This window comes from Enterobacter cloacae complex sp. HYC074_NIDB (genome assembly GCF_056673345.1).
Genome location: NZ_CP114214.1, coordinates 1,034,565 through 1,091,390 on the forward strand (window position 1 = coordinate 1,034,565; position 56,826 = coordinate 1,091,390).

The 56,826-nt window shown below is 56.2% G+C and carries 57 protein-coding genes (2 of these 57 running past the window's edge); 35 read left to right on the plus strand and 22 right to left on the minus strand.

What is annotated here, in order from left to right; translation table 11 throughout:
- Window positions 1-329, plus strand: partial view of a peptide antibiotic transporter SbmA gene (sbmA, locus tag O1724_RS04970; protein WP_003859162.1) — the end only. The gene continues 892 nt to the left of window position 1, outside the view; the window shows 329 of its 1,221 coding nt (coding positions 893-1,221); its start codon lies off the left edge, out of view; the stop codon is at window positions 327-329.
- 12 nt (window positions 330-341) lie between these two features.
- Complete coding sequence (locus O1724_RS04975; RefSeq protein ID WP_047654127.1) at window positions 342-1,439, plus strand: DUF1615 domain-containing protein; 1,098 nt, start codon at window positions 342-344, stop codon at window positions 1,437-1,439.
- Here O1724_RS04975 and O1724_RS04980 read toward each other — a convergent pair whose 3' ends face one another.
- Window positions 1,440-1,742 (minus strand): DUF2755 family protein, encoded by a 303-nt coding sequence (locus tag O1724_RS04980; RefSeq protein WP_003859159.1) that lies wholly within the window; start codon window positions 1,740-1,742, stop codon window positions 1,440-1,442.
- A gap of 248 nt (window positions 1,743-1,990) precedes the next feature.
- On the opposite strand from O1724_RS04980, the gene O1724_RS04985 reads away from it, so the two are divergent.
- Entirely contained in the window at window positions 1,991-2,212 is a 222-nt protein-coding gene (locus tag O1724_RS04985) for a DUF2754 domain-containing protein (protein ID WP_045344168.1), read from the plus strand.
- 3 nt (window positions 2,213-2,215) lie between these two features.
- On the opposite strand, the gene ddlA is transcribed toward O1724_RS04985, so the two are convergent.
- Window positions 2,216-3,313 (minus strand): D-alanine--D-alanine ligase, encoded by a 1,098-nt coding sequence (gene ddlA / locus O1724_RS04990; RefSeq protein WP_045344169.1) that lies wholly within the window; start codon window positions 3,311-3,313, stop codon window positions 2,216-2,218.
- A gap of 104 nt (window positions 3,314-3,417) precedes the next feature.
- Here ddlA and O1724_RS04995 point away from each other — a divergent pair, with 104 nt between their 5' ends.
- The 5 genes from O1724_RS04995 to adrA all read left to right on the plus strand — a co-directional run bounded on the left by O1724_RS04995 (window position 3,418) and on the right by adrA (window position 7,774).
- A complete protein-coding gene (locus O1724_RS04995; protein ID WP_003859154.1) occupies window positions 3,418-4,101 on the plus strand; it encodes an extensin-like domain-containing protein in 684 nt (227 codons plus the stop codon).
- Window positions 4,102-4,270: 169 nt separating this feature from the next.
- A complete protein-coding gene (locus O1724_RS05000) occupies window positions 4,271-5,485 on the plus strand; it encodes a multidrug efflux MFS transporter (protein WP_126297078.1) in 1,215 nt (404 codons plus the stop codon).
- A 208-nt stretch (window positions 5,486-5,693) separates the two neighbouring features.
- Window positions 5,694-5,954, plus strand: a complete 261-nt coding sequence (gene iraP / locus O1724_RS05005) for an anti-adapter protein IraP (protein WP_003859148.1) — start codon at window positions 5,694-5,696, stop codon at window positions 5,952-5,954.
- 293 nt (window positions 5,955-6,247) lie between these two features.
- Window positions 6,248-6,568: a phosphate starvation-inducible protein PsiF gene (gene psiF, locus O1724_RS05010; protein ID WP_022650447.1), complete on the plus strand. Its 321-nt coding sequence runs from the start codon at window positions 6,248-6,250 to the stop codon at window positions 6,566-6,568.
- Between the two features lie 102 nt (window positions 6,569-6,670).
- Window positions 6,671-7,774, plus strand: a complete 1,104-nt coding sequence (gene adrA, locus O1724_RS05015) for a diguanylate cyclase AdrA (RefSeq protein WP_023324219.1) — start codon at window positions 6,671-6,673, stop codon at window positions 7,772-7,774.
- A gap of 16 nt (window positions 7,775-7,790) precedes the next feature.
- On the opposite strand, the gene proC is transcribed toward adrA, so the two are convergent.
- Entirely contained in the window at window positions 7,791-8,600 is an 810-nt protein-coding gene (proC, locus tag O1724_RS05020; protein ID WP_022650449.1) for a pyrroline-5-carboxylate reductase, read from the minus strand.
- Between the two features lie 97 nt (window positions 8,601-8,697).
- Between proC and O1724_RS05025 the strand changes: the two genes are divergently transcribed.
- The 5 genes from O1724_RS05025 (at window position 8,698) to ppnP (ending at window position 11,334) form a co-directional block, all read left to right on the plus strand.
- Window positions 8,698-9,156 (plus strand): YaiI/YqxD family protein, encoded by a 459-nt coding sequence (locus O1724_RS05025; RefSeq protein WP_003859141.1) that lies wholly within the window; start codon window positions 8,698-8,700, stop codon window positions 9,154-9,156.
- A gap of 144 nt (window positions 9,157-9,300) precedes the next feature.
- The gene (gene aroL, locus O1724_RS05030) at window positions 9,301-9,825 is read left to right on the plus strand and encodes a shikimate kinase AroL (RefSeq protein ID WP_023315502.1); all 525 of its coding nucleotides are present in this window, start codon (window positions 9,301-9,303) and stop codon (window positions 9,823-9,825) included.
- Between the two features lie 44 nt (window positions 9,826-9,869).
- The gene (gene yaiA, locus O1724_RS05035) at window positions 9,870-10,061 is read left to right on the plus strand and encodes a protein YaiA (protein ID WP_003859135.1); all 192 of its coding nucleotides are present in this window, start codon (window positions 9,870-9,872) and stop codon (window positions 10,059-10,061) included.
- Between the two features lie 236 nt (window positions 10,062-10,297).
- Window positions 10,298-10,975 (plus strand): AroM family protein, encoded by a 678-nt coding sequence (locus tag O1724_RS05040; protein WP_003859133.1) that lies wholly within the window; start codon window positions 10,298-10,300, stop codon window positions 10,973-10,975.
- Between the two features lie 71 nt (window positions 10,976-11,046).
- Complete coding sequence (gene ppnP, locus O1724_RS05045; RefSeq protein WP_003859131.1) at window positions 11,047-11,334, plus strand: pyrimidine/purine nucleoside phosphorylase; 288 nt, start codon at window positions 11,047-11,049, stop codon at window positions 11,332-11,334.
- Window positions 11,335-11,381: 47 nt separating this feature from the next.
- Here the strand turns inward: ppnP and rdgC are convergent, their stop codons facing one another.
- Entirely contained in the window at window positions 11,382-12,296 is a 915-nt protein-coding gene (gene rdgC, locus O1724_RS05050) for a recombination-associated protein RdgC (protein ID WP_003859129.1), read from the minus strand.
- Between the two features lie 123 nt (window positions 12,297-12,419).
- On the opposite strand from rdgC, the gene mak reads away from it, so the two are divergent.
- Complete coding sequence (mak, locus tag O1724_RS05055; protein ID WP_104468595.1) at window positions 12,420-13,325, plus strand: fructokinase; 906 nt, start codon at window positions 12,420-12,422, stop codon at window positions 13,323-13,325.
- 97 nt (window positions 13,326-13,422) lie between these two features.
- Here the strand turns inward: mak and sbcC are convergent, their stop codons facing one another.
- Window positions 13,423-16,554, minus strand: coding sequence for an exonuclease subunit SbcC (gene sbcC / locus O1724_RS05060; RefSeq protein ID WP_099543763.1), 3,132 nt, complete (start codon window positions 16,552-16,554; stop codon window positions 13,423-13,425).
- Window positions 16,551-17,756, minus strand: a complete 1,206-nt coding sequence (gene sbcD / locus O1724_RS05065; protein ID WP_045337295.1) for an exonuclease subunit SbcD — start codon at window positions 17,754-17,756, stop codon at window positions 16,551-16,553. The genes sbcC and sbcD overlap by 4 nt, the downstream gene beginning before the upstream one ends.
- Window positions 17,757-17,943: 187 nt before the next feature.
- Between sbcD and phoB the strand changes: the two genes are divergently transcribed.
- The 7 genes from phoB (at window position 17,944) to O1724_RS05100 (ending at window position 29,191) form a co-directional block, all read left to right on the plus strand.
- Window positions 17,944-18,633 carry a phosphate response regulator transcription factor PhoB gene (gene phoB / locus O1724_RS05070; RefSeq protein ID WP_003859122.1) on the plus strand — a complete coding sequence of 230 codons (690 nt, stop codon included), beginning with the start codon at window positions 17,944-17,946 and terminating at the stop codon, window positions 18,631-18,633.
- Window positions 18,634-18,654: 21 nt separating this feature from the next.
- Window positions 18,655-19,950, plus strand: coding sequence for a phosphate regulon sensor histidine kinase PhoR (gene phoR, locus O1724_RS05075; RefSeq protein WP_023315505.1), 1,296 nt, complete (start codon window positions 18,655-18,657; stop codon window positions 19,948-19,950).
- Between the two features lie 409 nt (window positions 19,951-20,359).
- Entirely contained in the window at window positions 20,360-21,679 is a 1,320-nt protein-coding gene (gene brnQ, locus O1724_RS05080) for a branched-chain amino acid transporter carrier protein BrnQ (RefSeq protein ID WP_479983922.1), read from the plus strand.
- A gap of 81 nt (window positions 21,680-21,760) precedes the next feature.
- Window positions 21,761-23,134, plus strand: a complete 1,374-nt coding sequence (proY, locus tag O1724_RS05085) for a proline-specific permease ProY (RefSeq protein WP_003859117.1) — start codon at window positions 21,761-21,763, stop codon at window positions 23,132-23,134.
- Window positions 23,135-23,296: 162 nt separating this feature from the next.
- On the plus strand, window positions 23,297-25,114 hold the full coding sequence (gene malZ, locus O1724_RS05090) for a maltodextrin glucosidase (protein WP_126297076.1): 1,818 nt from the start codon (window positions 23,297-23,299) through the stop codon (window positions 25,112-25,114).
- 91 nt (window positions 25,115-25,205) lie between these two features.
- Window positions 25,206-27,815 carry a DUF2339 domain-containing protein gene (locus O1724_RS05095; protein ID WP_003859115.1) on the plus strand — a complete coding sequence of 870 codons (2,610 nt, stop codon included), beginning with the start codon at window positions 25,206-25,208 and terminating at the stop codon, window positions 27,813-27,815.
- Window positions 27,812-29,191: a DUF3999 domain-containing protein gene (locus tag O1724_RS05100; RefSeq protein ID WP_045896190.1), complete on the plus strand. Its 1,380-nt coding sequence runs from the start codon at window positions 27,812-27,814 to the stop codon at window positions 29,189-29,191. The genes O1724_RS05095 and O1724_RS05100 overlap by 4 nt, the downstream gene beginning before the upstream one ends.
- Window positions 29,192-29,239: 48 nt before the next feature.
- Here O1724_RS05100 and O1724_RS05105 read toward each other — a convergent pair whose 3' ends face one another.
- Both O1724_RS05105 and acpH read right to left on the minus strand, forming a co-directional pair.
- Window positions 29,240-29,842: a peroxiredoxin C gene (locus tag O1724_RS05105; RefSeq protein WP_003859113.1), complete on the minus strand. Its 603-nt coding sequence runs from the start codon at window positions 29,840-29,842 to the stop codon at window positions 29,240-29,242.
- A gap of 127 nt (window positions 29,843-29,969) precedes the next feature.
- Window positions 29,970-30,551 (minus strand): ACP phosphodiesterase, encoded by a 582-nt coding sequence (acpH, locus tag O1724_RS05110; protein ID WP_023315511.1) that lies wholly within the window; start codon window positions 30,549-30,551, stop codon window positions 29,970-29,972.
- 92 nt (window positions 30,552-30,643) lie between these two features.
- Between acpH and queA the strand changes: the two genes are divergently transcribed.
- The 7 genes from queA (at window position 30,644) to O1724_RS05145 (ending at window position 37,302) form a co-directional block, all read left to right on the plus strand.
- Window positions 30,644-31,714, plus strand: a complete 1,071-nt coding sequence (gene queA, locus O1724_RS05115) for a tRNA preQ1(34) S-adenosylmethionine ribosyltransferase-isomerase QueA (RefSeq protein ID WP_109948420.1) — start codon at window positions 30,644-30,646, stop codon at window positions 31,712-31,714.
- Between the two features lie 53 nt (window positions 31,715-31,767).
- The gene (tgt, locus tag O1724_RS05120) at window positions 31,768-32,895 is read left to right on the plus strand and encodes a tRNA guanosine(34) transglycosylase Tgt (protein ID WP_003859110.1); all 1,128 of its coding nucleotides are present in this window, start codon (window positions 31,768-31,770) and stop codon (window positions 32,893-32,895) included.
- Between the two features lie 22 nt (window positions 32,896-32,917).
- Window positions 32,918-33,250, plus strand: a complete 333-nt coding sequence (yajC, locus tag O1724_RS05125; protein WP_003859109.1) for a preprotein translocase subunit YajC — start codon at window positions 32,918-32,920, stop codon at window positions 33,248-33,250.
- Window positions 33,251-33,277: 27 nt separating this feature from the next.
- Window positions 33,278-35,125 carry a protein translocase subunit SecD gene (gene secD, locus O1724_RS05130; RefSeq protein ID WP_003859106.1) on the plus strand — a complete coding sequence of 616 codons (1,848 nt, stop codon included), beginning with the start codon at window positions 33,278-33,280 and terminating at the stop codon, window positions 35,123-35,125.
- Window positions 35,126-35,135: 10 nt separating this feature from the next.
- On the plus strand, window positions 35,136-36,107 hold the full coding sequence (gene secF, locus O1724_RS05135) for a protein translocase subunit SecF (RefSeq protein WP_003859105.1): 972 nt from the start codon (window positions 35,136-35,138) through the stop codon (window positions 36,105-36,107).
- A gap of 138 nt (window positions 36,108-36,245) precedes the next feature.
- Window positions 36,246-36,611 carry a VOC family protein gene (locus tag O1724_RS05140; RefSeq protein WP_023315514.1) on the plus strand — a complete coding sequence of 122 codons (366 nt, stop codon included), beginning with the start codon at window positions 36,246-36,248 and terminating at the stop codon, window positions 36,609-36,611.
- Window positions 36,612-36,621: 10 nt separating this feature from the next.
- Window positions 36,622-37,302 (plus strand): helix-turn-helix transcriptional regulator, encoded by a 681-nt coding sequence (locus O1724_RS05145; RefSeq protein ID WP_022650457.1) that lies wholly within the window; start codon window positions 36,622-36,624, stop codon window positions 37,300-37,302.
- Between the two features lie 118 nt (window positions 37,303-37,420).
- Here O1724_RS05145 and O1724_RS05150 read toward each other — a convergent pair whose 3' ends face one another.
- Together O1724_RS05150 and O1724_RS05155 are read right to left on the minus strand one after the other, a co-directional pair.
- Window positions 37,421-38,305: a nucleoside-specific channel-forming protein Tsx gene (locus O1724_RS05150; RefSeq protein ID WP_032610182.1), complete on the minus strand. Its 885-nt coding sequence runs from the start codon at window positions 38,303-38,305 to the stop codon at window positions 37,421-37,423.
- Window positions 38,306-38,573: 268 nt separating this feature from the next.
- Window positions 38,574-39,113 (minus strand): SadB/YajI family lipoprotein, encoded by a 540-nt coding sequence (locus O1724_RS05155; RefSeq protein ID WP_003859100.1) that lies wholly within the window; start codon window positions 39,111-39,113, stop codon window positions 38,574-38,576.
- A 152-nt stretch (window positions 39,114-39,265) separates the two neighbouring features.
- Here O1724_RS05155 and nrdR point away from each other — a divergent pair, with 152 nt between their 5' ends.
- From nrdR to thiL, 5 genes are all read left to right on the plus strand, one after another.
- Complete coding sequence (nrdR, locus tag O1724_RS05160; protein ID WP_003859099.1) at window positions 39,266-39,715, plus strand: transcriptional regulator NrdR; 450 nt, start codon at window positions 39,266-39,268, stop codon at window positions 39,713-39,715.
- 4 nt (window positions 39,716-39,719) lie between these two features.
- Window positions 39,720-40,823 (plus strand): bifunctional diaminohydroxyphosphoribosylaminopyrimidine deaminase/5-amino-6-(5-phosphoribosylamino)uracil reductase RibD, encoded by a 1,104-nt coding sequence (gene ribD, locus O1724_RS05165; RefSeq protein ID WP_022650459.1) that lies wholly within the window; start codon window positions 39,720-39,722, stop codon window positions 40,821-40,823.
- 87 nt (window positions 40,824-40,910) lie between these two features.
- The gene (ribH, locus tag O1724_RS05170; protein WP_003859098.1) at window positions 40,911-41,381 is read left to right on the plus strand and encodes a 6,7-dimethyl-8-ribityllumazine synthase; all 471 of its coding nucleotides are present in this window, start codon (window positions 40,911-40,913) and stop codon (window positions 41,379-41,381) included.
- Between the two features lie 21 nt (window positions 41,382-41,402).
- Entirely contained in the window at window positions 41,403-41,822 is a 420-nt protein-coding gene (gene nusB / locus O1724_RS05175; RefSeq protein ID WP_006809908.1) for a transcription antitermination factor NusB, read from the plus strand.
- Between the two features lie 77 nt (window positions 41,823-41,899).
- Window positions 41,900-42,871 carry a thiamine-phosphate kinase gene (gene thiL / locus O1724_RS05180; RefSeq protein ID WP_023315516.1) on the plus strand — a complete coding sequence of 324 codons (972 nt, stop codon included), beginning with the start codon at window positions 41,900-41,902 and terminating at the stop codon, window positions 42,869-42,871.
- A gap of 69 nt (window positions 42,872-42,940) precedes the next feature.
- Here thiL and O1724_RS05185 read toward each other — a convergent pair whose 3' ends face one another.
- From O1724_RS05185 to xseB, 4 genes are all read right to left on the minus strand, one after another.
- Window positions 42,941-43,915, minus strand: coding sequence for an aldo/keto reductase (locus tag O1724_RS05185; protein ID WP_017383171.1), 975 nt, complete (start codon window positions 43,913-43,915; stop codon window positions 42,941-42,943).
- Between the two features lie 62 nt (window positions 43,916-43,977).
- Entirely contained in the window at window positions 43,978-45,840 is a 1,863-nt protein-coding gene (gene dxs, locus O1724_RS05190; RefSeq protein ID WP_023315518.1) for a 1-deoxy-D-xylulose-5-phosphate synthase, read from the minus strand.
- A gap of 24 nt (window positions 45,841-45,864) precedes the next feature.
- On the minus strand, window positions 45,865-46,764 hold the full coding sequence (gene ispA / locus O1724_RS05195; protein ID WP_032608639.1) for a (2E,6E)-farnesyl diphosphate synthase: 900 nt from the start codon (window positions 46,762-46,764) through the stop codon (window positions 45,865-45,867).
- Entirely contained in the window at window positions 46,765-47,007 is a 243-nt protein-coding gene (gene xseB / locus O1724_RS05200; RefSeq protein WP_003859094.1) for an exodeoxyribonuclease VII small subunit, read from the minus strand. It lies immediately after the preceding gene.
- A 178-nt stretch (window positions 47,008-47,185) separates the two neighbouring features.
- Here xseB and thiI point away from each other — a divergent pair, with 178 nt between their 5' ends.
- Window positions 47,186-48,634, plus strand: coding sequence for a tRNA uracil 4-sulfurtransferase ThiI (gene thiI, locus O1724_RS05205; protein WP_022650463.1), 1,449 nt, complete (start codon window positions 47,186-47,188; stop codon window positions 48,632-48,634).
- 125 nt (window positions 48,635-48,759) lie between these two features.
- Here thiI and yajL read toward each other — a convergent pair whose 3' ends face one another.
- Window positions 48,760-49,350: a protein deglycase YajL gene (gene yajL, locus O1724_RS05210; RefSeq protein WP_023315520.1), complete on the minus strand. Its 591-nt coding sequence runs from the start codon at window positions 49,348-49,350 to the stop codon at window positions 48,760-48,762.
- Entirely contained in the window at window positions 49,313-50,224 is a 912-nt protein-coding gene (gene panE / locus O1724_RS05215; protein WP_022650464.1) for a 2-dehydropantoate 2-reductase, read from the minus strand. The genes yajL and panE overlap by 38 nt, the downstream gene beginning before the upstream one ends.
- Window positions 50,225-50,349: 125 nt before the next feature.
- Between panE and O1724_RS05220 the strand changes: the two genes are divergently transcribed.
- Complete coding sequence (locus tag O1724_RS05220) at window positions 50,350-50,841, plus strand: YajQ family cyclic di-GMP-binding protein (RefSeq protein ID WP_017383179.1); 492 nt, start codon at window positions 50,350-50,352, stop codon at window positions 50,839-50,841.
- Between the two features lie 32 nt (window positions 50,842-50,873).
- Here the strand turns inward: O1724_RS05220 and O1724_RS05225 are convergent, their stop codons facing one another.
- The 6 genes from O1724_RS05225 to cyoA all read right to left on the minus strand — a co-directional run.
- Entirely contained in the window at window positions 50,874-52,235 is a 1,362-nt protein-coding gene (locus tag O1724_RS05225; protein ID WP_022650465.1) for an MFS transporter, read from the minus strand.
- A 150-nt stretch (window positions 52,236-52,385) separates the two neighbouring features.
- Window positions 52,386-53,273, minus strand: coding sequence for a heme o synthase (cyoE, locus tag O1724_RS05230; RefSeq protein ID WP_003859062.1), 888 nt, complete (start codon window positions 53,271-53,273; stop codon window positions 52,386-52,388).
- A gap of 11 nt (window positions 53,274-53,284) precedes the next feature.
- Window positions 53,285-53,611, minus strand: coding sequence for a cytochrome o ubiquinol oxidase subunit IV (locus tag O1724_RS05235; protein ID WP_006809888.1), 327 nt, complete (start codon window positions 53,609-53,611; stop codon window positions 53,285-53,287).
- Window positions 53,611-54,225 carry a cytochrome o ubiquinol oxidase subunit III gene (locus O1724_RS05240; RefSeq protein ID WP_003859057.1) on the minus strand — a complete coding sequence of 205 codons (615 nt, stop codon included), beginning with the start codon at window positions 54,223-54,225 and terminating at the stop codon, window positions 53,611-53,613. The genes O1724_RS05235 and O1724_RS05240 overlap by 1 nt, the downstream gene beginning before the upstream one ends.
- Window positions 54,215-56,206, minus strand: a complete 1,992-nt coding sequence (cyoB, locus tag O1724_RS05245; RefSeq protein ID WP_022650473.1) for a cytochrome o ubiquinol oxidase subunit I — start codon at window positions 56,204-56,206, stop codon at window positions 54,215-54,217. The genes O1724_RS05240 and cyoB overlap by 11 nt, the downstream gene beginning before the upstream one ends.
- 16 nt (window positions 56,207-56,222) lie before the next feature.
- Window positions 56,223-56,826: the 3' portion of a cytochrome o ubiquinol oxidase subunit II gene (cyoA, locus tag O1724_RS05250; protein WP_003859054.1), read on the minus strand. 344 nt of this gene lie beyond the right edge of the window; the window shows 604 of its 948 coding nt (coding positions 345-948); the start codon falls outside the window, past its right edge; its stop codon occupies window positions 56,223-56,225.

The following is a 56,826-nucleotide window of genomic DNA, read 5'->3' on the forward strand; positions in this document are numbered from 1 at the left end:
TGCGTGAGCTGTTTGGCGCCGTACGTCGTAACTACTTCCGCCTCTATTTCCATTACATGTATTTCAATATCGCGCGCATTCTTTATCTTCAGGTTGATAACGTTTTCGGGTTGTTCCTGCTGTTCCCGTCCATCGTTGCGGGTACGATTACGCTCGGTCTGATGACCCAAATCACCAACGTCTTTGGTCAGGTTCGCGGTTCGTTCCAGTATCTGATTAGCTCCTGGACTACGCTTGTGGAGCTGATGTCCATCTACAAACGTTTACGCAGTTTCGAGCGTGAGCTGGACGATAAGGACGTGCAGGAAGTCACCCATACATTAGGTTAAAAAGGAATTGCTATGCCATTTGCCGTACCACGTGCATTACCTCTGACGTTACTCGCCGCTTTCGTGCTGGCGGGCTGTGCCGAAAAAGGGGCTGCCCCGCTCAAAGAAGGGGAGAAGCCTGTGGATGTGGCGAGCGTGGTGCGGCAGAAGATGCCCGCCAGCGTGAAGGATCGCAGTGAGTGGGCTGATGCGCTGGCAACGACCTTCAAAAGCCAGAAGATCGCGCCTACCGAAGAGAATATCTGCTCGGTGCTCGCGGTGGCGCAGCAGGAATCGATGTATCAGTCAGATCCTGTTGTGCCTGGCCTGAACAAAATCGCCTGGAAAGAGATCGACCGCCGGGCCGAATCGATGCATATCCCGGTTTTCCTGGTACATACCGCCCTTAAAATCACCTCGCCAAACGGTAAAAGCTATAGCGAACGGCTGGATACGGTGAAAACCGAGAAGCAGCTTAGCGCCATTTTCGATGATTTCATCAATATGGTGCCGATGGGGCAGAAGCTGTTTGGATCGCTGAATCCGGTGCATACCGGCGGTCCGATGCAGGTGAGTATCACATTTGCGGAAAAGCATACCGACGGCTATCCGTGGGATATCGATGGTACGGTGCGTCAGGAGGTCTTCTCCCTGCGCGGTGGGCTGTGGTTTGGGACGTATCACCTGCTGAATTATCCGGCCAACTACGATAAACCGCTGTATCGCTTTGCCGACTTTAATGCGGGCTGGTATGCCAGCCGAAATGCAGCCTTCCAGAATGCGGTAAGCCGCGCCAGCGGTGTGAAGCTCGCTTTGGATGGCGATCTCATTGCATACGGCAGCAGTGAGGCTGGGACCACCGAACGTGCGGTGCGAAAACTCTCGACGAAGCTGGAAATGAGCAACAGCGACATTCGCCGACAGCTGGAGAAGGGCGACAGCCTGGCGTTTGAGAAAACGGATCTCTATAAGCAGGTCTTTGCGCTGGCCGAGAAGAAAAGTGGAAAGGCATTACCCAGAGCCATTCTGCCAGGGATTCAACTGGAAAGCCCGAAGATCACGCGTAACCTGACGACCGCCTGGTTCGCGAAACGCGTGGACGATCGTCGGGCACGCTGTATGAGACTGTAATCAGTGGCGATTGCGCCAGCGCAGGACGAGGGCAATCACGCCCAGAACCATGCTGCCCGCGAGGAAGGGAATGAGTCCAAATACGGTGCTCACGCCTAAACCGATTTCAACGCGTGGGCGGCCTGTATCCTGCACCTGCATCAGATGCTCATACACGCCAGGAGCATGCACCAGCATATTCAGCAGTTGGGTTCCTGCCCAGAAACAAAACAGAACAAACAGGGCATAGGCAATATTCCCCGCCGTGGAGGTTTTTGGTTGTTTTCCGCCAAAAATCGGTTTCGACAATGTAAAGTCTGCCATAAGACCTCCCGAAAATATCACTCTGTTTTAATACGCGTCGTACAGGGTGAGTGTGACAGGTCATAGCATTTGTCAATATCAGAATCGTGGGAAATTCGGTTCAGGATTTCTCCTGGATTGTCGAATTCTGCATCACGTCACAAATTGATAACATAAGTGAAACTGCGCTGCTTTTCAGAATTTACGTATCCGCCACAGACGCCTTTATCAAACTGTGAGAGGATAGTTTTTTTTCTGCCGGAGTTGTCATGAAGCTCACTTCCAAACTACGCCGTGACTGGCATTACTACGCCTTTGCGATCGGGCTGATCTTTATTCTCAACGGTGTTGTCGGGCTGCTGGGATTTGAAGCGAAAGGCTGGCAAACCTATGCGGTTGGGCTGGTGACCTGGATAATCAGTTTCTGGCTGGCGGGATTCATTATCCGCCGTCGCCCCGATGAGACGACGACGGCAGAGAAAACCGACTAACCGTTAGTTAACAGAGCTTTTCAGGGCGCTGTCAGCGGCGTGACGCTCCAGCGCCAGTTCAATCAGGCGGGTGATCAGTTCCGGATAGCTTATCCCGCTGGCATGCCACAGTTTCGGGTACATGCTGATATTGGTAAAGCCCGGCAGGGTGTTGATTTCGTTAATCACCACCTCGTTATCCGGCGTCAGAAACACGTCGACGCGCGCCATCCCACAGCATCCCAGCGCCTGATAGGCTTCAACGGCGATCGCGCGGATCTTGTCGTTAACGTCAGGATCGAGCGCGGCGGGGACCACAACCTGGGCACCTTTGTCGTCAATATATTTGGTGTCGTAGGAATAGAAGTCGCTGTTCAGCACTACTTCACCGCAGGTACTCGCCTGCGGGAAGTCGTTGCCCAGTACGGCGCACTCAATTTCGCGTCCGTTAATTCCCTGCTCAACCACCACCTTATGGTCAAACTCAAAGGCCAGACGAACGGCTTCGTTAAACTGCGCTTCGCTGGTGACTTTGCTGACGCCAACGGACGAGCCCTGATTTGCTGGTTTCACAAATAGCGGCAGGCCGAGTTGCGCCTGGATCTGCGCGAAGCTATGTTTATCGCGGTTGGCACGAGTAAGCGTCACGAACGGCGCAATATTCAGACCGGCGTCGCGCAGGAGACGTTTTGTGACGTCTTTATCCATGCAGGCGGCAGAGCCCAGCACATCGGAACCGACAAACGGCAGGTTCGCCATCCGCAGCATGCCTTGCAGGGAGCCATCTTCGCCCAGCGTGCCGTGAACGATAGGAAACACCACGTCAATCTGTGCCAGCGCCTGCGCGTTCCCGGCATCGATAAGCTGTCCCTGTACCACGCCTGGAACCGTTGCGACGCTGATATCAGAAGGATTAAGGGCGATGTGCGCCGGATCGTCAGCGTGTAACAGATACTGGCTGGCATCGTTAACATGCCACTGGCCCTGTTTATCTATGCCCAGCAGCACCACGTCAAAACGGCTTTTATCAATCGCATCAACGATATTTTTAGCCGATTGCAATGACACCTCGTGCTCTGCCGATTTTCCCCCAAAGACAATACCTACGCGCTGCTTTGCCATCTCACTCTCTTCCAGTCTGACGAAAAGCCAATAACATACCACGATGCCCGGCGGGTTTCGCGGCCTTCTGCCATAATGTTTTGAGGGATGCTGAAGGGGGGCGCGTGAAAGGAAAAGGTCTGTTTATTCTTATTGTTATTGCCGGGATCGTCACGGTGGGCTACCGCTGGTTGCCGTCGCAGTACAACCCTTTCGTGCCGCTTACGCTTGACGATCCGCCCGGAAAAATAACCCAGTTTAAACTTCGGCGTTTAACCCCCCAGGCGTGCGAAAGCCTGTTAACGCAGGCGAACCAACGTCGGCTTATCCGTACCCAGGCGGTCGCTGACAGCGCCGGGGAGTGTCCACTGAGTAACGTGGTGCGCGTACGTGATTTTGGCCCGGTCAGTCTGAACAGCAGCTTTCTTGCCAGTTGCCCGCTGGCGTTAAGTTCGGCGCTGTTTGTCAGCCAGCAGGCCCGGCCGCTCACCAAAACCTGGACGGGAAGCGAGCTTGCGCGTATTGAACATCTGGGCAGCTTTGCCTGCCGCAATATCTACAGCCGCCCGGATGCGCGGCGCAGCGAACATGCCACGGCGGATGCGCTGGATATCAGCGCTTTCAGGCTGGCAAACGGACAGCGTGTTACCGTTCTAAACGGCTGGAAAGCGGAAAAGACGCAGCCCTGGCTACAGGCGCTGCTCTCGGCAAGCTGTGGTTATTACGGTAACGGTCTGGGACCGGACTATAATGCCGCCCATGCCAACCATTTCCATCTGGGAATGCGCGGATATGGATTATGTCGATGAAGCATAATCTTCCGCCGAAATTTGGATAAATTGTGACTTATTTCACAAATATGATGACTGGGAAGATAAAACACCAAAGTCTGCAAGGCCGCATCTCTGGCGCTATGTCATTGCGCGTAACTTGCTAATCTGTCGGCGAATTCGCCTAAAAATGAAGACTATTTCTGTTATGGAATCCTGGAAAGTTAACCTCATTTCAGTCTGGTTCGGCTGCTTCTTCACCGGACTGGCTATCAGCCAGATATTGCCCTTCCTGCCGCTGTATGTGTCGCAGCTGGGGGTCACTTCCCATGAAGCGCTCTCCATGTGGTCCGGCCTGACGTTCAGCGTGACGTTTCTGGTCTCCGCCATTGTGTCGCCGATGTGGGGTAGCCTGGCAGATCGCAAGGGGCGCAAGTTGATGCTGCTCCGCGCCTCGCTGGGGATGGCGATAGCCATTTTGCTCCAGGCCTTCGCCACCAACGTCTGGCAGCTGTTTATTCTGCGGGCGATAATGGGGCTGACCTCCGGGTACATTCCGAATGCCATGGCGCTGGTGGCCTCACAGGTACCGCGTGAGCGAAGCGGCTGGGCGCTCAGCACGCTTTCCACCGCCCAGATCAGCGGGGTCATTGGCGGCCCGCTGCTCGGCGGCTTCCTGGCGGACCATGTCGGGCTGCGTGCGGTCTTTATCATTACTGCGATCCTGCTGACGATTAGCTTTCTGGTCACCCTTTTTCTGATTAAAGAGGGCGGGCGGCCTGTTGTCAGCAAATCCGAACGCCTGAGCGGAAAAGCGGTTTTCGCCTCGCTGCCTTATCCTGGCCTGATGATTAGCCTCTTTGTGACGACGATGGTGATCCAGCTCTGTAACGGCTCGGTGGGGCCGATTCTGGCGCTGTTTATCAAGTCGATGGCGCCGGACAGCAGCAACATTGCGTTTCTGAGCGGGATGATTGCCGCCGTGCCGGGCGTGTCGGCGCTGATGTCTGCTCCGCGCCTGGGGAAACTGGGCGACAGGATCGGTACGGCACGTATTCTGATGGCAACGCTCATCATTGCGGTGTTCCTTTTCTTTGCCATGTCATTCGTCACCACACCTCTTCAGTTGGGCATCCTGCGCTTCCTGCTTGGCTTCGCGGATGGCGCCATGCTGCCCGCTGTTCAGACGCTGCTGGTGAAATATTCCAGTGACCAGGTAACCGGCCGCATTTTTGGCTACAACCAGTCGTTCATGTATTTAGGCAACGTAGCGGGCCCGCTTATTGGCGCCTCGGTCTCGGCGATGGCGGGTTTCCGCTGGGTATTTGCCGCGACGGCGGTGGTGGTACTGCTGAATATTATTCAACTGGCCTTTGCCTTACGCCGTCGCAGGCGAATCGCTGAGGCAAAGTCGGCCCGGTAAACACGATAATATATTATTTATTCTTATGAACGCCGCATTTTTATATAACGAAATGCGGCGCCTTTCTTTTAGAAAAACGTTTCGCTTTCTCCACGAAATATCTTTTTTGGCAGCGATGTCACTTTTGCATAAGATAAAGCCAATCCATGCTTTTCATTATTCAGTGAGGGTGTTAATTTCAGGGGAAATCACATAAGGAAATAGCACCATGAAAAATCTCATTGCTGAGTTGTTGGTTAAGCTTGCCCAAAAGGAAGAAGAGTCGAAAGAGCTGGTTGCCCAGGTCGAGGCGCTGGAAATCGTTGTGACGGCGCTGCTGCGACAGATGGCAAAACCAGAGCAGGAGGCGTTGATCGACAACGTTGAAGGCGCGCTGGAAAAAGCTCGCCCTGATTCACAGGTTCCCGCAGAGGATGCGGAGCTGCTTCAGCAATACGTAAAAAAGCTTTTGAGGCATCCTCGCAGTTAACCGGCCAGAGGTGAAATGACATGTCACAGAATTGTCATGCAGGATGCCTGGCGTCGCTCTGTTTTTATTTTTACACATTTTTCAGGGTAAATTAAATTGAGACAGAGCACAGTTTTCACCGCATAATTTCTGCTATTAATTACCGCCTCCCTGCCGGCGAAACCGGATAATGATCATTGTGCCGCTACAGGGCTGAAATAACCGCGGAGCCCGGCGAAAATCAGGTGCGCAGGGTGGTTTTTTTTCCGTAACGAACCAGACTTAACGTGGAACTTCACATAAAGGATGGTGCAATGAAAACAACAATACTGATTACCCTGCTCTCTGGCCTGTGTCTGATGGCATCAGCACATGCGGAAGAGAAAACGTTGACGCCCCAGCAGCAACGCATGACGACCTGTAACCAACAGGCGACATCGCAAAGCCTGAAAGGGGATGCCCGTAAAACGTACATGAGCGACTGCCTAAAAAATGGTGCGACAAAACCCGGTGAAAAAAGCCTGACCCCGCAGCAGCAAAAAATGCGCGAGTGCAATGCCCAGGCGACACAGCAGATGCTGAAAGGCGACGATCGCAGCAAGTTCATGAGCGCGTGCCTGAAAAAACAGGCGTAGTGCTAACGGGTGAGTCACGGCTGTGGCTCACCCAAAATTTCATACTTTCCCCGCTATCCCCCTCTCTATAATTTGGGAAAATGTTTCAGAATATTCCCAAAGATGATGAATGATGAGTTTTATGACAGTCACGAGAACATTCGGGAAGCGTGGCACCAGCAGCTTTCTCAGGATGATTCATACCGTTCCGGTCTGCGATTTGCCCGGCGAATACGGCTGGCACGCATCGTTGGTCTGGCGGCGCTATTTGTTCCGCTTGCCAGCGTTCTGGTGAGCCAGTTTCTTTCCGGCGTTTGGTGGTTATTGCTGGTGGGCTGGGTCTTTGTCTGGCCCCATCTGGCCTGGCAGCTGGCTTTTCGTTCGGCTGAACCCCACAGAAGTGAAATTGTTAATCTGAAAATCGATGCCATTCTTGCCGGTGTCTGGATGGGGCTAACAGGGTTCAATGCGCTACCAACGGCGGCGCTGATCATGATGATCGGCATGAATATGATGGGATCGGGGGGATGTCGCTTATTTCTGACAGGACTGGCGCTGCTTGCCCTGTCTGCTCTGCTCACCGTGCAATCCACGGGTACTCCTGTGCTATTGACCTCTGAACCGCTGGCGTTGTGGCTGACGCTCCCCGTGCTGGTGGTCTACCCCATGCTGTTTGCATGGCTCAGCCACCGCACGGCGATCCGGCTGGCAGAGCATAAGCGTCGGCTTGAGCTGATGAGTACCCGCGACGGAATGACCGGCGTGTTCAATCGCCGTCACTGGGAAACGCTGCTGCGTTACGAATTTGAGGCCTGCCGTCGCAGCCATCGACAGGCGACGATACTGCTCATTGATATCGATCACTTCAAGACGATCAACGACACCTGGGGGCATGACGTGGGAGATGAAGCGATTGTTGCCATTACGCGCCAGCTTCAGCTGACTCTGCGCTCAGGCGATTATATTGGCCGCTTTGGTGGGGATGAGTTCGCGGTGATCATGTCCGGCACGCCTGCCGACAGCGCGATTGCAGCGATGTCGCGCGTCCATGAACGGCTGGTCAACATGCCGCTGCACGGAGCACCAACGGCGAGGTTGTGTATCAGCGTTGGGGTTGCCCCCTGGGGAGCGCAGTTCACCCACTATCGTGAATGGCTAAAGGCGGCGGACGTGGCCCTCTATAAAGCCAAAAATGCCGGACGGGGCCGCACCGAAGTGGCCGCCTGACGCCCGGCGTAGCGCATCAGGACTTACTGAGCTTCTCTGATTTTTCCATGCATTTTTCCATCGCCTCGATCACGGCGGAGCGGAATCCGCGATCTTCCAGCACGCGCACGGCTTCAATGGTTGTGCCCCCCGGCGAGCACACCATATCTTTCAATTCGCCCGGATGCTTACCCGTTTCCAGCACCATTTTGGCCGAGCCCATCACCGCCTGCGCTGCAAATTTGTAGGCCTGCGCGCGCGGCATTCCGCCCAATACGGCGGCATCGGCCATGGCTTCGATAAACATAAAGACATACGCCGGGGCAGAGCCGCTCACGCCGACCACCGGGTGGATCATCGGTTCGGCAATCACTTCCGCTTCGCCGAAGCAGCGGAAGATATTCAGTACATCTGCCACGTCTTCAGATGTGACCAGCGCGTTCGGGGTAACGGAGGTCATACCGGCATTCACCAGCGACGGGGTGTTTGGCATGGCGCGAACAATCTTACGGTCGTGACCCAGCGCGCGGGCGAGCTGATCGAGGGTCACGCCTGCGGCAATCGACACCACCAGGGTCTCTTTGTTAAGGCTGGAGGTGATCTCGCTCAGGACTTTAATCATGATATTCGGCTTAACGGCGCCAAAGACAATATCCGCCACCTGAGCCACTTCCTGCGCGCTTTCGGCAGCGTTGACACCATACTCATCACGCAGCGCCGCGACTTTATCCGGGGATGGGGTATAGACCCAAATCTGCCCCGGCAGCACCTGCCCGCTGGCAATCAGTCCGCCGAGGATAGCTTTGCCCATGTTTCCGCAGCCGATAAACCCGATTTTCTTATCCATCACGTCTCTCCGTTATTATGCGTTGTTATCTCTCATTGATAGCTTAACAACGAAATGCAGGCGACAATAGTCGCCAGAATCATAATGGGGAGAGACGATGGCGATTTGGGTTGATGCGGATGCGTGTCCGAATGTGATTAAAGAGATTTTATTTCGTGCTGCCGAGCGCGTGCAGATGCCGCTAACGCTGGTCGCGAACCAGAATATCCGCGTGCCGCCCTCCAGATACATCCGATCTCTGCGCGTTCCGGCCGGGTTTGACGTGGCGGATAACGAGATAGTACGCCTGTGTGACGCAGGAGATCTGGTGATCACGGCGGATATCCCGCTGGCTGCCGACGTGCTGGCGAAGGGGGCCGCGGCGCTTAACCCGCGCGGCGAGCGCTACTCTCCGGCAACGATCCGGGAAAAGCTCACCATGCGTGATTTTATGGATACGCTGCGTTCCAGCGGCGTGCAAACCGGTGGGCCGGACAGCCTGTCGCAGCGCGATCGCCAGCAGTTTGCCGCCGAGCTGGATAAATGGCTGCTGGAAGTGAAGCGCCGCCCGGCGTAGCCCACCTCCGGGCGGTTTTGTGGTACAGTGTGGCTTCCACAGGCTTGTCATTCCGTACCGCTTTGCAGTAAAGTTAGCGCAACATCTACTGCAATCATTTCTTTACAGCCTTCAGTTATCCGGCAGCAAGGGGAACACCTGGTTATGAACCCACCCATCTTTTTAGTTGGCCCTCGCGGCTGTGGGAAAACCACCGTTGGTCTGGAGCTGGCGCGTTTGTGCCAGAGTCAGTTTGTCGATACTGACCACTGGCTTCAGGAGAATGCGGGTAAGACTATCGCCGATATCGTTGAAGATGAGGGTTGGGAGAGCTTTCGTGCGCGTGAAACGGCCACGCTGGAAGCGGTGACCGCGCCGTCAACCGTGATTGCGACCGGTGGGGGCATTATCCTGGCGTCGTATAACCGCCAGTTTATGCGCGAAAAGGGTGTCGTGATCTACCTCTGTGCCCCGGTCTCTACGCTGGTGGGGCGGCTGGAGGCGTTTCCGGAAGAGGGGCAGCGCCCGGCGCTGACCGCGAAACCGCTGAGTGAAGAGGTCAGCGAGGTCCTCGCCGAACGCGATGCACTGTACCGCGAGGCGGCACACCACGTTGTGGATGCGTCGGCGTCACCCGAAAAAGTTGCGATTCAGATTATTACCGCCCTGCGTTTGGCTTGCGCCAGCTAACAGCCGTCTATACTCATAGCTCAGACATAAAAAAAGGATGAGCTATGCCAACCAGACCTCCCTATCCACGTGAAGCCCGCATCGTTACCGTTGAAAAAGGTAATGGTGATCAAACCGTAACCTGGTACCAGCTGCGTGCCGATCACCCTAAACCTGATTCGCTGATCAGCGAACATGAAACCGAACAGGAAGCGCTGGATGCGAAACGGCGCTATGAGGATCCTGAGAAGTCCTGACAGGAATCCGAATTCGTTACAACCGTGCCTGAATCACACTTTTAACTTATCGCTGATGTTAAGCAGCAGTTAATATTTAGTTATTACAGGTGGATTCGGAAAGGCCAGTCGATCTTTACACTACGGTGTTGAGATCCCCTGCTACGCTTGGTGCTGTTTTGTTGAATAAATGAACAGTGCAGCGTAGTGAGCCTGCACCTGTGTGGCAGTTGTGGTAGTAACGGAAGGCGATCAAAATGAAGGCGACGTTGGCGATCCTCACGATTGGTGTGGTGCCTGTAAGCGAAGTATTACCGCTCTTAACCGAGCATGTCTCTGAACAACAAATTACGCATCTCAGTCTGTTAGGGAAGCTCAGTCGGGAAGAGGTCATGGAAGACTACGCGGTCGGAGAGGGGGAAGATCCCCTGGCAACGTTACTCAGTGACGGTAAACTGGCGCATGTGTCGCGCCAGAAAATCGAGCGCGCGCTACAGGGCGTGATCGAAGTGCTCGACAATCAGGACTATGACGTCATTTTGCTGATGAGCACGGCACCCGTTAAAGGACTCAGCGCGCGTAATGCCATTCTGCTCGAACCGATGCGGATTATCCCCCCGCTGGTGGCCTCTATTGTTGATGGTCATCAGGTTGGGGTCATCGTTCCCGTTGAGGAACTGCTGGATAACCAGACGGTGAAGTGGGCTGCGCTGGAGCACACCCCGCTGTACGCGCTGGCTAACCCGTTCTGGGACAGCGAAGCGAAGCTGATTGCGGCTGGGCAGGAATTGATCGACAGAGGGGCGGATGTCCTGATGCTCGACTGCCTGGGCTTCCATCAGCGGCATCGTGATTTATTGCAAAAGGCGCTGGATGTTCCGGTGCTGCTCTCTAACGTCCTGATGGCGCGTCTGGCGTCAGAATTACTGGTGTAATGATTTTGCGTGACAGGTCATGAGCATGGCCCCTATAGTGGATTTTTCTCTATAAATATAAGGGCCAGTTCATGCTTCAAAGTAACGAATACTTTTCCGGTAAAGTGAAATCCATTGGTTTTACCAGCAGCAGCACTGGCCGCGCCAGTGTCGGCGTAATGGCGGAAGGGGAATACACCTTTGGCACCGCAGAAGCGGAAGAGATGACGGTGGTCAGCGGCGCGCTGAACGTCCTGCTGCCGGGTGAAACGGAGTGGAAAGTATATAGTGCCGGGCAGGTCTTCAACGTGCCGGGCCACAGCGAGTTCCATTTACAGGTTGCAGAGCCAACCTCTTATCTGTGCCGCTATCTGAAATAAAAGCATGCCGGGTGGCGCATTCGCTTACCCGGCCTACGTTTTGCCTGTCAGCGCTGCGCTTCGCCGCCGAGACCTTCCACCAGGTTCTGAATTAGCGCCGCCAGCTCGCCGGTCATCAGGATAAAGTCTGCGTCAAAGCGCTGAGCATAATCTTCGCGGTCGATATCTTCGTTCTGATCGCGCAGTTCATCGCAGAATTTCAGGCGCTTCACGGAGCCGTCATCACACATCACAAACTGAATGCGCTGCTGCCAGTCGAGAGCCAGTTTGGTCACCACTTTGCCCGCTTCAATGTGCACGGCGATTTCGTCGCTCACCAGTTCCTGTTTCTTCGCGCGGATCACGCCGCCATCTTCCAGCAACGCTTTCAGCTCTGCTTCATCAAGGATCTGGAAGCCCTGCGCGGCAGTCCCGCTGCGCACCCACTCGGTCAGGGTCAGCTCAATCGGCGTTTCCAGCGCCAGCGGTACCACCGGTAATGAGCCAAGGCTCTTACGCAGCAGCGCCAGCGTATCTTCGGCTTTTTTGGCGCTGGCGCAGTCCACCATAATCAGCCCGTTAACGGTGTCGATCCACATCATGGTCTGGCTAAAGCGGCTAAAGGCGCGCGGCAGCAGCGAGTGCAGCACTTCATCCTTCAGCGAATCTTTTTCGGTTTTTTTAAGCTTACGGCCCTGTTCAGCTTCCAGCTTGAAGATCTTCGCTTCGAGTGCCTGCTTAACCACGGGCGTCGGCAGGATCTTCTCTTCTTTGCGGGCGCAAACGATGATTTGCCCCGTGCTGCTGGCGTGGGTCAGCGCATCGCTTTGAGAACCCATTGGCGGAACCCAGCCGGTTTTTGCCATATCCTGGCTACCGCAAGGGGTAAAGGAGTAAGCGGCTAACTGTTTTTCCATCTCTTCTGCACGCAGCGAAACGTCGCGGCTGAGACGGTAAACCATCAAATTTTTGAACCACAGCATGATAATTTCCACGGCCTTGTCGTTAAATCAGCGGGCATGATAACGAATTGTCGCATCGCTTGCATTGCTAATCGGGAAGCAGGCTTCTACTCTGTTGATAATCAAAATAATGAGGAGTGTCTTGTGCGTATTGGGATTGATTTGGGCGGCACCAAAACAGAAGTCATTGCGTTGAGCGAGCAGGGGGAGCAACTGTTTCGCCACCGTCTGCCTACACCGCGCGATGATTATCACCAGACCATAGAGACGATTGCCCGCCTGGTCGATATGGCAGAGCAGGCAACGGGCGAGACGGGCACAGTCGGGATGGGGATCCCTGGCTCCATTTCGCCGTATACCGGCGTGGTGAAAAACGCCAACTCCACCTGGCTCAACGGTCAGCCGTTTGATAAAGACTTAAGCCAACGCCTGAACCGGGAAGTGCGTCTGGCGAATGACGCAAACTGCCTGGCGGTGTCTGAGGCCGTGGATGGCGCAGCGGCTGGCGCGCAGACCGTATTTGCCGTAATTATCGGCACCGGCTGCGGGGCGGGCGTGGCCTTCGGAGGGCGCTCGCATATTGGCGGCAACGGCACCGCGGGCGAGTGGGGGCACAACCCGCTGCCGTGGATGGATGAAGATGAACTCAAATACCGCGCCGAAGTGCCGTGCTACTGTGGCAAGCAGGGCTGTATAGAGACCTTTATCTCCGGTACGGGGTTTGCCACCGATTATCATCGTCTGAGCGGCCAGCCGCTGAAAGGTAACGAGATTATGCGTCTGGTTGATGAGCAGGATCCGGTGGCTGAACTGGCGCTCAGCCGCTACGAAATGCGGCTGGCTAAGTCACTGGCGCATGTGATCAATATCCTCGATCCGGACGTGATTGTGCTGGGCGGCGGCATGAGCAACGTCGACCGACTTTACGCCACGGTGCCAACGCTGGTGAAACAGTGGGTATTTGGCGGCGAGTGCGAAACGCCGATCCGCAAAGCCGTCCACGGTGACTCCAGCGGCGTGCGAGGCGCGGCGTGGCTGTGGCCGGAATAAACGCAAAACGGCAACTTGCGTTGCCGTTTTTGATGTTTGTACCCTCTCCCACAGGGAGAGGGCCAGGGTGAGGGCATCAGACCGCACCGTCCCCCATTCAATTCACCGCAAACTCCCTGTCCAGCCTGCTATACCCCAGCCCGTTGATCTTCTTCACCTTGATCTGCACCGGAATACGCTCTTTCATCGCCTCAACGTGGCTGATCACGCCGATGGTTTTCCCGGTGGCGTTCAGTGCGTCGAGCGCATCCAGCGCGGTGTCCAGCGTTTCACTGTCGAGCGTGCCGAACCCTTCATCCAGGAACAGCGAATCAATGCGCGTTTTGTGACTGACCAGATCGGAAAGCGCTAAAGCCAGCGCCAGACTGACCAGGAAACTCTCCCCGCCGGAAAGGGTACGGGTATCGCGTATCGCATCGGCCTGCCAGGTATCGACCACTTCCAGCTCCAGCGCGTCGCTGGCTTTACGCTGAAGCAGATAGCGGCCATGCAGACGGTTGAGCTGCTGGTTGGCAAGCCACACCAGATTATCCAGCGTTAGCCCCTGGGCGAATTTACGGAATTTATCGCCGGTGCTGGAGCCTATCAGCGCATTGAGATAGCCCCAGTCGTCGGCCTGACGCGCCGCCTCCTCAATCTGCTGCATAAGCGCCTGCTGGTGCAGACGGTTATCGGCGTCCTGTTTGAGCTGCTGGCGGATCTCCCCCTGATGCGTGGTGTTGTCCCGAAGCTGTTGCGCCAGCTGATGTAACTGCGCCTGAAGCGTTGCGGCATCGGTTTCCAGCCCCTCGGGGCGCTGTGCCTGATGCGCCTGAAGCTGCTGGCTTGCCTGCACCGAAAGCGCCGTGGTCTGCTGGAGCTGGTTTTCCAGCGTCTGCTTTTGCTGTTCAAGCTGGCGGATCGACGCTTCATCCAGCAGGGCGGAGAGAAATGCCTCCCGATCGGCAAAGCAGCTCGCGGTCAGCGCGGCGTTGAACTGAGCCTGTGATTGCTGGAGCCGTTCACGCTCAAGCGTCTCCTGCTGCTGGAGGGTGGTGAGCTGGCTTTGCAGCGACACGCATTCGTCGTGGATGCCGCGCCACTTCTCAGGTATAACCGCGTCGGCTTCTGTATCATCGGTAACCGGCAGCGTCTCCAGGATTGGCATCAGGGCGTTAATACGTTCCTGAATCGTACCGTGCTGGGCCTGTTTTTCCTGCCACAGGGTATATTCGCTTTCGCGCGCGCTCAGCCAGGCGCTTTCGGCCCCTTCATCGGGCACGCTAAGCGACAGCGACTCTAGCGAGGCCGCCAGCGCCTGACGCGTCGCCGTCAGCTGCTGCTGGTACTGGCGCGCCTGACCTTCCTGTTCAATGAGCTGGTTTTGCAGCGTCAGACGCTGGCTGAGCTGATACAGCTGGCGTTCATACTGCTCCTGTGCGCTCATCCAGAGTGCTATATCATCCTGAATATTCAGCGCTATGTTCAGGGAGGTGCAGACCTCCAGCCACTCTTTAGTGAGTGCTTGCTCTTCCTCAGAGAGAGCCTGTGCTTCCTCAGTCTCGCGCTGGATCTGTTGGGTCAGCGCATTCACCTGCCCGAGTACCAGCAATCCTTCCTCTTTTAGCGCGGCAACCTCTTTCTCCAGCGCGTCGCGGCGGCGCTGATTGTCAGTCAGTTCAAGCGCCTGATACTGCACAACTGCCGGGTGTTCGCGTGAACCGCAGAGCGGGCAAGGCTTACCCGCTTCCAGCTGAGCACGATAATTCTCAAGATCCTTGATTGTCGCCTCACGCTCACAGAGCGCTTTCAGGTCGGCATAGTGCTGATTTTTTTCTTTGAACTGCTGACGCCGCAGGATCAGCGTTTCATTGAGCTTACCCTGCTCAGCCTGCGCTTTCTGCACGCTTTCCGCATTCTGGCGCAGTCGTTTTTGCAGCGGCTGATAGCGAGCGTGAAGCGCAGTCAGACGCTGGCGGAGCGCCCGCGATTGTGCCTGTTGCTCCATTGCCGTCGCGAGATCCTCAGCCGTCAGCGTCAGCGTACTCTCCGGCAGCTCAGCCAGCTTCTGACGAAGCTCAGCCATGCGCGCTGCCTGGGCAACAAGCTGATTTTTATCGCGATTCAGCTGCGTAAAATGCGCCCGCCAGCCGGCAATTTCCTGTCCCCACTGACGGAAACGATCGTGTTCGGTTAGCCACTGCGTCAGCGCCGTGTGCTCTGTCTGCAACTGTTCACGGTTGCGCTGCGCACCGTTGCGGATACGCGCGCGCTGTGCCGCTCTGTCGAGTAAGCGAGTATTTACTTCGACAATTCGCTCTGCGGTTTGCGACAGGCGGGCGGTCTGCTCCTGCTGGTGCTCCCATAGCGGACGTAGCTGGGCGGCGGGTTGCGCCAGCTGGAGCTTCGCCAGTTGCGGCGCGGCGTCCGTCAGAGCCTGTTGCGCCTGCTGCTGCGAAGCGGCTGCGCGCTGCTGCTCACGTATCAGCTCGTCGTTACGCGTAAGCCACTGAAAATCTTTCTGTTGGCTCTGCTGCTGTGCCAGCAGGATTTTCTCTTCGTCAGTGAGCGCCTGCAAACTTTGCTGCAAGTGATGCTGCTGTTCCTCGCTCAACAGCACAACCCCTGCGGCCTGCGCTTCGCACATCTCCAGCGCGTTACGTGCCGCTTTGTGTTTTTCAAAAACCATGGCGGAAATCTGGCCGTAAATTTCCGTGCCGGTCAGTTCCTCCAGCAGCTCAGCGCGATCGCTCGGTTTAGCATTCAGGAAGGCGGCAAACTGCCCCTGCGAGAGCAACATCGAGCGGGTAAAGCGACCATAGTCCAGCCCGGTGAGTGCGGCGGTTTGTTCCAGCTTATCCGTGACTTTGTCGGCCAGAATTTTGCCGTCTTCGCAGCGGGCCAGCTCTACGCGCGGTGCCTGTAAGTTCCCGTCCGGCTGGTTGCGGGCGCGGTTCTGGCTCCAGAAAGCGCGATAAGCAACGCCTTTGACCTCAAATTCCACTTCCGCCAGGCATTCGGCGGTATCGCGCGTCATCAGGTCGTTTTGCGCCTGAGAGACCTTATTAAGACGCGGCGTTTCGTGGTACAGCGCCAGGCAGATGGCATCCAGCAGCGTGGTTTTACCCGCGCCGGTTGCGCCGGTGATGGCAAACAGCCCGTTGCTGGCGAACGGCTCCGCGGTGAAATCAATTTTCCACTCACCCTTTAGCGAATTCAGATTTTTCAGACGCAGGCTCAGAATTTTCATGCGTTTTCGTCCTCGTCATGGAGGGAGTGCAGGGTCTGGGCAAACAGCTCGTTAAGCCTGGTGCGTCTGGCCTCGTCCACCTCTACATGCGCAAGCCGCCGCGCGAACACCTCTTCAACCCGAAGTTCGCTAAGCGTTTCACGCTGGGCGTTGAGCAGTATTTTCTCGCGCTGCTCGCGGCTGCGGCGTACCAGTAGTACTTCCACGGGAAGGTCTTCCGTCAGCGTCTGAATTTTACGCTGCATATCGTACAGGTAGTCGTCGGTGGTGATTTCGATATCGAGCCAGACGGGGGGATTAAGCGCTGCGCCGCGCCACTGCTCAAGCTGAGCGGTAATGGCGGCCAGATCGCCTTTCAGCACCGCCAGCAGCTGGGTGACCGGCACCTCAAGCGTCTCAACGGCGCTGAGTTTGCCCCCGGTGAAGCTCACCAGATGGACGGATTTGGCTTTGCCCGTTTCGTCAAAACTGAGCGAAATGGGCGAGCCGCAGTAGCGGATATGCTCGCAGCCGCCGATGATCTGCGCCCGGTGAATATGCCCGAGGGCAATGTAGTCGGCGGGGGGGAAGTTTTGCGCCGGAAACGCGTCCAGCGTACCGATATAGATCTCGCGCACCGCATCACTCTTACTGGCTCCGACGGTGGTGAGGTGTCCGGTGGCAATGATCGGAATGGCCTGATCGCCGCGCAGGGCGCAGGCTTCCGTATGCTGCTGGTGATAATAGCGGGTGATGGCCTGCAACAGATGCTGCTGTTTTTCGCTGCCGGACAGACCCGCCTGGCTTTGCACGATATCTCGCGGACGTAAAAACGGGATTGGGCACAGCACCGCGCCCGGCGTGCCGTCGCGTTTTTTCAGGATCTGCGGCGCGTGCCCGACGCTGGCCACCACGGTGGTATTGAGGAACGCCAGAATATCGCGGGATTCATTCAGCGTCGCCACCGAGTCATGATTTCCGGCGACAATCACCAGGTGACAACCGGTTTGCTGGAGGTTGACCACAAAACGGTTGTATAGCTCACGCGCATAGCTCGGCGGCGATCCGGTATCAAAAATGTCGCCCGCCACAATAATCGCGTCCACCTCGTGAGCCTGAGCCGTCTCCAGCAGCCAGTTCAGGAACGCTTCATGTTCCGCGGCGCGGCTTTTGCTGTAAAAATTTTGACCCAGGTGCCAGTCTGAGGTGTGAAGTATGCGCATAAAAGATCCGTGGCAATAATAAGAAAGCAGGATTATAAACGTTTGGGGAACGGAAAATAACCGCTGTAATAAAACAACAGTTTGCCATTTATAGTGGTAATGTTTTTCATAAATCTGTCATAAATCTGACGCATAATGACGCCGCATTACAGACTTGTAACTTAAATACGATAAGACAGGGCAAAGTATGGCGAGACGTATTCTGGTCGTAGAAGATGAAGCTCCGATCCGTGAAATGGTGTGCTTCGTGCTTGAACAAAATGGCTTCCAGCCGGTTGAAGCGGAAGATTATGACAGCGCGGTGAACCAGCTGAATGAACCCTGGCCCGATCTGATCCTGCTGGACTGGATGCTGCCTGGCGGTTCCGGATTGCAGTTTATCAAGCATATCAAACGCGAGGCGATGACCCGTGATATCCCGGTGGTGATGCTGACGGCGCGCGGCGAGGAAGAGGATCGCGTGCGCGGTCTGGAAACCGGCGCGGACGATTACATCACCAAACCGTTCTCCCCGAAAGAGCTGGTGGCGCGTATCAAAGCCGTGATGCGCCGTATTTCACCGATGGCGGTGGAAGAGGTGATTGAGATGCAGGGGCTGAGCCTGGATCCTACCTCGCACCGGGTCATGACCGGTGAAAATCCCCTCGATATGGGCCCCACCGAATTTAAACTCCTGCACTTCTTTATGACACACCCGGAGCGCGTTTACAGCCGCGAACAGTTGCTGAATAACGTCTGGGGAACTAACGTCTATGTCGAAGACCGAACGGTTGACGTCCATATTCGCCGCCTGCGTAAAGCACTGGAACTGAGCGGCCACGATCGCATGGTACAGACGGTCCGCGGCACGGGTTATCGCTTCTCGACCCGTTTCTGAACAATGACAGGAGTGTGACGCGTGCTGGAACGTCTGTCATGGAAAAGGCTCGTCTTTGAACTGATCTTATGCTGTATTCCGGCCCTCATTCTGGGGGCTATCTTTGGCTATCTGCCGTGGTTTTTACTGGTGGCCGTGACGGGATTGCTCGTCTGGCATTTCTGGAATTTACTGCGTCTTTCCTGGTGGCTGTGGGTCGACAGAAGTATGACACCTCCGCCGGGAAGCGGGAGCTGGGAACCGCTTCTCTACGGCCTGCACCAGATGCAGATGCGTAATAAAAAGCGCCGTCGTGAGCTGGGAAGCCTGATCAAACGCTTTCGTAGCGGTGCGGAGTCGCTGCCGGACGCGGTGATCCTGACGACGGAAGAAGGGACCATCTTCTGGTGTAATGGCCTCGCGCAACAGCTGTTGGGCCTGCGCTGGCCGGATGATAACGGTCAGAACATCCTCAACCTTCTGCGCTATCCCGAGTTCACGCTGTATCTGAAAAAGCGGGATTTTTCGCGCCCGCACAATCTGAAGCTCAATAACGGTCGCCATCTGGAGATCCGCGTGATGCCCTACAGCGATCGGCAGTGGCTGATGGTGGCGAGGGACGTTACCCAGATGCACCAGCTTGAGGGCGCGAGACGTAACTTCTTTGCCAACGTCAGCCACGAGCTGCGTACGCCGTTGACGGTGCTTCAGGGCTACCTGGAGATGATGCAGGAGCAAACGCTTGAGGGGGCGCCGCGTGAGAAAGCGCTGCATACCATGAGGGAGCAGACGTTCCGCATGGAAGGGCTGGTCAAACAGCTGCTGACGCTTTCAAAAATTGAGGCTGCCCCGTCGCTGGCGCTAAATGACATCATTGATGTGCCGATGATGTTGCGGGTGGTGGAGCGCGAAGCCCAAACGCTGAGTCATAATCAGCACACCCTGAGTTTTGACGTTGATAACACGCTGAAAGTGCTCGGCAGTGAAGATGAGCTGCGAAGCGCTATCTCAAACCTGGTCTATAACGCCGTGAATCACACCCCGAAAGGGACGCATATCGCGGTGCGCTGGCAGCATACCCCGGCGGGCGCTGAGTTTAGCGTCGAGGACAACGGGCCGGGGATTGGGCCTGAACACCTCCCGCGTCTCACTGAACGGTTCTACCGGGTGGATAAGGCGCGCTCGCGGCAGACCGGCGGAAGCGGACTGGGGCTGGCAATTGTGAAGCATGCCGTCAGCCACCACGAAAGCCGGCTCAATATCGAAAGCACCCTCGGTAAGGGCACGCGCTTTAGCTTCGTGATTCCGGAACGATTAATTGCCAAAAAAAGCGCCTGACAGCGTGTGTGTCAGGCTACCTTTCCACGGGCCAGCGATTGCTGGCCCGTTTGCTTTGCAGTCAAGCGAAACGCGGATGAATATTATACGGCTGGTGCTTTTTTGTTCGCATGATTAGCCATGAGTTTTTCTTATACATGGCATATTATGTTGGTCTGGATTTTCATGCTGGCATATTGTTCTGGTTTTACGATCCCTTCTTGCCTTTAAACGTTATAAGCGTTTAAATTGCCCCCCATATACTGTCAGACCGACTGTATTTGCGTGGTAAATCGAAAAACTATTCTTCGCCACGCCAGGACGGGAGCATATCCCGCTGAAATTGAGCAAATTTTCCGCTGTATCGTCCCATCAGGGATGGCGAAAATCTCAACGTATTCAACACCACATCCACAGGCAGTAAGGTTTTATGACCCATCACTTGAAATCGCGTGACATTATCGCGCTGGGCTTTATGACATTTGCGCTGTTCGTTGGCGCAGGTAATATCATTTTTCCTCCAATGGTTGGCTTACAGGCGGGTGAACACGTCTGGACGGCTGCGTTTGGCTTCCTGCTTACTGCCGTGGGCCTGCCGGTACTGACCGTTATCGCGCTGGCGAAAGTCGGTGGCGGTGTGGACAGCCTCAGCACCCCGATTGGCAAAGTGGCTGGCGTTCTGCTGGCAACCGTCTGCTATCTGGCCGTTGGCCCGCTGTTCGCGACCCCGCGCACGGCGACCGTCTCCTTTGAAGTGGGTATCGCCCCGCTGACCGGTGACGGCGCGATGCCACTGTTTATTTACAGCCTCATTTACTTCGCCATCGTGATTCTGGTTTCTCTCTATCCGGGCAAACTGCTGGATACCGTAGGTAACTTCCTGGCACCACTGAAAATTGTGGCGCTGATTGTGCTGGCGGTTGCGGCCATTGTCTGGCCTGCGGGGCCCATCAGCTCCGCGATGGACGCCTACCAGAACGCGGCGTTCTCAAACGGTTTCGTGAACGGCTATCTGACGATGGATACGCTTGGCGCGATGGTGTTTGGTATTGTTATCGTTAACGCCGCGCGTTCCTGTGGGGTGACCGAAGCGCGCCTGCTGACTCGTTACACTATCTGGGCTGGCCTGATGGCCGGTGTCGGCCTGACGCTGCTGTATCTGGCGCTGTTCCGTCTGGGTTCAGATAGCGCAACGCTGGTCGATCAGAGCGCAAACGGCGCGGCGATCCTGCATGCTTACGTGCAGCACACCTTTGGTGGTGCAGGCAGCATGCTGCTGGCGGCGCTGATTTTCCTGGCCTGTCTGGTGACGGCTGTGGGTCTGACCTGCGCCTGCGCGGAGTTCTTCGCTCAGTATCTGCCGCTCTCTTACCGCACGCTGGTGTTTATCCTCGGCATCTTCTCCATGGCGGTTTCAAACCTCGGTCTGAGCCACCTGATCCAGGTGTCAATTCCGGTGCTGACGGCTATCTATCCGCCATGTATCGTGCTGGTGGTGCTGAGCTTCACCCGCCCGTGGTGGCATAACTCGACGCGAATTATTGCGCCGGCCATGTTTATCAGCCTGATTTTTGGTATCCTTGACGGGATCAAAGCATCAGCATTTGCAGAAATCCTGCCAGCCTGGACACAGCGTCTGCCGCTGTCCGAGCAGGGCCTGGCCTGGCTGATGCCTTCCGTTGTAGCGCTGGTTCTTGCGATTATCTGGGACCGTGCGGCCGGGCGTCAGGTGACATCCAACGCCCATTAATCAACGGCAACAAATTGTTTAACCACGGGGCTTAAGGCCCCGTGGTTTTTTGTTTTTTTCGTGTTGAATGGCAAGATTTTAATGGAAAGCACTAACAAACTTAAACGTGGATTGAGCACCCGCCACATCCGCTTTATGGCGCTGGGCTCGGCTATCGGCACCGGTCTTTTTTATGGCTCGGCAGATGCCATCAAAATGGCCGGTCCAAGCGTTCTGCTGGCCTACATCATCGGCGGTGCCGCGGCCTATATCATCATGCGTGCGCTGGGGGAGATGTCGGTTCACAACCCGTCTGCCAGCTCGTTTTCACGCTATGCACAAGAGAACTTAGGCCCGCTGGCCGGGTTTATCACCGGCTGGACTTATTGCTTTGAAATCCTGATTGTCGCCATTGCCGATGTGACGGCGTTTGGCATCTATATGGGGGTCTGGTTCCCTGCCGTGCCGCACTGGATCTGGGTGCTGAGCGTGGTGCTGATTATCTGCGCCGTTAACCTGATGAGCGTGAAGGTGTTTGGCGAGCTGGAGTTCTGGTTCTCCTTCTTCAAGGTCGCGACCATTATCATCATGATCCTCGCCGGTTTCGGCATCATCATCTGGGGTATCGGCAACGGTGGGCAGCCAACCGGCATCCATAACCTGTGGAGCAACGGCGGCTTCTTTAGCAACGGCTGGCTTGGGATGGTCATGTCGCTCCAGATGGTCATGTTCGCCTATGGCGGAATCGAGATTATCGGCATCACCGCCGGGGAAGCGAAAGATCCGGAGAAGTCTATTCCGCGCGCCATCAACTCGGTGCCGATGCGTATCCTGGTGTTCTACGTGGGCACGCTGTTTGTGATTATGTCCATCTACCCGTGGAACCAGGTGGGCACCAACGGCAGCCCGTTTGTCCTGACTTTCCAGCATATGGGCATTGCGTTTGCCGCCAGCATTCTCAACTTTGTGGTGCTGACCGCCTCGCTGTCGGCCATCAACAGTGACGTGTTCGGCGTGGGCCGTATGCTGCACGGCATGGCGGAGCAGGGCAGTGCGCCGAAGGTGTTTGCCAAAACGTCGCGTCGCGGCACCCCGTGGGTAACGGTGCTGGTCATGACCGTGGCGCTGCTGTTCTCGGTCTACCTGAACTACATCATGCCGGAGAACGTCTTCCTGGTGATTGCGTCACTGGCGACCTTCGCCACCGTGTGGGTATGGATCATGATCCTGCTGTCGCAGATTGCGTTCCGTCGCCGCCTGTCGCCAGAAGAGGCCAAAGCGCTGAAGTTTAAAGTGCCGGGCGGCGTGCCAACGACCATTGTCGGTCTGATCTTCCTGGTCTTCATCATTGGCCTGATTGGTTATCACCCGGATACCCGTATTTCCCTGTACGTGGGCTTCGCGTGGATCGTCCTGCTGCTGGTGGGCTGGATGTTTAAATGTCGCCGCGATCGTCAGCTGGCGGAAGCACAGTAACATTCTTTTCCCCTCTCCCCGTGGGAGAGGGTTAGGGTGAGGGCATCAGGCTGCACTGATGCCTCCTCCCCCGTCCTCCTCCCCCAATAAATCCCATCATGGTGAGCTATCCTTAATCACCCTGTGGCAAGGTGACGTCAATTTCATCAAAGGGGATTCGTGATGTTAAACGCCTGGCACCTTCCGGTTGCCCCATTTGTTAAGCAAAACAAAGACAACCTTGTGATTACGCTCTGGCTGGCAGGGGACAATCAGCCTGAACGTGTGACCCTGCGCGCCGAAGTGGATAACGAAGAAACGTCGCTGAAAATGCACAAAGTGCGCAGCCAGCCGCAGCCGGGCGTCACGGCGTGGCGGGCAAATATCGATTTGCGCAGCGGGCAACCGCGTCGCCGCTACGGCTTCAAGCTGCTGTGGAACAACCGCCAGCTGTGGTTTACCCCGCAGGGTTTCAGCCGTTTCCCTCCGGCCAGGCTGGAGCAGTTTGCCGTGGATCATCCGGATAACGGCCCGCAGTGGGTTAACGATCAGGTCTTTTACCAGATTTTCCCGGACCGCTTTGCGCGCAGTGAAAAGCGCACCGTCGATCAGGACAAGGTTTATTACCATCATGCGGTCGGTCACGACATCATTCTGAAAAAATGGGACGAGCCGCTGACCACCCAGGCGGGGGGATCGACCTTTTACGGCGGCGATCTCGACGGTATCAGCGAAAAACTGCCGTACCTGAAAAAGCTCGGCGTGACGGCGCTGTACCTGAACCCGGTGTTTAAAGCGCCAAGCGTGCACAAATACGATACGCAGGACTACCGCCACGTTGACGAGCAGTTTGGCGGTGACGAAGCGCTGCTGCGGCTGCGGCACAACACGCAAAAAGAGGGTATGCGCCTGATCCTTGATGGCGTGTTCAATCACAGCGGTGATTCTCATGCGTGGTTTGACCGTCACAATCAGTCGATGGGCGGCGCATGCCATAATCCGGACTCACCGCAGCGTGACTGGTACAGTTTTGACGAGAATGGCCGCGCCCTGGACTGGCTGGGCTACCCGAGCCTGCCGAAGCTTGATTTCCAGTCGCCATCGCTGGTGAATGAGATCTACGGCGGCGACGACAGCATCGTGCGCCACTGGCTGAAAGCGCCGTGGAACATGGACGGCTGGCGGCTGGACGTGGTGCATATGCTGGGTGAAGCAGGCGGGGCGCGGAATAACCTTCAGCATGTCGCCGCCATTACCCGGTCGGCAAAAGCGGCCCGGTCGGAAGCATTCGTCTTCGGGGAGCACTTTGGCGACGCGCGTCAGTGGTTGCAGGCTGATGCAGAAGACGCGGCGATGAACTATCGCGGCTTCACCTTCCCGCTGTGGGGTTTCCTCGCTAACACCGATATCTCTTACGATCCGCAGCATATTGACGCCGAAACCTGCATGGCGTGGATGGAAAACTATCGCGCTGGCCTGTCGCATCAGCAGCAGCTGCGGATGTTTAACCAGCTCGACAGCCACGATACCGCACGCTTTAAATCGTTGCTGGGTAAGGATGTGGCGCGTCTGCCGCTGGCGGTGACCTGGCTCTTTACCTGGCCGGGCGTACCCTGCATCTACTATGGCGATGAAGTCGGGCTGGACGGCAACAACGATCCGTTCTGCCGTAAAACCTTCCCGTGGGAGCCTGAAAAGCAGGCTCAGGATCTGTTCAGCCTCTACCAGCGCATGGCGACGCTGCGCAAGCAGAGCCAGGCCCTGCGATACGGGGGCTGTCAGGTGATGTACGCCCACGATAACGTGGTGGTGTTTGTCCGCGTCTATAACCAGCAGCGCGTGCTGGTGGCGATCAACCGGGGCGAGGCGTGTGAAGTCGTGCTGGAAGATTCACCGCTGCTGGCTGGTAAAATGTGGAAGAGCAAAGAGGGTAAAGCGACGTTCCAGGGGAGCGTGCTCACGCTGCCAGCGATCTCCGCTGCGGTCTGGTTCGGCAGCTAAGCGCAGGCAGAATGGTTTTCACCTTTTAAGATGGCGCAAATGCAACGATTTGTGTCAATCTTAACGGATCGTTTACGGTGAAGGTGGAAACATGGACGAGCTTTACATCCTTGGCTGTTTGTTCCTGGTTTTTGCGCTGGTCGTGGCACCCGTGCTCGCGGTGATAGGCTTTAACCGAAGCACGGCGGCGCGGCAGGAGATCGCCCGGCTTCGCCAGCGCATTGAGGCGCTCGAGCAGCGTAGTGTGGCTGAGAAAGCACCGGAGCAGGTGCAGACCGCCGCGCCGGTGAAGACGCCAGCGCCGGTGTCAGAGGCCGTTAACGCACCTGTCGATCCCTGGCGTCCCGAACCGCCCGTCACTGAAGCAGAGCCTGTGCCTGTACCGGCGGCAAAACGTCCTTCCGCCTTTGGCGGCATCCTGTCCTCGCTGACGCGCTGGTTTATGCAGGGCAATCCGCTGGCAAAACTGGGGATTGTACTGCTCTTCCTCGGCCTCTCTTTCCTGCTGCGCTATACCGTTGAACATTCACTGTTTCCGCTTGAGCTGCGTCTTGCCGCCACGGCGCTGTTTGCCATGGTTCTGCTGGCCGTTGGATGGCGGCTGCGGCACAGGCAGCGGATCTACGCGCTGATCCTCCAGGGCGGAGCGACCGGCGTGCTTTATCTGACCGTCTTTGGCGCATTCCGGCTGTGGCAGATGCTGCCGATGACGCTGGCGTTTGCGCTGCTGGTGGTGATTTGCGCGGCGAGCGTCGGGCTGGCCGTGTTGCAAAAGGCGCTGAGCCTTGCCATGCTGGCGAGCCTCGGCGGATATCTTGCGCCGCTGCTCCTGTCTACCGGGGGCGGTAGCTTTGTGGCGCTATTCTCCTTCTATCTCCTGCTGTCCATCGGCATTCTCGTCATCAGCATCTGGCAGCACTGGCGCGAGCTCAACCTGCTCGGGCTGCTCTTCACGTTTGGCGTTGGCGGGGTGTGGGGACTGAGCGACTACCAGCCGGAAGACTATGTTATTTGTCAGCTGTTCCTGATTGCCAATACGCTTATTTTTGGCGTGTTTAGCGTGGCGCTGTCGCTGCGGGCGCAAGAAAAAGGCAAACAGATTATTGACGGCGTACTGCTGTTTGCTCCGCCGCTGATTGGTTTTGGGATGCAGTATGGCATGACGTCTCACTGGACGTACGGCCCGGCGCTAAGCGCGCTGGGCTATGGTGCGTTTTACCTCTCGCTGGCGTTTCTCGCGCTGCGGCGTTACCCCTCCATCGGACGACCGCTGGTTATGGCGGCGCTGGCGATCGGCGGCGGGTTTGCCACGCTTGCCATTCCGCTGGCGCTTTCAGCGCGCTGGACGGCGATGGCCTGGGCGCTGGAAGGGCTGGGTATTCTTTGGTTGGGCGTGCAACAGCAGCAGCGGCGCATGAGCTATAGCGGGACGGCGTTGCTGGTGCTGGCGCTCGGCAGCGCGATATGGGCGCAAATGGACGGCGTCACTTCGCTGAGCCTCCTGCTTATTTTCGCAGTGCTCAGTCTTTGCTGGCTGGCTGCGGCCTGGCTGTGGCAGAAAATCGCGCTGCCGGGCAGCTGGGCATTGCTGGCCGGTGGGTTGCTGTTCTGGTTAGTGGCGTTGCTGGGCGCGTCGCAGTTGTTCCTGAAGCAGGAGTTATCGCTTCTGGCAGGCGTGCTGGCGCTGACGGCGGCGTCGGCTTGGGGATGGCGGCAGGCTGCCGCTCGTCTGGCATGGTGGGAGCTGGATGCCAGCAAATGGCTGCTGTGGCCGGTGATGCTGCTGATGGTGCTGTATCAGGTCTCGCACCAGCAGATTCTGGCGGCCGGCTGGGCAAATCTGGCCTGGGCTATCGCGCTGCCTGCCGCCCTGATGCTGCTGCGGCGCGACGAAGATAAACTTCTGCCGCGCATCTCAATGGGGCTGCATCTGTCGCTGTTGTGGATGATTTTACTCGCCCTTGCCGCCGAGCTTTACTGGTTTGCCCGCTCCCTGCCATGGGGCATGGCGGCCTGGGGAAGCGGCATTGCGATGGCTGTCGGCGGTGGGGTGATTATGGCGCTCTCCGCGGCCGTACGGCGTCGCGGATGGCCTTTCCGGGTATGGCCTGCGCTCTACGCCTGCCTTGCCGCGATCCCTGTGGTTGTGGCGCTGGTGGTATTGCTGGTCGTGACCAATTTCCAGGACGGTGTGGTCTATCGACAGACCTGGCTGCCGCTGGTGAACCCGCTTGAGGAAGGGGCGGCGTTCGCGCTGCTGGGGCTGGTAGTATTTTATCGGGCAGTGGATCGCTACTATCCGGCATCGCTTGCGCAGTCCCGACCTTGGCCCGCCGTTGTGCTGATGGCGCTTGGCTTCTGGTGGCTCAACGGCGCGTTGCTGCGTGCGCTGGCGTGGTACGGCGAGGTGGCCTGGAACATGGAATCGCTGTGGCATTCGCGGCTTATTCAGACCACCTTTGCCCTGTTCTGGATGTTCTGCGCGCTGGTGGTGATGATCCGCGCCACCCGTCAGGCCTCCCGTCAGCAGTGGCTTGGCGGTGCGGCGCTGCTGGGGGTGGTGATGCTCAAACTGATGCTGGTGGACAGCGCGGGCGGTGGCGGCCTGGCGCGCGCCGTCGCGTTTATTGGCGTGGCGATCCTGGTCCTGATTGTGGGCTATTTCTCGCCGCTACCGCCTAAAGCAGGAGAAGAAAAATGAAATGGATGAATGCGGTTGTTTGTGCAGCACTGCTGGCCATGGCCGGTCCGGCATTCAGCGAGGGCGCGCCAGCGGAATCCCCGCGGGATTATGCCTACGGCCTGTCCCTTGATACCTCTGCATCTTCGCCGTGGTATCGGGTCATGCTGCCGCTGGCGATTTATCAGCAGAGCACATCGCCCGATCTGCGCGACGTGCGCGTGTTTAATCAGTCGGGCGAGCCTGTACCGTTCAGCCTGGTTACTACGACGCGTCCGCAGCCGGCACCGACCACCACGGCGCTGCGCCTTTTTGCGCTTAACGCCTCGCCGGGCGGGGAAGAGGACAGCGGCGATAAAATTATGCTACGGGCCAGAAACGGTGTGGAAATTGTGCTGGAAGGGCAACACGCTGCGGCTGCCGGACAGCACTATCTGCTGACCCTGCCGGAAAACGCGACGGAGGTTCCGCTCTCTCAGCTCCAGCTTTTCTGGGACACGCCGCAGGGCTCGTGGCAGGGAACGGCATCGGTCTATTACAGCGAGGATCTGAAAAACTGGTATACCTTGCGCGAAGAGATGCCCCTGCTGGACGTGATGAGTGGACAGGATCGCCTGAAGCTCGACCGCATCGATACCGATCTGGTGTTATCACCTGAGGCGAATCGCTATCTGCTGCTGGTGCTGAACACGGGACGTTCTGCCCTGACGTTAACCGGCGTCAACGCGATTAACGCGCCTGCGCAGCCGGAATCAGAGCACATTAGCCTGGCGGGAGAGGGGGAGCGGTTATCCGAAAGTGAAGCCGTGTGGCGCTGGAAACATCCGCAGCCTCTGAGTGCGATCGCCTTCATGCTGAATGACGACGGCGTTCTCCCGGCAGAAATAGCCTGGCGGGGGGCGGACAAGGATCGATGGCATACGCTGAAAAAAGAGGTGATCTACCAGCTCGGCGGCAAAACGGCTGAACCTGTTCCGCTCCCGGGCGGGCTGGTCGAGGCGGTAAAAATCAAGACCCTCAATGCGCGTTTGCCCGAGAACCTGCCGGGCGTGATAGGGCAGCGCGTGCGCTACGATCTGGTGTTTAACGCGCAGGGGAAGGGGCCGTACCTGCTCGCGTGGGGGAACGGGGCTGCGAAACCGGCGAGCGTGGAGACGGATATGCTGATCCCGACCGAACTGCGTAAAACCTACGATCTGGCAGCCTTGCCGATGGCGGATACGCTGGAACCTGTCCCGCTGGGGGGCGAGGCGCGTTTAACCGCGACGTCTGCGGCTGAGCAGGAAAGCAGAATGAAAACGCTGATGGTCTGGGGCGTACTGATTGCGGGGGTGATGGTGCTTGCGGGTATGGCATGGCGCATCTGGCGCGAGGTAAAAAAAGACGGCGCAGCATAAGCCATAAAAAAACCCGCGTATTCGCGGGTTTTTCGTAAACCGTGTCGATTACAGGCTGGATACGTTCTCAGACAGGTATTTAGCTACGCCGTCTGGGGAAGCCGCCATACCTTCTTTACCTTTTTCCCACTGCGCCGGGCACACTTCACCGTGCTCTTCGTGGAACTGGAGCGCGTCAACCATGCGCAGCATTTCGTCGATGTTACGACCCAGCGGCAGATCGTTCACAACCTGGTGACGAACGATGCCGTTTGCATCGATCAGGAAAGAACCACGCAGTGCAACGCCAGCGTCCGGATGTTCGATACCGTAAGCCTGCTGGATTTCGCGTTTGATGTCCGCAACCATCGCGTATTTCACCGCACCGATGCCGCCGTTTTCGACAGGGGTGTTACGCCATGCGTTGTGTACAAATTCAGAGTCGAAGGAGACGCCAACCACTTCCACGCCACGCTTCTGGAATTCTTCGTAACGTTTGTCGAACGCGATCAGCTCAGACGGGCAAACGAAAGTGAAGTCCATTGGCCAGAAGAACAGAACGGTCGCTTTACCGTTGGTATGCTGTTTGAAGTTGAAGTTTTCAACGATTTCACCATTGCCCAGAACGGCGGCAGCTGTAAAATCCGGAGCCGGACGAGTTACCAGAACCATATGATTCTCCTGTAGATACTAAGGTTATTTGGAACGCAACGCGGGCCAGTATAGAGGCAGTACGGGAATAAGACAAAGAGGTGGTAACAATCGTTCCACCAGCTTTTACCTATCAATCATACCGGCATCACAGTTCTTTATTTTTCGCCTGCGTCATCATACGCGGGTAGAACTGCCAGAAGCGGGTTTCCAGCGCATCGTAATGTTCATCCAGGTCATGCCATGAGTCGCGCAGCGCGTCCAGACGCGGTCGACGGCTCGCCATGCCGTTCAGGACGTTCTGAATGAAATCCATCTCGCGGTATCGCTCCAGCCAGCGTTCAGACCAGAGATAGTTATTCAGATTCACAAAGCGCGGCGGGGAGTCCGGCAAAATGATCGACACCTGCGCGTGGGCGTAGCGCACAAACTCAGGCAGCGACATATCAGGCGACAGCTGCGGCCAGTGGCGCGACAGGAAATGATCCCACATGACGTCGAGCGTGATCGGCGCCACCCGTCGCGTTTCGGGGCGGAACCAGGTTTTGGCTTCCGTCACTTCCGGCAGGTTATCGGTCAGCACGTCGATGCGGCGGTGCATAAAAATCCCGTCGACAACCTCAGGGGAATACTCTTCCGCCGGGTTGCCGCGTACAAAATCGGCCAGCAAATTGCCGGAGAGGGAGCTGTCCGCGAGGTGAGCGAGATGCAGGTGAGCGAGAAAATTCATGCGTTTTCGTTGTCCGGTGGCGGCTAGTTGTTGCAGCAAAAGGGTGTGAGCACTAGACTATGCCGCCTGTTTTTAAGTCACGAGTATACGTCATGCGCGTCGCCGATTTCTCCTTTGAACTACCTGAATCCCTGATTGCTCACTACCCCATGCCTGAGCGTAGCAGCTGTCGCTTGCTGTCACTGGACGGGCCAACGGGCGCGCTGACGCACGGTACTTTCACCGATCTGCTCGACAAGCTCAACCCTGGCGATCTGCTGGTCTTTAACAATACCCGCGTGATCCCGGCGCGTCTGTTTGGCCGTAAAGCCAGCGGCGGTAAGATTGAGGTGCTGGTCGAACGTATGCTCGATGATAAACGTATTCTGGCACATATTCGCGCCTCCAAAGCGCCGAAGCCGGGAGCTGAGCTGCTGCTGGGGGATGACGAGAGCATCAAAGCGACCATGACCGCGCGTCACGATGCGCTGTTCGAGGTGGAGTTCAACGACGAGCGCACGGTGCTTGATATCCTCAACACCATCGGCCACATGCCGCTGCCGCCGTACATTGAGCGCCCGGACGAAGAGGCCGACCGCGAGCTGTATCAGACCGTCTACAGCCAGAAGCCTGGCGCGGTTGCGGCGCCAACCGCGGGCCTGCACTTTGATGAACCGCTGCTGGAAAAATTGCGCGCGAAAGGCGTTGAGATGGCCTTCGTGACGCTGCACGTCGGCGCGGGGACCTTCCAGCCGGTGCGCGTGGACAGCATCGAAGATCACATCATGCACTCTGAGTATGCCGAAGTGCCGCAGGAGGTTGTGGATGCGGTGCTGGCGGCGAAAGCGCGCGGTAGCCGCGTCGTGGCCGTCGGTACAACGTCGGTACGTTCCCTTGAGAGCGCCGCGCAGGCCGCGAAAAGCGAGCTGATTGAACCGTTCTTTGGCGATACGCAGATTTTTATCTACCCGGGCTATCAGTACAAAGTCATTGATGCGCTGGTGACCAACTTCCATCTGCCTGAATCGACGCTGATTATGCTGGTTTCCGCGTTTGCGGGGTATCAGCATACGATGAACGCCTACAAGTCTGCGGTAGAACAAAAATATCGCTTTTTTAGCTACGGTGACGCGATGTTTATCACGTACAATCCGCAGGCTTTGAATGAGCGTGTCGGGGAATAAGTCCGCGGCACTGTGTTACAACGTTGGACTGTTTTTCTGACGTCGGAGAAAAAATGAAATTTGAACTCGATACCACCGATGGTCGCGCGCGTCGCGGTCGTCTGGTGTTTGATCGCGGCGTGGTAGAAACCCCCGCGTTTATGCCTGTGGGCACGTACGGCACCGTAAAAGGAATGACGCCGGAAGAAGTTGAAGCCACTGGCGCACAGATTATCCTCGGCAACACCTTCCACCTGTGGCTGCGTCCAGGCCAGGAGATCATGAAGCTCCACGGCGATCTGCACGACTTCATGCAGTGGAAAGGCCCCATCCTCACCGACTCCGGCGGTTTCCAGGTCTTCAGCCTGGGCGATATCCGTAAGATCACTGAGCAGGGCGTACACTTCCGTAACCCGATCAACGGCGATCCAATCTTCCTCGATCCAGAAAAATCCATGGAGATTCAGTACGATCTCGGCTCCGATATCGTAATGATCTTCGACGAATGTACGCCATACCCGGCGGACTGGGACTACGCCAAGCGTTCTATGGAGATGTCCCTGCGTTGGGCGAAGCGTAGCCGCGACCGTTTTGACTCCCTGCAAAACAAAAATGCGCTGTTCGGCATTATCCAGGGTAGCGTTTACGAAGATTTACGCGATATCTCGGTTAAAGGTCTGGTAGAGATAGGCTTTGATGGCTACGCTGTCGGCGGTTTGGCTGTGGGTGAGCCGAAGGAAGATATGCACCGCATTCTGGAGCATGTCTGCCCGCAAATCCCGGCGGATAAACCACGATACCTGATGGGTGTGGGTAAACCAGAAGATCTGGTGGAAGGCGTACGTCGCGGCATTGATATGTTCGACTGCGTTATGCCAACCCGAAACGCGCGTAACGGTCATCTGTTCGTTACCGATGGCGTGGTGAAAATCCGAAACGCGAAGCATAAGAGTGACACCAGCCCGCTCGATTCCGAGTGCGATTGCTATACCTGTCGCAATTATTCTCGCGCGTACCTGCATCATCTCGATCGTTGCAACGAGATTTTGGGGGCGCGTCTCAATACCATTCATAATCTTCGTTATTATCAGCGCTTAATGGCTGGTTTACGTAAGGCTATCGAAGAGGGTAAATTAGAGAGCTTCGTGACCGATTTCTACCAACGTCAGGGGCGGGATGTTCCACCGTTGAACGTTGATTAATTTTAATAATGAGGGAATTTGAATGAGCTTTTTTATTTCTGATGCGGTAGCAGCAACGGGTGCACCAGCGCAGGGCAGCCCGATGTCTCTGATTCTGATGCTGGTTGTGTTCGGTCTGATCTTCTACTTCATGATCCTGCGTCCACAGCAGAAGCGTACTAAAGAGCACAAAAACCTGATGAACTCCATCGCGAAGGGCGATGAAGTCCTGACCAATGGTGGCCTGGTGGGTCGCGTAACCAAAGTAGCGGAAAACGGCTACATTGCTATCGCCCTCAACGACACCACTGAAGTGGTTATCAAACGTGACTTCGTAGCTGCCGTTCTGCCGAAAGGCACCATGAAGGCGCTGTAATCCCAACTTTTCCCAAAGGGAACTGCCGTGTTAAACCGTTATCCTTTGTGGAAGTACATCATGCTGGTCGTCGTGATTATCGTCGGCCTGCTGTACGCGCTTCCCAACCTGTATGGTGAGGATCCGGCCGTTCAAATCACTGGCGCGCGCGGTGTCGCCGCCAGTGAGCAAACGCTGATCCAGGTCCAGAAAACGTTACAAGAAGAAAAAATTACCGCTAAGTCTGTGGCACTGGAAGAGGGCGCAATTCTTGCTCGCTTCGACACCACCGACACGCAGCTCCGCGCACGTGAAGCGCTGATGGGCGTGCTGGGTGATAAATATGTCGTGGCGCTTAACCTTGCTCCTGCAACCCCACGCTGGCTGGCTGCGCTGAACGCAGAGCCAATGAAACTGGGTCTTGACCTGCGTGGCGGCGTTCACTTCCTGATGGAAGTGGATATGGATACCGCGCTCGGCAAGCTACAGGAACAGAACATCGACAGCCTGCGCAGCGATCTGCGCGATAAGGGCATTCCGTACACCACCGTACGTAAAGAAGATAACTACGGCATGAGCATCACGTTCCGCGACAGCGCGGCACGCGATCAGGCTGTGACCTATCTGTCTCAGCGTCACCGCGATCTGGTGATCACCTCTCAGGGCAGCAATCAGCTGCGTGCGGTAATGACCGACGCGCGTCTGAGTGAAGCACGTGAATACGCCGTTCAGCAGAACATTAACATTCTGCGTAACCGTGTAAACCAGCTGGGCGTGGCTGAGCCACTGGTACAGCGTCAGGGTGCTGACCGTATCGTGGTCGAACTGCCGGGTATCCAGGATACCGCCCGTGCGAAAGAGATTCTGGGCGCGACGGCGACCCTGGAGTTCCGTCTGGTTAACTCCAACGTTGACCAGGCTGCTGCGGCTTCAGGCCGTGTGCCGGGCGATTCCGAAGTGAAGCAGACCCGCGAAGGCCAGCCGGTTGTGCTGTACAAACGCGTGATCCTGACCGGTGACCATATCACCGACTCCACTTCAAGCCAGGATGAGTACAACCAGCCGCAGGTTAACATCTCGCTGGATAGCGCAGGTGGCAACATCATGTCTAACTTCACCAAGGACAACATCGGCAAGCCGATGGCGACCCTGTTCGTGGAGTACAAAGACAGCGGTAAGAAAGACGCCAATGGCCGTGCCGTGCTGGTGAAAGAGGAAGAGGTGATTAACATCGCCAACATCCAGTCTCGTCTGGGTAACAGCTTCCGTATTACCGGTATCAGCAACCCGAACGAAGCGCGTCAGCTCTCTCTGCTGCTGCGTGCCGGTGCGCTGATTGCGCCAATTCAGATTGTTGAAGAACGTACCATCGGTCCAACCCTGGGTATGCAGAACATCAAACAGGGTCTGGAAGCGTGTCTGGCCGGTCTGGCGGTGTCCATCATCTTCATGATCTTCTTCTATAAGAAGTTCGGCCTGATTGCGACCTCCGCGCTGATTGCCAACCTGGTGCTGATCATCGGTATCATGTCCCTGCTGCCGGGGGCGACGCTAACCATGCCAGGTATCGCGGGTATCGTTCTAACCCTTGCGGTGGCGGTCGACGCCAACGTACTGATAAACGAACGTATCAAAGAAGAGCTGAGCAACGGTCGTTCTGTACAGCAGGCGATTGAAGAAGGCTACAAAGGGGCGTTCAGCTCCATCTTCGATGCGAACGTAACAACACTGATTAAGGTTCTTATCCTGTATGCAGTGGGTACTGGCGCGATCAAAGGCTTTGCGATTACTACCGGTATCGGTGTCGCAACGTCGATGTTTACCGCTATTGTCGGCACCCGTGCCATCGTGAACCTGCTGTACGGCGGCAAGCGCGTCAAAAAGCTGTCTATCTGAGGAGTGCGTTGTGGCACAGGAATATACTGTTGAACAATTGAACCACGGCCGTAAAGTCTGGGACTTTATGCGCTGGGACTACTGGGCCTTCGGCATTTCAGGTTTTCTGCTGATCTTGTCCATCGTCATTATGGGCGTGAAAGGCTTTAACTGGGGCCTGGATTTCACCGGTGGTACGGTGATCGAAATTACCCTGGAAAAACCGGTCGATATGGACCAGATGCGTGAGTCTCTGCAAAAAGCGGGCTTTGAAGAGCCGCTGCTACAGAACTTCGGCAGCAGCCGCGACATCATGGTGCGTATGCCGCCGGTACACGATGCCAACGGCAGCCAGGAGTTGGGCAGCAAGGTCGTTCAGGTTATTAACGAAACGACCAGCCAGGATGCAACGGTTAAGCGTATTGAGTTTGTCGGCCCGAGCGTTGGTGCTGACCTGGCGCAGACCGGTGCGATGGCGCTGCTTGTGGCGCTGATCTCGATCCTGATTTACGTCGGTTTCCGCTTTGAGTGGCGACTGGCGGCAGGCGTGGTTATCGCCCTGGCGCACGACGTGGTGATCACCATGGGCATACTGTCTCTCTTCCACATTGAGATTGACCTGACGATTGTGGCATCCCTGATGTCCGTTATCGGTTACTCACTGAACGACAGTATCGTGGTATCTGACCGTATTCGTGAAAACTTCCGTAAGATCCGTCGCGGCACGCCGTACGAAATCTTTAACGTGTCGTTGACCCAGACGCTGCACCGTACGTTGATCACCTCCGGCACCACCCTGATGGTGATCCTGATGCTGTTCCTGTTCGGTGGCCCGGTGCTGGAAGGCTTCTCGCTGACCATGCTGATCGGTGTGTCTATCGGTACGGCCTCGTCTATCTACGTCGCGTCCGCGCTGGCGCTGAAGCTGGGCATGAAGCGCGAGCATCTGATCCAGCAGAAAGTCGAGAAAGAAGGGGCGGATCAGCCGTCCATTCTGCCGTAAGCGTCTTATGCGGTATCGAAATCCCGGCCTGCTGGCCGGGATTTATTTTGTCTGCATCTCACAAACACTCCTGACAGTATGCTGTCAGGAGCCCTGTCGTAGACTCCTTCTGAACCCTAACAACAGGCAGGAGGACGTATGAAAAGTGTTATTAACTGGTTTGAAATTCCGGTCGCCGATATGGATCGCGCCATCAAATTTTATGAGTCGGTGATGCAGGTCGCGCTGCGGCGCGAGAAGATGGACGTGGCTGAGCTGGCGGTTTTCCCGCACGAGGATCCGGCCACCGGCGGCGCGCTGGCGAAATTTGACGGCGTTACACCTTCTTCGCAGGGCGCTATTATTTACCTGCATACTGACAATCTGGCGGCCACGCTCGATCGTATTGCTTCTGCGGGCGGTGAGTGCGTGTTTGGCCCGCTGGAACTGCCGCAAGGCATTGGCACTATAGCCCTGTTTACCGACAGCGAAGGTAATCGCGTCGGCCTCCATCAACCGGTATGAGAGTAAACCGATGACCCGACGCGCTGACCGTTTGTTCCAGATTGTGCAGATCCTGCGGGGCAGGCGTCTGACAACGGCAGCGCATCTGGCGGAAAGGCTTGGCGTGTCCGAGCGCACGGTGTACCGCGATATCCGCGACCTGTCGCTTTCCGGCGTGCCGGTGGAAGGCGAGGCGGGAAGCGGATATCGGCTAATGTCGGGTTTTGATTTACCCCCGTTGATGCTGACCAACAAGGAGTCCGAGGCGCTGATGGTGGCGATCCGTCTGCTCAAAACCTGGGGCGGGGAATCGCTGTCGCGCGAGCTGGAGTCGGCCCAGGAAAAAGTGCTGGCGATCCTGCCAGAAGAGAGCCGCCGCAAAGCTGAACAGACGCGAATTTACGCGCCGGATATTGCCCTTCAGCCACACTCCCGTAGTGGTTTCGACGTGATCCACCAGGCAATTTCTGCCCTGCGTGTGCTGGCGCTGCACTATCGCGATGAAGCCGGGCAGTTAACCTGGCGTGAGGTTCAGCCGCTGGGGCTGTTCTTCTGGGGTGAGCACTGGCTGCTGGCCGCGTGGTGTGAACGGCGCGATGACTATCGCTGCTTCCGTCTCGACCGGTGTTTGCATATTACGCTGACGGAAAGACACTTTAGCGAAAGCGCGGACAGGTCGCTGGCGGATTTTTTGCGCAAGGTGAAGCAGTAAAAAGCCGGGTGGCGAGGTAAAAGCAAAACGGCAACGATGTTGCCGTTTTTTGTGTTTGCGCCCTCTCCCGTGGGAGAGGGAAGGGGTGAGGGCACCAGCCCGCACAATCCCGCACTGATTAGAAGTTGTAACCCACGACCAGGTAACCGCCCCAACCGGTAGAACGAACGCTGAAGTCGCCGTTGCCGAAGTTCAGGCTGGCGTCGTCGTTCCACTGACCACCGTTGTGCCAGTAACGCGCAACAACAGAGTAGTGCCAGTGATCGTAGTTCAGCGCCAGGATGTGGCTGGACGCGATGGAGTCGTTAGTGCGCGCTTTTCTGCCGTTCAGGTCGCGGAAATCGTTATCGCCCAGGTCTGAACCCCAGTCAAAGTTGGTGAAGCCGATATAGCTCAGGTTGCCGCCCCACAGTTGGGTAATTGGCACAAAGTATTTCACTTTGAAACGGTAGCCATCCCACTCGTTCTCGTTCGCAGCGCCGTAGTTCTGCCACTGGTATTTTGCGTAGACGTTCATGGACAGGCTCATCGGCAGGCCAGTCTCAATGTCTGTACCCAGACCCATATACCAGGTGCTCTGGCGACCGGACTTGTTGCGGCCCATGTCGTAGATGTAGTTGTTTGCGAAATACCACTCTTTGAACGGACCAAACGCCAGGCTGGTACCAGTCAGTTTATCAATGGAGAAGCGTGGTTCGATCTCCATGAACAGTGGGGAACCGTGGTTCCAGATACCTTTCGCGTCGGTGTTACCGCCGAAGAATACCGGTGCGTCCATGTAGCCATAGAAATCAAACCAGTCTTTTTTAGCGAATGCTTCGTACTCGAGGTAAGTATCGTTACGGATCTGCGGTCCGAAACGGGTATGGTAGCTGCCTACCACGTTAACGCTCTGGTGCCACCAGTCGGAGAGGTATTGTGGTTTGTCGTTTTCCGCTGCGTTAACAGTGAAAGAGGAGGACAGTGCCAGAACTGCACCGGCTGCGAGTAATGTTTTTTTCATAATCATGCCACTGATTGAAATTCCCTTCCGGGAGTGAAAAATGCGCGAATTGCGTTTCTAAATATTTCGTGTTTCTGCGGAGCCTATTATAGGAATCCTTGCTCACAAAAATATGTGTTGTTTCACATATCTCTCACATACGTAATCGATTGCGTTCACGTTTGCGTACTTTAGACGGGCGCGATTGTAGCGGCAATCATTTATGTTGCCAATCCATACGAAATGTAAATGTTAGCGGAGTGACATTTCACTCCGCTAAAAGGGCGGGTTATTGCGCGGCGGGTTGAATGTCGTGAATACGGATAAAGCCCAGCTGTTCTGGCGTCAGTCCGCTCAGCTGGAGCGGGATGTCAACATCGCTCGGCGCCAGCGTGCTGGCGGGGGCGGTGAAGAGCTGATTCTTCACGTTCACTTCCTGATAGCTCTCCGTGGTGCCCTGAATCTGGCCCCACTCTACGGTGCCGCTGAACGCGGGCAGCGGATCGTTGGACTCACCCTGAATGCGTAATGTTGCGCGAGTACCATCGGCATTCGCTGCAACATTCACCAGAGACATCTTTAGCGTGCCAATCTGGCTGTTCAGACGCGCGGGCGTGTTTGCACCTGGCAATAAATAAACGCCATTGCTGGATTTGGCATTCAGCGCGTTCTGCTGGGTGATCTTCACGGTTTCTTTATTAAGTTTGTCCATCGCCACGTTAAGCGTATTCACGCTTTGTTTCATCTCGCGGACTTCGCTTTGCTGTGCGCAGGCGCTAAGCGTGAACAGGCTCCCCACCAGCACTATTTTCAGGTAACGTCTTGTCATTGCGTTTAATTCCTTGAAATCACAGATTGCTGCAATGGTAGACAGGATAGTGCCGTCAGGCATAGATCCTTTGTCTCAAAAAGCTCTTCCTTTGTTGTCGGGCCAGTTCAGGGTAAAATAGAAATCAGTTAACCAGATAACAGGGACATCGTATGCATTGCCCATTTTGCTCCGCTGTGGATACCAAAGTCATCGACTCACGTCTTGTAGGCGAAGGGTCTTCCGTGCGTCGTCGTCGGCAGTGTCTGGTGTGCAACGAGCGTTTTACCACCTTCGAGGTGGCAGAGTTGGTAATGCCGCGCGTGGTAAAAAGTAACGATGTGCGCGAACCGTTCAATGAAGAAAAACTGCGTAGCGGGATGCTCAAGGCGCTGGAAAAACGGCCCGTCAGCTCCGATGACGTCGAAATGGCGTTAAACCACATTAAATCTTATCTGCGGGGGTTAGGTGAGCGCGAAGTGCCGAGCAAAATGATCGGCAATCTGGTGATGGAACAGCTGAAAAAGCTCGATAAAGTCGCCTATATCCGCTTTGCCTCCGTTTACCGCAGCTTCGAAGACATCAAAGAGTTTGGCGAAGAGATCGCCCGCTTACAGGATTAAGACCATGCACGACGAGATGTACATGGCGCGAGCCATGAAGCTGGCGCAGCGCGGTCGGTTTACCACTCACCCTAACCCCAATGTCGGGTGCGTCATTGTTAAAGATGGTGAGATCGTGGGGGAAGGTTTTCACTATCGCGCAGGCGAGCCGCATGCTGAAGTGCATGCCTTGCGCATGGCGGGGGAGAAAGCGCGTGGCGCGACGGCCTATGTGACGCTGGAGCCATGCAGCCACCATGGGCGTACGCCGCCGTGCTGTGAAGCGCTGATTGCGGCGGGCGTCTCGCGCGTTGTCGCCGCCATGCAGGATCCTAACCCGCAGGTAGCGGGCCGCGGACTGTATCGTCTGCAACAGGAAGGAATCGACGTCAGCCACGGCCTGATGATGCAGGATGCGGAAGCCCTGAATAAAGGCTTCCTGAAGCGTATGCGCACCGGCTTCCCGTTTATCCAGCTTAAGCTTGGCGCGTCACTGGATGGCCGCACGGCGATGGCGAACGGCGAGAGCCAGTGGATCACCTCGCCACAGGCAAGGCGCGATGTGCAACGTCTGCGCGCGCAAAGCCATGCTATTCTCACCAGCAGTGAAACGGTACTGGCTGACGATCCGGCCATGACCGTACGCTGGGAAGAGCTGAATGCAGATACGCAGGCGCTCTATCCGCAGGAGAACCTGCGTCAGCCGCTGCGCATTATTATTGATAGCCAGAACCGCGTGACGCCGGAGCACCGCATCGTGCAGCAGCCGGGGGAAACCTGGATTGCACGCACCAAAGAAGATACGCGCGAATGGCCGCAAGGCGTGCGCAGCATTACGGTGCCGGAACATAACGGGCATCTGGATCTGGTGGTGCTGATGATGTTGCTCGGCAAACAGCAGGTCAACAGTATCTGGGTTGAAGCCGGTCCGACGCTCGCCGGCGCACTGCTTCAGGCGGGGCTGGTGGATGAGCTTCTCGTCTACGTTGCGCCTAAACTGTTAGGTAACGACGCGCGCGGCCTGTTTGTGCTGCCCGGCCTTGAAAAACTGGCCGATGCGCCGCAACTCTCATTCAGTGAGATTCGTCCGGTAGGCCCGGATGTCTGCCTCCATTTAACGACAGCGTAATTGCTCCTGAAATAGGGAAGCAGTACGCAAAGTATTATGATAAAATCCGCCCCCCTGCGGGGCCAAATGAACCCGTAAAGGAAGAGTATGAACATTATTGAAGCTGCTGTAGCTACCCCGGACGCTCGCGTCGCCATCACCATTGCGCGTTTCAACAACTTCATCAATGATAGCCTGCTGGAAGGTGCGGTTGACGCCCTGAAACGTATCGGCCAGGTTAAAGATGACAACATTACCGTCGTTTGGGTACCAGGTGCTTACGAACTGCCACTGGCAGCGGGCGCGCTGGCGAAAACCGGTAAATACGACGCGGTGATTGCGCTGGGTACTGTTATTCGTGGCGGCACTGCGCACTTCGAATACGTTGCGGGCGGTGCAAGCAATGGTCTGGCGCACGTTGCGCAGGATGCTGAAATTCCTGTCGCGTTCGGCGTGCTGACCACCGAAAGTATTGAACAAGCCATCGAACGTGCTGGCACCAAAGCCGGTAACAAAGGTGCAGAAGCTGCACTGACCGCGCTTGAAATGATCAATGTATTGAAAGCCATCAAGGCCTGATTTTTTTGTAAGGGGAATTCCGTGAAACCTGCTGCTCGTCGCCGCGCCCGTGAATGTGCCGTCCAGGCACTTTACTCCTGGCAGTTGTCCCAGAACGACATCGCTGATGTTGAATACCAGTTCCTGTCAGAACAGGACGTGAAAGACGTTGACGTTCTGTACTTCCGTGAACTGCTGTCGGGAGTGGCGACTAATAGCGCGTATCTCGATGGTCTGATGAAGCCATACCTGTCCCGTCTGCTCGAAGAGCTGGGCCAGGTCGAAAAAGCAGTGTTGCGTATCGCGCTGTTTGAGCTGTCTAAACGTGATGATGTGCCGTACAAAGTGGCCATCAACGAAGCGATCGAACTGGCGAAAACCTTCGGCGCTGAAGACAGCCACAAGTTTGTTAACGGCGTGCTGGATAAAGCCGCACCTGCGATCCGTCCCCACAAAAAGTGATCCGCAAACCGGAGTTCTGCATTGCCTGACGGGCAGTGCGGCTCCGGTTTTTTCTTTTATTTGCTGAGGCATAACGTATGGCATGCGGCGAATTCTCCCTGATTGCCCGTTATTTCGACCGTGTCAGAACCTCTCGTCTTGATGTTGAAACCGGCATTGGCGATGACTGCGCACTTCTCAATATTCCCGAAAAACAGACGCTGGCAATCAGCACCGACACCTTAGTGTGTGGGCGACATTTCCTGCCCGACATCGATCCTGCCGATCTGGCGTATAAAGCGCTGGCGGTGAACGTCAGCGATCTGGCGGCAATGGGCGCCGACCCGGCCTGGCTGACGCTGGCTCTGACCTTGCCAGAGGTGGATGAAGCCTGGCTTGAAGCCTTCAGCGATGCCCTGTTTGAGCAGCTGAATTATTACGATATGCAGCTGATTGGCGGTGATACCACTGCCGGTCCGCTGTCGATGACCCTGGCAATCCACGGCTATGTGCCTGCCGGGCGTGCGCTGAAACGTTCGGGCGCAAAACCGGGCGACTGGATCTACGTGACCGGTACGCCGGGGGATAGCGCGGCAGGGCTGGCAATCCTTCAGAACCGTTTAACGGTTGAAGATGCTGACGATGCGGCGTACCTGGTGAAGCGCCATCTGCGGCCCACGCCGCGTATTTTGCACGGTCAGGCGCTGCGCGAGCGGGCCAGTTCGGCTATCGATTTGTCTGACGGGCTGATCTCCGATCTCGGCCATATCCTGAAAGCCAGCGGCGTGGGCGCGCGGATCGATCTGGATCTGTTCCCTCTGTCAGAGCCGTTGCGTCGCCATGCCGAGCCTGAGCAGGCGCTGCGATGGGCGTTATCCGGTGGAGAAGATTATGAGCTGTGCTTCACGGTGCCCGAGCTGAATCGCGGGACGCTGGATGTGGCGTTAGCGCATCTGGGGGCGAAATTTACCTGCATCGGGCAGGTGATGCCGGAAAGTGAAGGGCTGCTGTTTGTCCGCGACGGCGCCCCGGTTACGCTTGACTGGAAAGGGTACGATCACTTCGCGTAATTTTGTGCGCTCTGTATTGCCGGGTGGCGCTGCGCTTACCCGGCCTACGGATTTTGTTCCCTGAATTGTTTATTTAAACCCTACCACCGGATGTTGCTGATACGGCGTCTCCAGCTCGGCAATCTGCTCCGGCGTCAACGATAAGTCCACCGCACTCAACAACTCATCCAGCTGTTCTTCCCGCGATGTGCCCACAATCGGCGCGGCGACACCGCGCTTGCTCAGCAGCCACGCCAGTGCCACCTGCGCGCGCGTTGCACCGATATCGTCGGCGATCCCGGCTAAGCGTTCGGCAATTAACGCATCGCTGGCTTCTGTATCGTCATACAGGTTTTTACCCACTTCGTCCGATACCAGCCGGGCGGTGGTTTCGCCCCACGGACGGGTTAACCTTCCGCGCGCCAGCGGGCTCCACGGGATCACCGCCACGCCTTCCTGGTAGCAGAGCGGCAGCATCTCGCGCTCTTCTTCCCGGTAAATCAGGTTGTAGTGATCCTGCATGGTGACAAAGCGCGCCCAGCCGTGCTGTGCCTGGAGATCGAGCGCCTGGGCAAACTGTGAGGCATGCATGGACGATGCGCCGATGTAGCGCGCTTTACCGGCTTTCACGACGTCGTTCAACGCTTCAAGCGTCTCTTCGATCGGGGTGTTGTAATCCCAGCGGTGGATTTGCAGCAGGTCGACGTAATCCATGTTCAGGCGTCTGAGGCTGTCATCAATAGAACGCAGGATCTGCGCGCGAGAAAGGCCTTCCGCCAGGTCGCCTGACGGGTAGTAAACCTTAGTGGCGACCACAACGTCATCACGACGGGCAAAATCTCGCAGGGCGCGGCCAACAATCTCTTCGCTGCTGCCGTCGGAGTAGCTGTTGGCGGTATCGAAGAAGTTGATGCCGCCGTCAATGGCGCGCTTGATGATGGGGCGGCTGCTCTCTTCCGGCAGCGTCCAGGCATGATTTCCCCGGTCAGGCTCGCCAAACGTCATGCATCCCAGGCAAAGCCGGGACACCTTAAGGTCCGTTTTTCCTAATGTCGTGTATTGCATGGTTCCGCTCCTGCTGTTTAAACAATACGTTTAAGCATAGCAGGAGCAGAAAAGGGGAGGGATCAGGCCAGCCAGGTGCGGATTTTGGCTTCGATACCGGCGGCATCCAGACCAATGTCGGCGCGCGCCTCATCCTGGGTGCCTTGCGGGATGAAGTGGTCCGGCAGGCCGAGATTAAGCACCGGAACGGCCTTACGGTTCGCCATCAGCACTTCGTTCACGCCGCTACCCGCGCCACCCATGATGGCGTTCTCTTCCAGCGTGACCAGCACGTCATGGCTTTCCGCCATGCTCAGAATCAGAGATTCATCGAGCGGCTTCACGAAGCGCATATCGACCAGCGTCGCATTCAGGTTTTCAGCGACTTTTGCCGCTTCCGGCATCAGCGTACCAAAGTTCAGGATCGCCACTTTTTCACCGCGGCGTTTCACCAGAGCTTTACCGATATCCAGTTTTTCCAGCGGCTGTAATTCAACGCCAAGGGCATTACCGCGCGGATAACGTACGGCGCAGGGGCCGTCCTGATAGTGGTAACCGGTATACAGCATCTGACGACACTCGTTTTCGTCGCTTGGCGTCATGATCACCATGTCCGGGATACAGCGCAGGAAGGAGAGATCAAACGCGCCCTGGTGCGTCTGGCCGTCAGCCCCCACAATGCCCGCGCGATCGATAGCAAACAGCACCGGCAGCTTCTGGATGGCAACGTCATGGATAACCTGATCGTAGGCGCGTTGCAGGAAGGTAGAGTAGATCGCCACCACCGGCTTGTAGCCGCCAATCGCCAGGCCCGCAGCAAAAGTTACCGCGTGTTGCTCGGCAATGGCGACGTCGAAATACTGGTCCGGGTATTTTTTGGAAAACTCCACCATGCCGGAGCCTTCACGCATGGCAGGCGTCACCGCCATCAGCATGTTGTCTTTCGCCGCCGTTTCGCACAGCCAGTCGCCGAAGATTTTTGAGTAGCTCGGCATCCCGCCGCTGCTTTTCGGCAGGCAGCCGCTGGTATGGTCGAACTTAGGCACCGCGTGGAAGGTGATCGGATCTTTCTCCGCCGGTTCGTAACCACGCCCTTTTTTGGTCATGATATGCAGGAACTGAGGGCCTTTCAGGTCGCGCATGTTTTTAAGCGTCGTCACCAGACCCAGCACATCGTGGCCGTCCACCGGGCCGATATAGTTAAAGCCCAGCTCTTCGAACAGCGTACCCGGCACGACCATGCCTTTGATGTGTTCTTCGGTACGCTTAAGCAGCTCTTTGATCGGCGGTACGCCGGAGAAGACTTTTTTACCGCCTTCACGCAGTGAGGAGTAAAGCTTGCCGGACAGCAGCTGCGCCAGATGGTTATTCAGCGCGCCGACGTTCTCGGAGATCGACATTTCGTTATCGTTGAGGATCACCAGCATGTCCGGTTTGATATCGCCCGCGTGGTTCATGGCCTCAAAGGCCATCCCGGCGGTGATCGCCCCGTCGCCAATCACGCAGACAGTGCGACGTTGTTTATTCTCTTTTTCTGCGGCAACGGCAATACCAATGCCCGCAGAAATGGAGGTGGAAGAGTGGCCGACGCTTAACACGTCATATTCACTCTCGCCGCGCCACGGGAACGGGTGCAGGCCACCTTTCTGGCGAATGGTGCCAATTTTATCGCGACGTCCGGTCAGAATTTTGTGCGGATAGGCCTGGTGGCCGACATCCCAGATCAGCTGATCGAACGGCGTGTTATAGACGTAATGCAACGCCACGGTCAGCTCAACCGTGCCAAGTCCGGAGGCGAAGTGGCCGCTGGAGCGGCTAACGCTGTCGAGCAGGTAGCGACGCAGCTCGTCACACAGCTTCGGCAGACTCTCTTTCGGCAACAGACGTAACTCCTGAGTGGAGTCAACTAACGCCAGTGTCGGGTATTTGGCAATATCAAAACTCATCAAAGGCTCATCGAGATTTATAGTTTATTTATCACGCTGGATTATGTAGTCCGCTAGCGCTTCCAGTGCCGAGGTATCCAGCGATTGCGCGGCCAGCTCATTCAGCGACTGGCGGGCATCGTCTATCAGATCCCGGGCTTTACGTTGGGCATGCTCAAGGCCCAACAGGGCGGGATAGGTACTTTTGCCAAGCTGCTGATCCGCACCCTGACGTTTTCCCAATGTTGCAGTATCGCCCACCACATCCAGAATGTCATCCTGAACCTGGAATGCCAGACCGATACTTTCTGCGTATCTGTCCAGAATCGGCAGGGCTTTACGCCCGCGTTCACCCGCGCTCAGCGCGCCCAGGCGAACGGCTGCACGAATCAGTGCGCCCGTTTTGTGACGGTGGATGCGCTCCAGCTGTTCCAGAGTAACCTGACGACCTTCAGCCTCTAAATCCAGCGCCTGGCCGCCGCACATCCCGGCGACGCCGCTGGCCATTGCCAGTTCGGACACCATTGCCAGACGATCGCGATCGCTCACTTCAACCATCGGCGCATCGCTCAGAATGGAGAAGGCCAGAGTTTGCAGCGCATCACCCGCCAGAATGGCATTCGCTTCGCCAAATTTGATATGGCAGGTTGGCTGACCGCGACGCAGATCGTCATCGTCCATGGCTGGCAAATCATCGTGGATCAGGGAATAGGCGTGGATACACTCCACAGCGGCTGCCGGGGCGTCCAGCGTGTTATCGCTGATACCGAACATGTTGCCCGTGGCATACACCAGGAATGGACGCAGGCGTTTACCCCCCAAGAGTGCGCCATAGTGCATGGCTTCAACCAGTGGAGTGTTCTGAAAAGGCTGCGGCTCAATGAAACGGCGCAGCGCGTCGTTGGCGCGGATGACGCGCGCCTGAAGCGCGTTGGAAAAATCCATTTACTCGGCGTCCGGTGTGAATGGCGTGGTTTTAGCGTCTTCGCTGTCGGAAAGCAGGATCTGCACACGCTGCTCGGCCTGCTGAAGCTTTACCTGCCCCTGGCGCGCAAGCTGCACACCGCGTTCAAATTCGTTGAGGGCATCTTCCAGCGGTAAATCGCCGCTCTCGAGGCGGGTAACAATCTGCTCAAGCTCACTCAGCGCAGTTTCAAAACTGGCCGGTGCGTCGTTCTTCTTCGGCATAGTGAATTAACTCTTATATTCTTCGCCCCAACATGGTAACGGACTCGGGGCAATTATCAAATAACGCGAGTGGCGCGATGGTGGTATACTTGCGCGCCTGGATGCAGCCACGGGTGTGGGCTGCTGTATCATTTTCCACTACAAGCCTTTATAAGCTTGCCTAAGAAACATTGCCGCCATGAAGTTTATCATTAAATTGTTCCCCGAAATCACCATCAAAAGCCAATCTGTGCGTTTGCGCTTTATTAAAATTCTCACCGGGAACATTCGTAACGTATTAAAACACTACGACGAAACGCTCGCTGTGGTGCGTCACTGGGACCACGTTGAAGTCCGCGCGAAAGACGAAAGCAAACGTCTTGATATTCGCGACGCGCTGACCCGTATCCCGGGTATTCACCATATTCTGGAAGTGGAAGACGTTCCGTTCAGCGATATGCACGATATCTTCGAAAAGGCGCTGGTACAGTACCGCGACCAGATCGAAGGCAAAACCTTCTGCGTGCGCGTGAAGCGTCGTGGTAAACACGAGTTCAGCTCGATTGAAGTCGAGCGCTACGTCGGCGGCGGTCTGAACCAGCACGTTGAGACGGCGCGCGTGCGCCTGACTAACCCGGACGTCACCGTTAACCTTGAGATCGAGAACGATCGTCTGCTGCTGGTTAAGGGTCGTTATGAAGGTATTGGTGGTTTCCCGATCGGCACGCAAGAAGATGTGCTGTCGCTGATCTCGGGCGGCTTCGACTCCGGCGTCTCCAGCTACATGCTGATGCGTCGCGGCTGCCGCGTGCACTACTGCTTCTTTAACCTGGGCGGCGCGGCGCATGAAATCGGCGTACGTCAGGTGGCGCATTACCTGTGGAACCGCTTCGGCAGCTCTCACCGCGTGCGTTTTGTGGCGATCAACTTTGAGCCGGTGGTCGGCGAAATCCTCGAAAAAGTGGACGACGGCCAGATGGGCGTGGTCCTGAAACGTATGATGGTGCGCGCGGCGTCCAAAGTGGCTGAGCGCTACGGCGTGCAGGCGCTGGTCACCGGTGAAGCGCTGGGGCAGGTCTCCAGCCAGACGCTGACCAACCTGCGTCTTATCGACAACGTGTCTGATACGCTGATCCTGCGCCCGCTGATCTCTCACGATAAAGAGCACATCATCGATCTGGCGCGTAAAATCGGTACTGAAGATTTTGCCCGTACCATGCCGGAATATTGCGGTGTGATCTCAAAAAGTCCAACCATTAAAGCGGTGAAGGCGAAGATCGAAGCGGAAGAAGAGAACTTCGATTTCAGCATCCTGGAAAAAGTGGTGGCGGAAGCGTCCAACATCGATATCCGTGAGATCGCCCAGCAGACCGAGCAGGAAGTGGTTGAGGTGGAGACGGTCAGCGGCTTTGGTGCTAACGATACGATTCTGGATATCCGTTCTGTTGATGAGCAGGATGACAAGCCGTTGCAGGTGGAAGGCGTGGAGGTGGTTTCGCTGCCGTTCTACAAGCTGAGCACCCAGTTTGGCGATCTCGACCAGAGCAAAACGTATCTGCTGTGGTGTGAGCGTGGGGTCATGAGCCGTTTGCAGGCGCTGTATCTGCGTGAGCAGGGCTTCGCGAACGTGAAGGTGTATCGCCCGTAGTTTATTGTCGAGGAGTGCGGCCTGATGCCCTCACCCCGTCCTTCTCCCGCAGGGAGAGGCCGCAAACATTAAAAATGGCAACCTCGGGTTGCCGTTTTGCTTTTACCTGGCGCCACCCGGCTTTTTTATTCGTAGTAGTTATAAATCCCCGCCGCCATCACCAGTGATGACGCGACTTCGTACGCTTTTTCGCGCCCAACCAGCAGGTCAATAATCTTCAGGCCAAAATCAATGGCGGTGCCCGGCCCCTGGCTGGTGAGCAGGTTAACGCGCGGATCCCAGACCACGCGTTTATCCACCCACTGGTCTTCCGGAATTGTATCCTTCAGACCAGGGAAGCCGGTCATATTGCCGATGGGGAAAATGTCGTGCGGAACCAGCACCGTACCTGCGGCTGCACAGATTGCCGCGATGATACGCCCGGAAAGATGAAACTGACGAACGGTTTCAACCAGCAGCGGGCTGTCGCGGAAACACTCAGCCCCCTTCAGACCACCCGGCAGAACGATAATGTCGTAATCACCGTCCGCCACCTGTACAAGCGGTGCATCCGCCAGAATCTTCACCCCACGCGAGCAGGTAATCGCCAGGCTTCCGTCGCTGGCGACGCTGGCGGTAGTAACCTTAATACCACCACGTACCAGCAAATCAATGGTGGTGACCGCTTCTGTCTCTTCGCTACCAGGGGCGAGGCATACCAGTGCCGATGCGCTCATACTCACTCTCCTTTCGTTTTACTAACTCAAACAGACGGCTGTTTTCCGCAACGGTAATGCCGTGTGCCCGGGCGCGTTTTAACAGATAACCGGTAATGTAATCAATTTCGGTATGCCGCATAGCCCGGATATCCTGCAACATTGAGGAGATATTTTCTGCCGTACTCTCAATGACCTGGTCGACATAATAACGTAAATCGGACTCTGAGGTGTGGTAGCCTTCGCGTTCAATGACGGCGGCAACTTCCCGGCAAATCAGCGCTACCCGATCAGGATGCTGGCGCAGTTCACCGTTAGGGCAATCCAGCAGGGCGGTCAGCGGATTAATCGCGCAGTTCACCGCCAGTTTGCGCCACAGTTCCGCGCGAATGTTATTGTGCCAGGCGACGTCAGGCAGCGTGCTTTGCAGGGTATCCGCAAGATAGCTGTAATCGCCGGGCTGTTCACGCGCGGGACCGATATGAGTGATACCACTGGCAACATGGATAATGACGTTACCGTCGCGACGCGCCGCGTGGGTGGTTGTCCCCATCAGCAGCGGTTGCCGGACAGATTTTAGCTCTTCAATGGTACCCATACCGTTGTGAATCAGCAGGATTGGCGTGCTTTCAGGTAACTGGGCGGCCAGGCTTTTCACCGCATCGGAGACCTGCCAGGCCTTCAGCGTGACCAGCAGCAAATCGCTGGTGGCAAGAAATTCCGGATCGTTTGCCGTTAAAGACTCATTAAAAATTGAACCGTCTGTACCCATCACGTTCACACTGCAATAGGGCTGGGGAATTCGCAGCCAGCCCTGAACGTCGTGTCCCTGTTTGCATAGCGCTGTAAGCCAGAGTTGGCCAAGGGCTCCGCATCCAAGCACTGTTACTTTCATCGTTCCTCCTCACCTGCAACGGCGCCAGGTGCTATGACGCTAAGTATAGCGCCATCAGCTAAGCTTCTCGTTATGCCTCGTTGCGGGTATTATGCAACGCAACAAAAATGAAGGGAGAAGAAAAGATGCCATCTTTCGATATTGTTTCTGAAGTTGATTTGCAGGAAGCGCGTAACGGCGTAGAAAATGCTGTCCGTGAGGTTGAGTCACGTTTCGATTTTCGTGGCGTTGAGGCGACCATTGAACTGAACGACGCGAACAAGACGATCAAAGTCCTGAGCGAGTCTGATTTCCAGGTCAACCAGTTGCTGGATATCCTGCGCGCCAAGCTGCTCAAGCGCGGCATTGAAGGGACCTCACTCGATGTGCCGGAAGATTTTGTTCACAGCGGCAAAACCTGGTTTGTGGAAGCGAAGCTGAAGCAGGGGATTGAAAGCGCCGTGCAGAAGAAAATCGTGAAGCTTATCAAAGACAGTAAGCTCAAAGTGCAGGCGCAGATCCAGGGGGAAGAGATCCGCGTGACCGGAAAATCCCGTGATGACCTGCAATCCGTGATGGCGCTGGTGCGTGGCGGCGATCTCGGTCAGCCATTCCAGTTTAAAAACTTCCGCGATTAAGACAATCATGCCCGGCTAAACCGGGCATTTTTTCAGGCCTTCAGCGCCTGCTCTACCTCAAAGCGGTTAGTCACTTTGCTGTCAATTTTGACATACGCACTGCGCTCTTCCGGGACAATCAGCACTTCGCTCACGCCCTCTGTCGCTTCCAGACGCTGTTGTAACGCGTCACCGATTGCCACGTCATCGGGAATTTCTACCCGCAGGCTACTCACGTAACGCGGCTCTTTCATGGTGCTGGCCACAAACAGCCAGAGCATCGCCAGCAGCGCACCGGCGAGGAAAACGGTCTGGGAGTCAAACAGACCATCCACCCAGCCGCCGAGTGACCCGCCGATCGCCACGCCGAGAAACTGGCTGGTGGAGTAAATGCCCATCGCGGTGCCTTTGTATCCTGCCGGAGACTCTTTGCTGATAAGCGACGGCAGCAGGGCTTCCATCAGATTAAAGGCCAGGAAGAACAGTTGTACGCCCGCGATCAGCTCCCAGAAATGCGGGCCGGCGCCCCACAGCACAATCTCGGCAATCAGCAGTAACGCCACGCAGCCCACGAAGACGCGTTTCATTTTGCGCTTCACTTCGGCGTAAATAATGAAGGGCACAACGGAGACAAACGAGATCAGCATTGTGACCAGATAAATTTTCCAGTGCTCTGCCGCCGGAAAACCTGCTGAGGCCAGTTGACCGGGCAGGGCGACAAAGGTGGACATCAGCAGAATGTGCAGGCACATAATGCCGAAGTTCAGCTTAAGCAGGCGCGGCTCGGCGATGACTTTGCTGAAGCAGCCTTTGACCATCCCGGATTCACGGTTGAGGACGTGGTTTTTACTGTCAGGTACAACCCACAGCGTGAGTGCGATCCCGATGGTCGCCAGCACCGCAATCATCCAGAACAGGGCGTGCAGGCCGAGTGAATGGGTGATAACGGGCCCCAGCACCATGGCAATGGCAAACGTGACGCCAAAGCTGACGCCGATAAACGCCATGGCTTTGGTGCGGTTTTGCTCGCGGGTTAAGTCTGACAGCAGCGCCATCACGGCGGCGGCAATCGCCCCGGAACCTTGCAGGGCGCGCCCAAGAATAATTCCCCAGATGGAGTGGGAGAGGGCGGCGATGATGCTGCCGAGCACAAACACCAGCAGCCCGCCGACAATCAGCGGTTTGCGACCCACTCGGTCGGAGAGCAAGCCAAAGGGGATCTGGAATATTGCCTGCGCCAGGCCGTAGATACCGATCGCCAGACCGATCAGCGCTTCGCTGGCACCCTGTAACGCCATGCCATATGTGGTCAGAACGGGCAGGACCATAAACATGCCAAGCATCCGCAGCGAGAAAACAGTCCCTAAACCCCAGGTCGCACGCAGTTCGCCTGGCGTCATTTTATAATCGTTCATTACCACCTCAGTTCAAAAGCAGGCCATAGTGTAGTGCGGGGAAGGGGCGGGGTAAATAATCGGTTATTTAACAAATATTACATACGTTACTAATAGATTTCATGAATAAAAAAGGGGTGCCGAAGCACCCCTTTATGTCCTTGCTATAGCTTACCAGACGTAAGTCAGCAGGTTTTGTGAATCAGGCACCATGAAGTCTACGGACATCATCACGGACAGGGAGGTGATGGCGACAATCGAGAACACAAACAGCTTGCGTGCCCAGACCTTGTCATCTTCCACTTTGTAACCGCGCAGGGCCATGCCGAGCCACCAGACGCTCACCGCAGCTGCTACCACCAGATATTTATATCCGGCGTAACCGCCCAGAGAGAGCATCAGCGTTGCCACGGCAAAAGCGATGATGTAGAGCGTGATGTGGTTCTTGGCAACCGAAATGCCTTTCACGACCGGCAGAACCGGAATGTTCGCCGCCTGATAATCCTTAAAGCGGAAAATCGCGATGGCGTAGGAGTGCGGCATCTGCCACAGGCTAAAGATAGCCAGCAGGATCAGCGCACCGCTGTCGAACTCGTTCGTGACGGCGCAGTAGCCAATCACCGGCGGCGCAGCGCCGGAGAGAGAACCAATCAGCGTGCCGTAGACGGAGTGACGTTTCATATACAGGCTGTAGACGCCTACATACACCACGAACCCCATCACCCCCAGCCAGCAGGCCAGTGGGTTAGCACCAAACCACAGCAGCATAAAGCCAGCAATACCCAGCAAGGTGGCGTACACCAGCGAGACGGAAGGGGCAATCAGGCCTTTAACCAGCACCCGATTTTTGGTCCTTTCCATCTTCTTGTCGATATCCATGTCGATGTAGTTGTTAAATACACAACCGGACGCAACCACCAGTGACACACCGACCAGCGTGTAAATAAAGAGGGTGTAATCAATGCTGCCTTTAGAGGCCAGCAGGAACCCTCCGATTACGGAGATCAGGTTGCCAAAGATGATGCCTGGTTTCGTGACTTGCAGGTATTGCTTAAACATACTCGCCGCTCTTAGTGAACCATCATGTTGTAGTTAAGGTTCCACATAATCCAGATGGAACCGACTACCAGGATAGCGATGATAATCACGGTAAAGATAAAGGCCGTCATGTTCCAGCCTTCATCGGACTTGGTGTTCATGTGCAGGAAGCAAACCAGATGCACCAGAATCTGAATCACCGCGGTCACCAGGATTGCGCCCAGGATAACCGGCTTAGATGCAGAACCGTTCATCACCATCCAGAACGGGATCACCGTCAGAATGATCGACAGGATGAAACCTGTCATGTAGGTTTTTACGCTGCCGTGGGAAGCGCCATGATCGTTAGAATGACTCATTACATCGCCCCCATCAGATAGACAACAGAGAACACACAGATCCATACCACGTCCAGGAAGTGCCAGAACAGGCTCAGGCACATAATACGGGTACGGTTAGTACTGGTCAGGCCGCGACGGGAGATCTGGAACATCAGTACCGCCATCCAGATCAGACCCGAGGTCACGTGCAGACCGTGGGTGCCGACCAGCGCGAAGAACGCTGACAGGAAGCCGCTACGATCCGGGCCGAAACCTTCCATGATCAGGTGATGGAATTCATAGATTTCCATCCCGATAAAGCCAGCACCAAACAGCCAGGTCAACGCCAGCCAGGAGACAACCTGGCTCTTGTTGTTTTTGTACATGGCGATAGCCGCCATGCCGTAGGTGATGGAGCTGAATAACAGCAGTGCGGTTTCAACCAGTACGAACGGCAGCTCAAAGATGTCCTTACCGGTCGGGCCGCCCGCTGTGCCGTTCACCAGAACGGCATAGGTTGCGAACAGACAGCAGAACAGGATGCAGTCGCTCATCAGGTAGATCCAGAAACCGAAGACTTTCGTCGGTCCTGTATCATGGTGCGCATGTTCATGCGCGTGGGCAGTCGAGTGCGCCAGAGTATCAGTTGCCATTTTTCAGCCCCGCTTTAGAAATCTCGTCAAAATGCTGGTTTTCCAGCTTTTCAACTTCACGGACTGGTACGTAGTAGTCCACGTCCTCGTCAAAGCTCTTCACAATCCAGCTGATTACGATGCCAGCGAAGCCAACAATCGCCATCCACCAGATGTGCCAGATCATTGCGAAACCAAATACCGTTGCGAAGGCGGCAATGACGATGCCCGCACCGCTGTTTTTCGGCATATGGATCTCTTCGTAATGTTCAGGTTGCTTGTACGCTTCACCTTTTTCTTTCATTTCCCAGAATGCGTCACGCTCATGAATGTGCGGCACTACGGCAAAGTTATAGAACGGAGGTGGAGAAGAGGTAGACCACTCCAGCGTACGGCCACCCCACGGGTCACCGGTCAGGTCGCGGTTCAGGTTACGGTCACGGATAGACACGTAGTACTGAATCAGCTGGCACAGAATACCGCAGGCAATCAGCGCTGCGCCGCCTGCTGCAATCATCAGCATTGGGTGGAACTGCGGATCGATCTGCTGGCTCAGACGACGGGTCATACCCATGAAGCCCAGCACGTACAGCGGCATAAATGCTACGAAGAAGCCAATGATCCAGAACCAGAACGCGCGTTTACCCCATTTCTCGTTCAGCGTGAAGCCGAACGCTTTTGGCCACCAGTAGGTTACGCCAGCGAAGCAGCCGAAGACCACGCCACCGATGATAACGTTATGGAAGTGCGCAATCAGGAACAGACTGTTGTGCAGAACGAAGTCAGCACCAGGTACCGCCAGCAGTACCCCGGTCATCCCACCTACGGAGAAGGTCACGATGAAGCCGATGGTCCACAGCATGGCTGAGTGGAACACGATACGGCCCTGGTACATGGTGAACAGCCAGTTGAAGATCTTAACCCCGGTCGGGATCGCGATAATCATGGTGGTAATACCGAAGAAGGCGTTTACGTTGGCGCCCGCACCCATAGTGAAGAAGTGGTGCAGCCAGACGATGAACGACAGAACGGTAATACATACGGTTGCCCACACCAGAGAGGTGTAACCAAACAGACGTTTACGCGAGAAGGTTGCCGCGATTTCGGAGAACACACCGAACACCGGCAGAACCAGGATGTACACTTCCGGGTGACCCCAGGCCCAAATCAGGTTGATGTACATCATCATGTTGCCACCCATATCATTCGTGAAGAAATGGGTACCCAGATAGCGATCCAGGGTCAGCAGCGCGATGGTGACAGTCAGAATTGGGAACGACGCGATAATCAGGACGTTGGCGCACAGAGATGCCCAGGTAAATACTGGCATCTTGAACATCGTCATACCTGGTGCACGCATCTTCAGGATGGTCACGAAGAAGTTAATGCCGGTCAGAGTGGTACCGACACCGGAGAGCTGAAGCGCCCAAATCCAGTAGTCAACGCCCACGCCCGGACTGTACTCAATTCCCGACAGCGGCGGGTAGGCCAGCCAGCCGGTCTGAGCAAATTCGCCCACACCCAGTGACAGGTTAACCAGGATAACGCCGACAACCGTAAACCAGAAGCTCAGGTTGTTCAGGAACGGGAACGCAACGTCGCGCGCGCCGATTTGCAGCGGAACGACCACGTTCATCAGACCGATTACCAGCGGCATCGCCACGAAGAAGATCATGATAACGCCGTGGGCGGTAAAGATCTGATCGTAGTGGTGCGGTGGCAGGAAGCCGGCTTCGCCCGCAGACGCAAGCGCCTGCTGGCTACGCATCATGATTGCATCCGCAAAGCCACGAATTAACATGACGATACCGACGATGCAGTACATGATACCGAGTTTTTTGTGGTCAACCGAAGTCAGCCACTCATTCCACAGGTAGCTCCACTTACCGAAGTAAGTGATCAGGCCAACTAAGGCCGCGCCACCAATGATAATTGCAGCCACCGTAACCATAATAATCGGTTCATGGTAGGGCACTGCATCCAGTGTCAATTTTCCGAACATTTTCTTCCTCGGCCCCTTAGTGAGCGGTTTCCGCGTGGCTCATGTCCATGCCTTCCATACCCTGGTGCGTGTTGTGCTCGCCTTCAGGCTGGGTCATGTCCATGCTCATGCCGTGATCCATAAATTTGCCAATAACATCTTTGAACAGATTCGGTTTCACGTTAGAGAAGTACTCCACCTTGTTATATTCGCTAGGTGCAGCCACTTTTTCGAACGCCGCCATGTCAGACATGGTGTTGGTAGACTGCTTCGCTTTTGCAACCCACTGGTCGAAAGTCGCGCGGTCTGGCGTAGCGATAGCTTTGAACTTCATACCCGAGAAGCCCGGGCCACTATAGCTGGCGGAGATACCGTCGTAGGTGCCTGCTTCATTCGCGATCAGGTGCAGGTTAGTCTGCATACCGGCCATCGCGTAAATCTGGCTGCCCAGACGTGGGATGAAGAAGGAGTTCATTACGGAGTTGGAGGTCACTTTGAACTGAACCGGAGTGTTCGCCGGGAAGGCGATTTCATTCACGGTAGCAATGCCCTGTTCTGGATAGATGAAGAACCATTTCCAGTCCATGGAGACCACTTCAATGGTAATCGGTTTTTCATCGTGAACCAGCGGTTTGCTCGGC

Bases quoted from the DNA above. Each gene is read 5' to 3' on its own strand.
- O1724_RS04975 (WP_047654127.1), top strand. From the start codon at position 342: ATGCCATTTGCCGTACCACGTGCATTACCTCTGACGTTACTCGCCGCT.
- O1724_RS04980 (WP_003859159.1), bottom strand. From the start codon at position 1,742: ATGGCAGACTTTACATTGTCGAAACCGATTTTTGGCGGAAAACAACCA.
- O1724_RS04985 (WP_045344168.1), top strand. From the start codon at position 1,991: ATGAAGCTCACTTCCAAACTACGCCGTGACTGGCATTACTACGCCTTT.
- ddlA (WP_045344169.1), bottom strand. From the start codon at position 3,313: ATGGCAAAGCAGCGCGTAGGTATTGTCTTTGGGGGAAAATCGGCAGAG.
- O1724_RS05000 (WP_126297078.1), top strand. From the start codon at position 4,271: ATGGAATCCTGGAAAGTTAACCTCATTTCAGTCTGGTTCGGCTGCTTC.
- iraP (WP_003859148.1), top strand. From the start codon at position 5,694: ATGAAAAATCTCATTGCTGAGTTGTTGGTTAAGCTTGCCCAAAAGGAA.
- psiF (WP_022650447.1), top strand. From the start codon at position 6,248: ATGAAAACAACAATACTGATTACCCTGCTCTCTGGCCTGTGTCTGATG.
- adrA (WP_023324219.1), top strand. From the start codon at position 6,671: ATGATGAATGATGAGTTTTATGACAGTCACGAGAACATTCGGGAAGCG.
- proC (WP_022650449.1), bottom strand. From the start codon at position 8,600: ATGGATAAGAAAATCGGGTTTATCGGCTGCGGAAACATGGGCAAAGCT.
- O1724_RS05025 (WP_003859141.1), top strand. From the start codon at position 8,698: ATGGCGATTTGGGTTGATGCGGATGCGTGTCCGAATGTGATTAAAGAG.
- aroL (WP_023315502.1), top strand. From the start codon at position 9,301: ATGAACCCACCCATCTTTTTAGTTGGCCCTCGCGGCTGTGGGAAAACC.
- yaiA (WP_003859135.1), top strand. From the start codon at position 9,870: ATGCCAACCAGACCTCCCTATCCACGTGAAGCCCGCATCGTTACCGTT.
- O1724_RS05040 (WP_003859133.1), top strand. From the start codon at position 10,298: ATGAAGGCGACGTTGGCGATCCTCACGATTGGTGTGGTGCCTGTAAGC.
- ppnP (WP_003859131.1), top strand. From the start codon at position 11,047: ATGCTTCAAAGTAACGAATACTTTTCCGGTAAAGTGAAATCCATTGGT.
- rdgC (WP_003859129.1), bottom strand. From the start codon at position 12,296: ATGCTGTGGTTCAAAAATTTGATGGTTTACCGTCTCAGCCGCGACGTT.
- sbcC (WP_099543763.1), bottom strand. From the start codon at position 16,554: ATGAAAATTCTGAGCCTGCGTCTGAAAAATCTGAATTCGCTAAAGGGT.
- sbcD (WP_045337295.1), bottom strand. From the start codon at position 17,756: ATGCGCATACTTCACACCTCAGACTGGCACCTGGGTCAAAATTTTTAC.
- phoB (WP_003859122.1), top strand. From the start codon at position 17,944: ATGGCGAGACGTATTCTGGTCGTAGAAGATGAAGCTCCGATCCGTGAA.
- brnQ (WP_479983922.1), top strand. From the start codon at position 20,360: ATGACCCATCACTTGAAATCGCGTGACATTATCGCGCTGGGCTTTATG.
- proY (WP_003859117.1), top strand. From the start codon at position 21,761: ATGGAAAGCACTAACAAACTTAAACGTGGATTGAGCACCCGCCACATC.
- malZ (WP_126297076.1), top strand. From the start codon at position 23,297: ATGTTAAACGCCTGGCACCTTCCGGTTGCCCCATTTGTTAAGCAAAAC.
- O1724_RS05095 (WP_003859115.1), top strand. From the start codon at position 25,206: ATGGACGAGCTTTACATCCTTGGCTGTTTGTTCCTGGTTTTTGCGCTG.
- O1724_RS05100 (WP_045896190.1), top strand. From the start codon at position 27,812: ATGAAATGGATGAATGCGGTTGTTTGTGCAGCACTGCTGGCCATGGCC.
- O1724_RS05105 (WP_003859113.1), bottom strand. From the start codon at position 29,842: ATGGTTCTGGTAACTCGTCCGGCTCCGGATTTTACAGCTGCCGCCGTT.
- acpH (WP_023315511.1), bottom strand. From the start codon at position 30,551: ATGAATTTTCTCGCTCACCTGCATCTCGCTCACCTCGCGGACAGCTCC.
- queA (WP_109948420.1), top strand. From the start codon at position 30,644: ATGCGCGTCGCCGATTTCTCCTTTGAACTACCTGAATCCCTGATTGCT.
- tgt (WP_003859110.1), top strand. From the start codon at position 31,768: ATGAAATTTGAACTCGATACCACCGATGGTCGCGCGCGTCGCGGTCGT.
- yajC (WP_003859109.1), top strand. From the start codon at position 32,918: ATGAGCTTTTTTATTTCTGATGCGGTAGCAGCAACGGGTGCACCAGCG.
- O1724_RS05140 (WP_023315514.1), top strand. From the start codon at position 36,246: ATGAAAAGTGTTATTAACTGGTTTGAAATTCCGGTCGCCGATATGGAT.
- O1724_RS05145 (WP_022650457.1), top strand. From the start codon at position 36,622: ATGACCCGACGCGCTGACCGTTTGTTCCAGATTGTGCAGATCCTGCGG.
- O1724_RS05150 (WP_032610182.1), bottom strand. From the start codon at position 38,305: ATGAAAAAAACATTACTCGCAGCCGGTGCAGTTCTGGCACTGTCCTCC.
- O1724_RS05155 (WP_003859100.1), bottom strand. From the start codon at position 39,113: ATGACAAGACGTTACCTGAAAATAGTGCTGGTGGGGAGCCTGTTCACG.
- nrdR (WP_003859099.1), top strand. From the start codon at position 39,266: ATGCATTGCCCATTTTGCTCCGCTGTGGATACCAAAGTCATCGACTCA.
- ribD (WP_022650459.1), top strand. From the start codon at position 39,720: ATGCACGACGAGATGTACATGGCGCGAGCCATGAAGCTGGCGCAGCGC.
- ribH (WP_003859098.1), top strand. From the start codon at position 40,911: ATGAACATTATTGAAGCTGCTGTAGCTACCCCGGACGCTCGCGTCGCC.
- thiL (WP_023315516.1), top strand. From the start codon at position 41,900: ATGGCATGCGGCGAATTCTCCCTGATTGCCCGTTATTTCGACCGTGTC.
- O1724_RS05185 (WP_017383171.1), bottom strand. From the start codon at position 43,915: ATGCAATACACGACATTAGGAAAAACGGACCTTAAGGTGTCCCGGCTT.
- dxs (WP_023315518.1), bottom strand. From the start codon at position 45,840: ATGAGTTTTGATATTGCCAAATACCCGACACTGGCGTTAGTTGACTCC.
- ispA (WP_032608639.1), bottom strand. From the start codon at position 46,764: ATGGATTTTTCCAACGCGCTTCAGGCGCGCGTCATCCGCGCCAACGAC.
- xseB (WP_003859094.1), bottom strand. From the start codon at position 47,007: ATGCCGAAGAAGAACGACGCACCGGCCAGTTTTGAAACTGCGCTGAGT.
- thiI (WP_022650463.1), top strand. From the start codon at position 47,186: ATGAAGTTTATCATTAAATTGTTCCCCGAAATCACCATCAAAAGCCAA.
- yajL (WP_023315520.1), bottom strand. From the start codon at position 49,350: ATGAGCGCATCGGCACTGGTATGCCTCGCCCCTGGTAGCGAAGAGACA.
- panE (WP_022650464.1), bottom strand. From the start codon at position 50,224: ATGAAAGTAACAGTGCTTGGATGCGGAGCCCTTGGCCAACTCTGGCTT.
- O1724_RS05220 (WP_017383179.1), top strand. From the start codon at position 50,350: ATGCCATCTTTCGATATTGTTTCTGAAGTTGATTTGCAGGAAGCGCGT.
- O1724_RS05225 (WP_022650465.1), bottom strand. From the start codon at position 52,235: ATGAACGATTATAAAATGACGCCAGGCGAACTGCGTGCGACCTGGGGT.
- cyoE (WP_003859062.1), bottom strand. From the start codon at position 53,273: ATGTTTAAGCAATACCTGCAAGTCACGAAACCAGGCATCATCTTTGGC.
- O1724_RS05235 (WP_006809888.1), bottom strand. From the start codon at position 53,611: ATGAGTCATTCTAACGATCATGGCGCTTCCCACGGCAGCGTAAAAACC.
- O1724_RS05240 (WP_003859057.1), bottom strand. From the start codon at position 54,225: ATGGCAACTGATACTCTGGCGCACTCGACTGCCCACGCGCATGAACAT.
- cyoB (WP_022650473.1), bottom strand. From the start codon at position 56,206: ATGTTCGGAAAATTGACACTGGATGCAGTGCCCTACCATGAACCGATT.